Origin of the sequence: Microvirga ossetica (genome assembly GCF_002741015.1) — a bacterium.
GTDB classification, from domain to species: domain Bacteria; phylum Pseudomonadota; class Alphaproteobacteria; order Rhizobiales; family Beijerinckiaceae; genus Microvirga; species Microvirga ossetica.
In genome coordinates this window covers 3423619-3481289 of sequence record NZ_CP016616.1, presented here as the reverse complement: position 1 = coordinate 3481289, position 57671 = coordinate 3423619, and the positions used below count along the sequence as shown (strand labels likewise).

Below are 57671 nucleotides of genomic sequence, written 5' to 3'. Positions count from 1 at the left end.
CGCGAGCGTCGCCATAGGCGTCGCAACTCTCGCCTCATCCAGTGTGAAGGCGGTCGAGATCGAATACTGGCAGTATGTCTTCGACACCCGCGTCAAGGCGATGACCCAGTTGATCACCAAGTTCCAGGAAGCCAACCCGGATATCAAGGTCAAGCAGACGACCTTCCCCTATGCCGATTACCAGACGAAGGTGGCCGCTGCGATCCTGGCAGGCCAAGGCCCCGACGTGGTGCAGCTCTTCTACGGCTGGACCGACAGCTTCATCGCCGGCAAGATGATCCGCCCGCTTCGCGCGGAAGCCTTCCCCGCCGCCGATATCGAGCGTGACTTCTTCCCGATCGTGAGCGCCATGAAGCGCGGCAACGATTATTACGGACTACCGACCGCCGTGCGCTCCCTCGCGCTGTTCTACAACAAGAAGATCCTCAAGGATGCGGGCCTCGATCCCAACAACCCGCCCAAGACGCTCGACGAACTCGTCGCGGCCGCCGAAAAGACCACGAAGCGCGATGGCAGCGGCAACATCGTCTCCGCCGGCATGACCCTCGACATGGGAGGGCAGGATCACCAATGGTGGCGCGAGGTGCTGATCCGTCAATTCGGTGGCGTTCCCTATACGGACAACGACACCAAGGTCACCTATAATGACGAGGCCGGCCTGAAGGCTCTCACCTTCTACACCGATCTGCAGAAGAAGCACAAAGTCGGGCAGACAGGTTTCATGGACGAAGGCCAGGCTGCTTTCCGCGCCGGGCTCGCCGCCATGACCATCGACGGCACCTTCCGCCTCGGCTCCTTCGGCACGATCAAGGCCTTCGAGTGGGGCGTGGTCGAACTGCCCGCCAATGCCCAGGGCCTTCGCAGCAACTATGCCAGCTATTTTGCCAACGCGATCACCAGCAAGGCGGAAGGTGAGAAGCTTGCCGCTGCCGAGAAGTTCTTGAAATACGTCTCTTCCCCAGAGGCCATGAAGATCTGGATGGACGTCGTCGGCGAGCTGCCGGCCCGTCGTACCGCGGCTCTCACGCCTGAGAATGCCGCTCACCCGGTCTACGGTCCGTTCCTCAAGGGGTTGGAATATGCCCATACCACCTTGTTCAAGGACGAACTCGCCCAGCGCCAGGTTGCCATCGACATGGTCAACCGCGTCCTGATCGGCGGCGAGGAGCCCAAAGCGTCGCTCGCCAAGGCAGCCGAGGCGGAGCAGGCGATCCTCGACCGCGCCAAGCGCTGATCCACGCCGCGAGGATCGAACCATGTCCGTTGTCGTACATAGGGAGGCCGCCCCAAGCGGCCTCTGGTCGAGGATGAGCCTGGGCCAGAAACAGGTGATATGGGCGTGGGGCTTCCTCGCGGTTCCTCTGGTCTTCTATGTGGTGATCCGCTTCTGGCCGACCTTTCAGGCTTTCTACCTGTCGGTCACGGACTGGACCATCACGAAGCCGGCCTCCTTCGTGGGGATCGAGAATTACAAACGGCTCCTCGTAGACCCGCTCTTCTGGCAGGTGTTCCGCAACACCTTCATGTACCTGATCCTTGGTACGCCGATCAGCCTGCTGATCTCGTTCGTGATCGCCTATTACCTTGATCGGGTGCGGTTCATGCATTCGTTCATCCGCGCCCTATATTTCCTCCCTTTTCTCACGACCGCGGCGGCAATGGCATGGGTCTGGCGCTGGTTCTATCAGCCCGTTCCCATTGGCGTGATCAACGACGTCCTGTCCTCGTTCGGCATTCCGCAGCAGCCCTTCCTTCGCTCCACCACTCAGGCGCTGCCGGCCGTGCTGGCACCGGCGGTCTGGGCGGGGCTCGGGTTCCAGATCATCATCTTTCTCGCCGGCCTGCGGGCGATCCCGGTCACCTATTATGAGGCCGCGCGGATCGACGGCCTGTCGGAGGGGGCGATCCTGCGCAGGATTACGCTGCCGCTTCTCAAGCCGACCCTCGTCTTCCTCGTCGTGTTCTCGTCGATCGGCTTCCTGCGCATCTTCGATCAGGTCTACAACATCAACACGAACGACCCCGGCGGGCCGCTGAACGCGACCAAGCCGCTCGTGCTGATGATCTATCAGACGGCGTTCAGCTCCTATGAGATGGGATATGCGGCGGCTCAGACGGTTGTCCTGTTCGTCATCCTGCTCGTCATCTCCCTCGTCCAACTGCGCATCATGAGAGACCGCTGATGAAGGAAGCCGCATCCTCCCAGGTCCTTCCCCTGTCGCGCATAAGGCCCGGCAGGATTATCGCCTGGACGCTCCTGTTCATCGGCGGCGTCATCATGGTGACGCCCCTCCTCTTCATGCTGTCCACCTCCCTCAAGGACGCCTCGCAGGTTTACGACCTGCGCGTGATCCCGGTGGCACCCACGCTCGACAACTACATCGAGATCCTGGGCGACGGGCGCTTCACGCGCTGGTTCGTCAACTCGATGATCGTGGCGATCATCGTCACGCTCTCGAACGTCTTCTTCGACAGTCTCGTCGGCTACACGCTGGCGAAGTTCCGGTTCCGCGGCCGCTACATTGTCTTCATCGCCATCCTGTCCACCCTGATGATCCCGACGGAGATGCTGGTCCTACCCTGGTATCTGATGGCAAGCCAGTTCGGATGGATCGACAGCTATTGGGGCATCATGTTTCCGGGCATGATGACGGCGTTCGGGACTTTCCTGATGAAGCAGTTCTTCGAGAGCGTTCCGGACGACTTTCTCGAGGCGGCCAGGATCGACGGTCTCAACGAGTTCACCATCTGGTGGAAGATCGCCATGCCGCTGGTAACCCCTGCCCTGTCGGCCCTCGCGATCTTTACGTTCCTTGGCAACTGGACCGCCTTCTTCTGGCCGCTCATCGTCACCACGAGCGCGGAGCTCTATACCCTGCCGGTCGGTCTCTCCAGCTTCGCGGTGGAGCAATCCATTCAGTGGGAAAAGATCATGACCGGCGCAAGCATCGCGACGCTTCCCACCCTCATCATCTTCCTCTTCCTCCAGCGCTACATCGTCCGCGGCGTGATGCTGGCCGGACTCAAAGGCTAAAGCCGATGACTGCAGGCACGTTCAACGACACGTCCGTCTTTCCCGATCCGGTCTACAAGGAGACAGTGCTTCGTCCGCTTTTCGACGGGGCCAGGGATCACCATGTCGAAGGGTTCCGGCTGATCGACCGGGCTCATCTGGTGATGCTGCATGAGACGGGCATCCTCACCATCGAGCAGGCGAGGCCCATCGCTCAGGCTCTGGAATCCATTGATCGCGAGCTCGATGTCAGCGCACTGACCTATACTGGCGAGGTGGAGGATTTCTTCTTCCTGATCGAGAAGGAACTGCGCAAGCGCCTGGGTCCCGATCTCGCGGGCCGTCTTCACACGGCGCGTTCGCGCAACGACATCGACCACACCCTGTTCAAGCTCGGACTCAAGCATCGCATCGATCCCCTGCTGGAACGCATGGTGAGGCTGGCCGAGACCCTGACTTCGGTGGCGGAGCGGGAGAGCAACACTCTTATTGTCGCCTATACCCATGGGCAGCCGGCGCAGCCGACCGTCTTCGGCCATTACCTCTCCGCCGTTCTCGAAACCCTGCTGCGCGACATCGCCCGCCTGGAGGCGGCGCGCGATATCGTCGACCGCTCTCCCATGGGGGCGGCCGCCATCACCACGAGCGGCTTCCCCATCGACCGGGACCTGATGGCTCATCTGCTTGGCTTCAGCCGGCCGCTGCAGAATTCCTATAGCTGCATCGCGTCCATCGACTACATCACCTCGACCTATTCGGCGATCGAGCTTGCCTTCCTGCATCTCGGCCGCTTCATCCAGGACCTGCAGGTCTGGACGAGCTTCGAGGTCGGCCAGGTCTATGTGCCCAACGCCTTCGTGCAGATCAGCTCGATCATGCCGCAGAAACGCAATCCCGTTCCCATCGAGCATATGCGCCATCTGGCATCGCAGACCGTCGGGCGGGCGCAGGCGATGCTCACGATCCTGCACAACACCCCCTTCACCGACATGAACGACAGCGAGGGCGAGAGCCAGGGCTTCGGTTATGGCGCCTTCGAAAGCGGCGGACGGGTTCTCGACCTGCTCTCGGCTCTTGTTCCGGCTTTGCGGATCAATCCGGAGCGTGTCCGACAAAATATCCGCCGCAGCTGCATCACAGTGACGGAGCTGGCCGACAGCCTCGTTCGCCTCGAAGGATTGTCCTTCCGCGAAGCGCACGAGATCGCGGCAGACGTCGCACGCTCTGTCGTCGCCATTGAGGGCGATATTGCAACCGACGGCTATCAGGCTTTTCAGGAAGCCTTTCAACGCTGCGCAGGCCGCAAGACGCAGGTCGAGCCGACGCAGTTTGCGACGATCGTCTCGCCGGAGAACTTCGTTGCCGTCCGCGACCGTTTCGGCGGCCCCGCTCCGAAGGCGCTTTCTTCCGCGATTGCCGGATACAACCGGGAGATCGCGGACATTCGCAGCCGGATGCGAGAGACCGAAAAGCACGCCGTCGCATCCGCGCAGGACCTTCAATCCCGTTTCACCGCACTTCTCGGAGGACGCTAATGGCGACCATCGCACTCGACAGCCTCGTCAAGCGATATGGACAGACGACGGTCGTCCACGGGATCGACCTGGCGATCCGGGAAGGTGAGTTCGTGGTTCTGGTTGGCCCTTCCGGATGCGGCAAGTCGACAACGCTGCGGATGATTGCAGGACTCGAGGAAATCAGCGGCGGCCAGATCCGAATCGACGGGCGCATCGTCAATGACCTTCAGCCGAAAGACCGGAACATCGCCATGGTGTTCCAAAACTACGCCATCTATCCTCATGTGACCGTGGCCGACAACATCGCCTTCGGTCTCTACCGGTCCAAGCTCTCGAAGAGCGAGAAGCGGCAGCGCGTCGAACAGGCAGCAGAAACGCTCGGTCTCTCGCACCTCCTGGAGCGCCGACCCTCGGCCCTCTCGGGCGGCCAGCGACAGCGCGTCGCCATCGGACGGGCGATGGTTCGCGACCCCGCTGCGTTCCTCTTCGACGAACCTCTCTCGAACCTCGATGCCCAGTTGCGCACCCAGATGCGCATCGAGATCAAACGCTTGCATCACAGGCTCGGCACCACGTCGGTTTTCGTCACTCACGACCAGGTCGAAGCCATGACGATGGCCGACAGGATCGTCGTGATGCGGGACGGACGTATCCTGCAGATCGGAACGCCTCTGGATCTGTATGAGAAGCCGGTCGATGTCTTCACCGCGCGCTTCATCGGCAGCCCGACGATGAATCTGCTGCCGGCCAATCTGCGGGATGGCCGGGCCGATTTGTCTACCGGCGGCTCGGTTCGGGTTCCGCCGTCATCGACCAAGACGTCCGAGATCCTGGTCGGCGTCCGTCCTCAGGACCTTGTTCCGACACCGGCCGATTCGTCAGGCCTCACCGTCTCAGGTCCGGTTGCCGTCGTGGAGACCCTCGGCTCCGAGACGCTCGTTCATATCGAGAGCGAGGGTCAGACCCTCATTGGCTCCGCTCCCGGCCGTCTGATTCCGCAGATCGGCGAACATCTGACCCTGCATGCTCCGGCCGAACGCCTCTACTACTTCGACAAGGTTACAGAAAAAGCATTGGCAGCCTCATGATCGGGAAGCCCTCAGGGCGGCACAAGGTCCTATGCCTTGGACGGACCTATTGCGACATCATCTTCACGGGTCTGCACGACATGCCGGTGCTCGGTCGAGAGCGCTTTGCCGAAGACGTCGCGATCGCAGCAGGCGGCGGTGCTTATATCACTGCGGCTCATCTGTCGTCACTCGGCCGGCCGGCGGCCCTCCTCACGCGCCTTGGAACCGATTCTCTATCGCGCAGTCTGGACTCCGAGCTCGAAGCTAGCGGGATCGACCTCTCCTTCATAGAACGCTCTGACGACGCAGGCCCACAGCCGACCGTCGCGCTGAACAAGGACGGCGAAAGAGCCTTCGTCTCAAGGCGGGCCGGCGCCTCCCGGCCGGCGACTCTGGAACGCGCTCTTTCGGCACCCGATATCGCTCATCTGCATATCGCGGAGTTCGCGACCCTCAGGGACAACCCCGACGTGATCGCGCTGGCGCGGGACCGAGGCCTGACGATCTCGCTCGATCCGAGCTGGGACGACCAGCTGATCCGGCAGGATATGGATTTCTTCCGGACCTGCGAGGGAATCGATATCTTCCTCCCGAATGTCGAGGAAGGTGCGGCGCTGACCGGCGAGGCATCGGGCGAAACGATTCTGCGCAGGTTGAACGAAAGCTTTCCTCTCGTCGTGCTGAAGCGCGGCGAGCGAGGTGCGATGGCGTCTCATGGATCGACCTATGCCACGGTCGACGCACGCCCCGTCGAGGTGGTCGATACGACAGGTGCCGGCGATGCGTTCAACGCCGGTTTTCTCCATTCCTGGCTCGGCACGTCCGATCTCGAAACGAGCCTGGAAGCAGGCATCGAGGCAGGGACCCTCTCCGTTCAAACTGCCGGTGGTGCACCACGGCGGCAATGATTGACGCGGGAGGCCGGGGTTTCCAGTCGGCGACAGCGTCATTCATCCGATGGAGGTTCCCGATAGCGCAGGGCGCTGCTCCATGCCTGCTCCAGCCTCTTCAACGTTCGGAACGTGGATTCCAATTCGCGCTCTTCCTCGTCATTCCGGGCGACGAGCTTGTAATAACCCTTGTCGATCTGTCGAATGAGATCGCAGAGCTGACGCCCCTTTCCCGACAGGCGAATGCGGGCCGAGCGTCGGTCACGCTCAGACGCGGTTCGGATGATATAGTCTGCCTCGACGAGACGCTTCAGGCTGTATGAGGCATTCGACCCCAGATAATAGCCACGCTCGATGAGGTCCCGAACCGACAACTCGCCTGGTCCGATCGTGAACAGCATCATCACCTGGGATGGGCTTAGATCGTCGACACCCGCCTGGAGCAGGTCGGCTCGGATCAGGTCGAGGGAACGCCGATGCAGGCGCTCAATGGCGCGTACGATGTCGATATGCGTAACCCCGGAGGTGTCCATGCGAGGCAATCCCTGACTAGACGCTGAGGTCCAGGATGCTGTGTCTCTTGCCGAAGCGGGCTGGGGCACATCAGCGTCTCGAAGCTCTCCATTGTCAGATTCCCGCCCAGATCCGGCCGTCAAGACGTCGAATGGATCTCGCATCTTCTTTCCCATGATTTGTGAATAAAAAATAGTTCGAAATTCGAATTATTGATCCGGCCCTCATTGTCTTGAAAGGGTCTTGGTTGGCTCCAGCTTGATCGGCATGAAGCACGTGGACATGCGCAAGCTGCCGGCCGCGGCTCAAGAGGAGCGCCGGCGGCAAGTCATTGGGCTCCGGGAGCGCGGGCTGACTGACCGGGCGATCGCGGCCCAGGTTGGGCTGTCGCCAACCGGGGTGTTCGACATTTGCCGGCGGTTTGCGGCCGAGGGCGCGCCGGGGCTGGTGAGCAAGCCACGCGGGCGCAAGCCGGATGAGCAGCGACTGCTGGATGCCGCTCAGGAGGCCGAGATTCGGCGCCTGATCTGCCGGCACACCCCGGACGAGCTGGACCTGCCGTTCGCCCTGTGGAGCCGAATGGCGGTGCGTGCGGTGATCTGGCAGCGCTGTGGGATTGCGCTGGCCGTGCGAACCGTGGGCAAGTATCTGGCGCGCTGGGGCTTCACCGCGCAGAAGCCGCTCCGGCGTGCTTACGAGCAGAACCCGGCCGCGGCTATGCGCCCCGGGGCCGGACGCCGGTGATCCGGGTCTGCCACCGGCGCGCCGGGCTGAGCCTGATTGCGGCGGTGAGCAATCGCGGCGCATTGCGCTGGATGATTGTCGACGCGGCGGTGAACGCCGCAACCTTGATCCGCTTCCTGCACCGCCTGATCCGCGATGCAAAGCGCAAGGTTCTCCTGATCCTGGACCGGCTGCGGGTGCATCGGGCCGCCCGGGTCCGCGACTGGCTCACCGCGCATCGGGCGAAGATCGAGGTCTTCTACCTGCCGGCCTACAGTCCGGAGCTGAACCCCGAGGAGGGCCTGAACGCCGACCTGAAGCAGGTTGTTACCCGCCAGGCGCCCGCGCGCAGCAAACAGCAGCTCAAGCGGGCCACTGTCCGCCACATGCGCCGGCTGTCGAAATCGCCCGCGCGCGTCCGAAGCTATTTCAGCCACAAGTCCGTCCGCTACGCCGCATGATCAAGTCAATGAGGACCAGATCAATAAATTCAATCACGGGTCTGCAACATAGTTATTCATGATACTGCCCGTGATGGTGGCGAAGCATGACCGTATTGGTGACCGGCGGTGCCGGCTATATCGGAAGTCATATGGTTCTCGCCCTGGTCGATGCCGGCCAGAGCGTCGTCGTGCTCGACAATCTGAGCACCGGGTTTCTGTGGCTGGTTTATGCCAAGGCGCATTTCATCAAGGGGGATTGCGGTGACGAGGGCCTTGTTGCCGAGATTATCCAGGAGCACAGCATCGATGCCGTCGCGCATTTTGCAGGCTCGATCGTCGTGCCGGATTCCGTCACCGATCCCCTGGGCTATTATTTCAACAATACGGTGAAATCGCACGCCCTGATCCGGACCGCCATCCGCAATAAGGTCGGCCGGTTCATCTTCTCGTCGACGGCGGCGGTCTATGGCGATGCCAAGGAAAACCCGATCCGGGAAACCTCGCCTCTCAATCCGGTCTCGCCCTATGGCACCTCGAAGCTCATGACCGAGTTGATGCTGCGCGACACGGTCGCTGCCCATCCGCTGAACTATGTGGTGCTGCGTTACTTCAATGTGGCGGGCGCCGATCTGCAAGGCCGCAGCGGGCAGTCCAGCCAGCGGGCGACGCACCTGATCAAGGTTGCGACGCAGGCGGCTCTCGGCGAACGCAGCCATCTCGATGTGTTCGGAACGGATTATCCGACGCCCGATGGAACCTGCCTGCGGGACTATATCCACGTCTCGGATCTCGCACATGCCCACGTGCTCGCGCTCGACTATCTGCGAGTTGGTGGGGCAAGAACGACTCTCAATTGCGACTACAGCCGCGGCTATTCCGTGCTGCAGGTCATCGAGGCGGTAAAGCGGGTTTCCGGCGTCGACTTCGAAACACGCCTGCAGGACCGGCGCGCGGACGATCCGGCGATGCTGATCGCGGGAGCTGAGCGAATTCAGCAAACGCTTGGATGGAAACCCGCTCTGGACGATCTCGAGGCCATCATCGCTCACGCGCTCGCCTGAGAAGCGTCCCTGAAGGAGCGCATGACGCAGGCGGCATAGCACACAGCTCCAAACGCATCGCGGCGCCGGAGTTGTCTTCACTCCGGCGCCGCGATGGAGACGTACGTTTAGCTGTCAGTTTGTCATGCCGCTCAGCGCGGCGTGACGTCGAACCCAAAATACTTCATCGAGAGCTTCTCGATGGTCCCATCGGCCTTCGCTTCGGTGATGGCCTTGTCGAACAGTGCCTTCAGCTCCGGATCGGTCTTGCGCAAGCCGACCGAGCTGCCGCGACCGAGCATGCCGCCCTGGAAGCGCGGTCCGACGAGGGTCATTTCCTCGTTGCCGCTTTTCGCGGCCGAGCCGGACAGGTAGGCGGTCGACGCCATGATGGCATCGATCCGGCCTGCGGTGAGATCGAGATCGTGCTGCTCGGTGGTCTTGTACTCGCGGATCTCTGCCGTACCTTTGAAATACTTGTCGAGGAAGTTCGCCGCGATCGACGAGCCCTGCACGCCGATGGTCTTGCCCTTCAGAACCGGCTTCAGCTCTTCCACGGCGGCGGCGGCACCCGCTTCGTTGGTTGCCAGCGAAAAGACCTTGGCGTTCAGGGGCATGGTCGCAAGCGGGCCGGTCTTCAGCACCGCGAAGGTCTGGCCGGTCGTGCCGTAGGCCTGGGTGAAGGCCATCACCTCTTCGCGCTTGGCGGTCGCCGACATGCCGGCCATGATCGCGTCGAACTTGCCGGCGTTCAGCGCCGGGATGATGCCGTCGAAGGACTGTGCCTCGATCGTGCACTCGACCTTCATGCGCTTGCAGAGATCCTTGTAGAGGTCGATCTCGAAGCCGTCGAGCGTGCCGTCCGGCTTGGTGAAGTTCCATGGCGCGAAGGCGCCCTCCGTCGCGATGCGAACCTTGGTCCAGGTCTTTTCCTGCGCGATGGCGCCCGATCCGAGCGCGAGCGTCGCTCCGGTGAGCGCGAGTGCGAGAATCTTGCCGATGGTCTTCATGGGATACCCTCTGTTGATTGTTTCGGACGCCGATGGCGTTCGCGGGTGAGTGTTCGAGATCGATGTGTCAGGACGCGATACGTGCCGCCTCGTCCGAGACCGGCGGATTCACATCGTCCGGAATCGGATTGACGAAGGGGGTGCCCGCGAGCCGCTCGCGGAAATCGACTTTGGCGGCATCGATCAAGGTCGGATCGAGAAGGAGATCGATGGCCGTGCCGGCCATGACCTTGGCGGCATGTTCCATCCCCTTATGGGCCGCAGGCGCTTTGCCCTGGGCGACCAGCTGCCAGGAATGGCCCGGCGTTCCGATGGCGTAGGTGGCACCGCGCATCTGAACGGTGGGCACCACCCAGCTGACGGTGCCCACATCCGTGGAGCCGACGAGGGTTCCGTCGCCGCTTTCCGGCGGGAAGATCGTGTCGCAGAGCGGAACATTCATGCGCGGCTTCATGCCGAACCGGGCGAAGGAGGATTTGATATCCTCGTCGGTCAGCGTTTTCTGGATCTCCGCGGCGAAAGCCCGGTCCTGCTCGTCGAAAATCGGAGGCCCGAGCCGTTCGAGGTTCTGATGCATCAGCTGCTCGAGCGGCGTGTTGCCGACGAGATTGGCATCGCCGCTGACGATCTCGCTGCGCACACTCGTTTCCGTCATCAGCGCCGCACCCTCGGCGATCTTCTTCACCCGGCGCAGCAGGCCCTGCATCTCCGGCAGATCGCGGGCGCGGATGAGATAGCGCACCGTCGCGTTGGCCTGCACCACGTTCGGAGCCGACCCGCCGGCATCGGTGACCGCGTAGTGGATCCGGGCCGTGCTCGGCATATGCTCGCGCATGTAGTTGACGCCCACATTCATCAGCTCCACCGCATCGAGCGCGCTGCGCCCGAGATGAGGCGAGGCCGCAGCGTGGGAGGCGCGGCCGCTGAAGTGGAAGTTGATCTCGTTGCAGGCGAGAGAGATCGGGTTGTTGACGCCGGCAAACGGCGCCGGGTGCCAGGAGATCGCGATATCGACGTCGTCGAACACGCCGGCCCGCACCATGAAGCCCTTGGCGGAACCGCCCTCCTCGGCCGGGCAGCCATAATAGCGTACACGCCCTTTGAGCCCGTGAGCCGCGAGATAGTCCTTCACCGCCGTGGCCGCCATGAGGGAACCGCTTCCGAGCAGATTGTGCCCGCAGCCATGCCCGTTGCCGCCCGCGACGACCGGCTTCTGCTCGGCTGTTCCTGCCTGCTGGCTGAGGCCCGGCAGGGCGTCGTACTCACCCAGGATGGCGATCACAGGTCCGCCCTCGCCCGCTTCGCCCATCACGGCCGTCGGCATGCCGGCGACCCCGAGCGAGACCCGGAAGCCTTGCTGTTCCAGCATCGTCGCGTGCTCGGCGCAGGACCGGTGCTCCTCGAAATTGAGCTCGGGCATCTCCCAGACCCGGTCGCTGAGGGCGAAGAAGGCCTCGCGCTTGGCTTCGACCAAGTCCCAGATTTCCGAGGAATTCTTTGCGGACACGATGGGACCTCCCAAACCTTACAGCCGTCCCCTCCCTGGCCGAAGGCATCGGGAACAACTCGACTGGATGTTTGCCAAAATTGGTGCCAATATGATGCACGTTCGGAAGAAGGGCGCAAGGGGGCTTCTGTCGATCGGTTTTACAAGCGACCCTCAGCCTGCCTTCCTAGGCGGGCCGCCCCTGGAGCCGCCGGCTTCAATGGATATAAAGTATCGGCCATGGACACGATGACGAATGCAGAGCAGAAGAAAGCCTGGATGGCGGTCGCGGACCACATTGCCCGCGACGTCAGATCCGGCGCCTTCGTGCCGGGCATGTGGCTGAAGCAGATCGATCTGGAGCAACGCTACGGATGCGGACGGCCGGAGGTGCGGCGCGCCTTGGACTACCTTGCCCAGAAGCGCCTGGTGCAGCACGTCCCCAACCGCGGGTACCACGTCTTCCTGCCGGACGGCGACCGCACGGCCCATATCCTCGAGCTTCGCGTCATCCTGGAAACGGCAGCGGTCGACAGCATCGTCGCGCAGTCGACACCCGCCACAATCGAGCGCATCCGCAACCTGGCCCGGCGGTTCGACGAGACGATCCTCACCGGGACGATCCTCGACCAATACGAGGCCAATCTCGCCTTCCATCGCGAGCTTCTCGGGTTGTGCCCCAACCCGGAGCTGCTCAACCTCGTCACGGAGCTTCGCGGCCGAACGTCATCAGCATTGGCGGGGCAATGGAGCACGCGGGCGCGCGTCGAGCAATCGAGCCGCGAGCATCATGATATGGTAGACGCGCTCGCCGCTGGGGATGCCGCGCGACTGAAGGACATCATCGCCACGCATATCCGCCAGCCGCAGCGTCAATGAGGATGTAGAGCATGATCGCGTTCCGGCCGATCGGTGGCATCGGCCGGATCCGCTAAATTCGCGCCGATCGGTTTCGTGTTACTCCGCCAGCTCGCGCATGACCTTGATCAGGTCCGACTTGCCTTCGAAGCCGATGCCGGGCAATTCTGGCATGACGATGTGGCCGTCCTCGACGCGCACGCTGTCCGGGAAGCCGCCATAGGGCTGGAAGAGATCCGGATAGCTTTCGTTGCCGCCGAGACCGAGACCGGCCGCAATATTGAGCGACATCTGGTGACCGCCATGGGGAATGCACCGCGACGGCGACCAGCCGAACTGTGCCAGCACATCGAGCGTGCGCAGATATTCCACGAGGCCGTACGACAGAGCGCAATCGAATTGCAGCCAATCGCGGTCCGGCCGCATGCCGCCATGGCGCAGCAGGTTGCGGGCATCCTGGTGCGAGAACAGGTTCTCGCCTGTCGCCATCGGGCCGGGATAGAATTCGGAAAGCGCTGCCTGGAGCGCATAGTCGAGCGGATCGCCCACCTCCTCGTACCAGAAGAGCGGGTAGTTGCGCAGCATCTTGGCGTAGGCGATGGCGGTTTCGAGATCGAAGCGCCCATTCGCGTCGACCGCGAGCTGCGCCTGGGACCCGATCTCGGCGAGCACCGCCTCGATGCGGCGCTGATCCTCTGCAATCGACGCGCCGCCGATCTTCATCTTCACGACGTTGTAGCCGCGATCGAGATAGCTGCGCATTTCGGCTCGCAGCGCGCTGTCATCCTTGCCCGGATAATAATAGCCGCCGGCCGCATAGACGAAGACCTTCGGGTTGGCCTCCCGGCCCTGGCGCTCGGCCAGCAGGCGGAACAAGGGCTTGCCGGCGATCTTGGCCGTGGCGTCCCAGATCGCCATGTCGAGAGTGCCCACCGCCACCGAACGCTCGCCGTGGCCGCCGGGCTTCTCGTTCTTCATCATCGTGGCCCAGATCTTGTGCGGATCAAGGTTATTGCCGCCCTCGTCGAGCAGGCTCTCGGGAGCGGCCTCCAGGATGCGGTCGCGGAAGCGCTCGCGGATCAGGCCACCCTGGCCGTAGCGGCCATTCGAGTTGAAGCCGTAGCCGACGACGCGACGCCCGTCGCGAACCACGTCGGTCACCACGGCAACCAAGCTCGTGGTCATCTTCGAGAAGTCGATATAGGCGTTGCGGATCGGTGATGCGATCGGCTGGGTGATTTCGCGGACGTCGACGATGCGCATGGGAACTCCCTTGACGTGATGCTATTGGCGAGAGTCACACGCGACCTCGCTTTCTCTGGCAACGCGATACCCCTGGACGCCGCCGTCTGGCCAATGCCAAGATCGGTTCGCGTCATGCGTCATCGGCATCGGTATGGACCTCGACTGGCTCAAGGATTTTCTCGCACTGGCCGAGCAGAGGAATTTCTCCCGCGCGGCGGAGGTGCGAAATGTAACGCAGCCGGCTTTCAGCCGGCGCATCCGTGCCCTGGAGGACTGGATCGGCACGCCGCTCTTCGTGCGGGGCGCCCAGGGTGCGGGCCTGACACCGGCCGGCATTCATTTCCAGCCCCTGGCCGAGGATCTGCTGCGCAGCCTGCAGCGCGTCCGCCGCGAGACCCGAACCGTGGGCGAGCGTGCAACGGGCGCCCTCGCCATCGCAGCGACCCACGCTCTCTCCTTCACCTTCTTTCCCGGCTGGATCCGCCGGCACATGCGGTTCGAGGCGCTCGGCGCTCTCAACCTGATCTCGGACAGCCTGGAAGCCTGCGAGCAGATCATGCTGGCCGGCGAGGTACATTTCCTGCTCTGCCACCACCACCCAGAGGCTCCGACACGGTTCGAGGCTGGCCGCTTCGAGAGCATATCCATCGGGGCGGACATCCTGATCCCGGTCTGCGCGCCGGATCCGGACGGTCGGCCCCGCTGGTCGCTCCTGGGCGAGGCATCGAGCCCGATGCCGCTCCTCGCCTACAGCCAAGCCTCTGGCCTTGGCCGCATCCTCGCGGCGCACCAAGCAGGCGACGAAACGATCAAGCTGGAAACCGTCTTCACCTCGCATCTTGCCGCAACGCTGATGACGATGGCCCGGGAAGGGCATGGTCTCGCCTGGCTTCCCCTCGGCTTGGCCGAGGAGGATCTCGCACGGGGCCGTCTCGTGCGCGCCGCGCCCGAAAGCCTCGACATCCCGGTCGAGATCCGCCTTTTCAGATCCCCCGATTGCCGCAACCATGCTGCCGACGAGCTATGGGAGCGCATCGGGTCTCCGCCGGCGTGACCTGCCGGCCAAGCTCGGACACCGTCAGCAACGCGCCCCAAGCCGTCAGAAATTCCGCCGAGCCGCCACTCTACCGGAGAGTCCCCGCAAGTATTCGCCATTGAGTTGAGAGTCGAAAATGATTCGGAACGACTCGTCCAAGAGTCGCGTTTGAGTCGAACCCGGGGCCGTTCGACTCGGCTGAGAGTCGAAACGACTCTGGGATTCAAGTAGTTTTCAGGAGTTTATCATGGCGCCGCGCGCAAATTGGAAGGGATACTTGAAGTTATCTCTGGTTTCCTGCGCCGTCGCACTGTATCCGGCGACCTCGGCATCGGAGAGAGTCCGCTTCCATACTCTCAATAGGGAGACCGGAAACAGGGTAAAGCGCCAATTCATCGATGCAGAGACCGGAGAAGTTGTCGAATCCGATCAGCAGGTCAAAGGTTACGAGATCGGCAAGGGCTCCTTCATCATCATGGAAGATGAGGAACTCGAAGCCATCCGGATCGAGAGCACCCACACGATCGATATCAAGAGCTTCGTACCGCGCGATCAGGTGGACGAACGATACCTCGATACTCCGTACTACATCGCGCCGGACGACAAGGTCGCGCAGGAGGCGTTCGCCGTCATCCGCGATGCCATGCAGGAGAAAGGCCGTGCGGGCATCGCCCGCGTCGTCATGGCCCGCCGCGAGCGAATGATCCTGCTCGAACCCTTAGGCAAAGGAATCGTGGCGACGTTGCTGCGCTATCCTTACGAGGTCCGCGGCGAGGACGCCTATTTCGAGAGCATCCCCGACCTGAAGCTGCCTGCCGAGATGAAGAACCTTGCCGGGCACATCATCGAGACCAAGGCCGCCGATTTCGATCCGTCGCAATTCGAGGATCGTTATGAGAAGGCCGTCGTCGACCTGATCCAATCGAAGCAGGGCGGCCCCACTCCGAAAACGCCGCAAGCCCCCAAGCCCTCCAACGTCGTCAATCTCATGGATGCGCTGCGCAAAAGCGTCGATGCGGATCGGCCTGCCGGCAAGGCGAAGAAGACGGTGCAGAAGACGAGCGCCCGTCGCACTCCTGCCAAGTCGGCGAGCCGCAAAACCCCGGCGCGAGCGCGCGGCCAGACTCGGAAGGCAAGCTGAGAGTTAAGTCCCCTCGATGGCTCGCGCAAAGAAGCCTGCAACCTCGGGTAAAACCGCCTCGCGACGCAGTGCCGCCGATCCTGCACGGCGCTCCGCTCCGCTCAAGGCATACGCGGCGAAGCGAAACTTCGCGGCAACTCCTGAACCGAAAGGCAAGACCGTTCGGCGGCAGGCCGACCGTTTCTGCATTCAGAGGCACGATGCGCGCCGCCTGCATTTCGACCTACGGCTCGAGCTCGACGGGGTCTTGAAAAGCTGGGCCGTGACGAGAGGCCCGAGCCTTGTTTCAGGCGAGAAGCGTCTCGCAGTCCATACGGAAGACCATCCCATCGAGTATCTGACCTTCGAAGGCGGCATCCCGCGCGGCGAGTATGGCGGCGGAACGATGATCGTCTGGGACACGGGAACCTGGACGCCGATCGGCGATCCCCATCGAGGATATGCGAAGGGGCATCTCGAATTCGAATTGGCAGGGCAGCGGCTCAACGGGCGGTGGCACCTCGTGCGCATGCGTGCGAAGCCTCGCGAGAGCAAGGAGCAATGGCTCCTGATCAAGAGCGACGATGAATATGCGAAGCCCAAAGATGAACCGGAGATCGTATCCGTCGAACTGACGTCTATCCTGTCAGGTAAGACAAACGGCGATCTGGCCGCGTCGGATGAAATCAGGTCGGATCACGCGGAGCGCGCGAAGGCTGCAGGCACGAAGCCGAGGCCCGTTCCCGAACTGGCTCGCATGCCGAAGGCGCGCAAAGGACTGCTGCGAACCTTCATCGAGCCCAGTCTCGCAACCCTGGTCGATGAGGCTCCCCATGGGGACGAATGGATCCACGAGATCAAGTTCGACGGCTATCGTCTGCAGGCGCGGATCGACGGCAAGAACGTCAAGCTCCTCACCCGCAAAGGCCTCGACTGGACGGCGAAATTCAAGCCCGTTGCCGCCGCCCTCCGGGACCTGAAGCTCGGCTCGGCTCTCCTCGATGGCGAGCTCGTCGTCGAGGACAAGACCGGGCTCTCGAGCTTCGCGTCCCTGCAGGCCGACCTGAAATCGGGTCGGACCGACCGGATGGTCTTCAATGCATTCGACCTTCTCTATCTCGACGGATACGATCTGACGAAATTGCCTCTCATCGAGCGGAAAACCTTTCTGGCGACGCTGCTGGAGGATGCGCCGGCAGGCGGGATCCTGCGCTACAGCTCGCATCTCGAGGGCGACGGCGAAACCATGATCCGCCATGCCTGCCGCCTGGGCCTGGAAGGCATCGTCTCGAAACATCGCGACAGGCCCTATCTCGCCAGTCGCGGCATGCATTGGCAGAAAACCAAATGCACGCAGCGCCAGGAATTCGTCATCGCGGGTTATGTGCCCTCGAGTGTTTCGCCGAAGGCGATCGGTTCGCTCGTTCTCGGCGTCTACGAGGACAAGCGTCTCGTCCATGTAGGGCGCGTCGGGACCGGCTTCTCCGCAACGCTCGCGCGCGACCTCTGGACCGACCTCGAACGGTTGAAGCGGCCCGCCTCCCCGTTCTCGGCAGCGCTGTCGCGGGACGCGGCTCGCGGCGTTCGCTGGGTGAAGCCCGAACTGGTGGCCGAGGTCGAGTTTCGAGGATGGACCACTGACGGCATCCTCCGTCACGCCTCCTATAAAGGCCTCAGGGAAGACAAGGACCCGAGCGAGATCGTTCGGGAGACCGCGAAATCCGCGCTGTCTCGCGCGAACGCCCCGGCACTATCGTCCTTCAATCTCACCCACCCGGACCGGATGCTCTGGCCGGATACGGGGCTCACCAAGCAGGGACTGGCCGATTACTACGCGGATATCGCCGAGTGGATCCTGCCGCATGTCGCGAACCGCCCCCTCTCCCTGGTCCGCTGCCCATCCGGAATCGAAGGTTCCTGCTTTTTCCAGAAGCATGCCTGGAACGGCATGAGCAAGGCCGTGCAGCATCGGGCCATAGACGGCGAGGACACCTTGTTCATCGACGATCTGGAGGGCCTGATCGCACTGGTGCAATCGGGTGTCCTCGAGATTCATGCCTGGGGCTCGTCCATGGAAAATCCGGAGACACCGGATCGGATCGTCATGGACCTCGATCCGGCGGAGGACGTGCCTTGGACCGCTCTGATCGACGCTGCACTGGAGGTAAGGGAGCGGCTTGGCAATGCGGGCCTGGAGAGCTTCGTCAAGACGACCGGCGGCAAGGGATTGCATCTTGTCGCTCCGCTCCGGCCCAAGGCCGGCTGGGACGAGGTGAAGTCCTTCGCGCAATCCCTTGCTGAAACCATGGCCGGCGACAGTCCGGACCGATACGTCGCCACCATGTCCAAGCGTGCCCGTGCGGGAAAGATCTTCGTCGACTATCTGCGCAACGGGCGTGGCGCGACAGCCGTCGCGCCTTACTCCACACGCGCCCGCTCAGGTGCTCCGGTGTCGACACCGCTGGCCTGGAGCGAGCTCTCGGCGTCCATGCGTCCGGACCATTTTACCGTCGCGAACCTGCCGACCCGTCTCGCCCATCTGAAAAGCGATCCCTGGGCCGATCTTCCGGAGCTGGATCAGGGATTACCGCAACGGAAGGGACGTTCTCGAAAGCGCGGTTAGGTCCGTGCCGGATGGAGGATTGGATGTGAATCCAGTGGAAAACGGGGATAAGGCGCCAGCCGACCACAATCGCTTCGACCCTTTTGCCTCCGAACAACGTTGCAGACTCGGTGAAGGGCGAGCCTCGCCGGCCAGACGTGCGGGAACACAGCGATGCGTTATCATTTTCATTGCACGGACGGCAGGGACCTGATCCTGGATCGTCGCGGTCGATCTCTTCGCGCCGACGGAGACACCCAAAGGCAGGCTGAGGCCGTGGCCCGGCGACTCATGGCCGAACTTCTGATCGCGGCCGATTGGCGCCGCTGGATGGTGTGCATTCATAACGAATTCGGCGAGCAGGTTGACATCGTGCCGTTTCCGCAGACCTCATGGGCCGATCAGGAATGGAAAACGATCTCAGGTTATTCCAATTCAGCCAGGCGGCTGATCCTTCGAGGAGGGATGAATGACAATCCAGTCTGTTAGCCTTCTGGACCTGTCGACGGATTCCTGCCGATGGCCTGTCGCGGCCGGTTCCGCCACCTTGTTTTGCGGCGACACCGCGCTGGCGGGCTGCTCCTACTGCACCGCCCATCGGGCTCTGGCTTATCCGCCGGATCGGAAACGGCGTCCCTCAGACATTCACGGAGTGCGTGCGGGCTCGGCCGGCGCTTAGGGATTGCCTTCAGGCCGTTCTGTTGCGCGTCTATCTACGACTTTTGGCGTAAGGGCTTTCCGCAGTTTAACTGTTGCCCAAGTGGCGATGGGTGAATACTCTCTCGCCAAGAAAAAGGGCCGCTCACGAAAGCGGCCCGAAGTTTAGGGAGGAAACGCCCTAGAAAGGGCGGCAGGACGGCAACGCCAATTGCCGTGCTGCATTGCAAAAAGATACTTCTTGCTCCAAAAAGCGGCAAGTACAAACAGGCGGCATAGCCGCCTTTCTTTTTGGGCTGTATCTCTCCCGCAACAGTTTCCTAGCGCATCGTGCGGACCCAGAGGTCCGCGTTCAACGATGCGCTCTTCAAAGAATGGAGCATCGGACCCAAAAGTGAGCCCGATGCTTTGGCCGGCAGAAACCGCGACGCCGCCATTGCATCGCGAACGCGCCACTCCCACCTCAGCTGTACCTTAGGGTCCGGGCCCCTCTGGCGAGCGGGTCGCCGCTCGCGATGTCGGACGCCTTCTCTTGCCCTTGCGCCCACGAGCGCGACAGCAACGGGAGGATCCGACCATGGATTCCACCTCTCGAAGAAATCTCGCTCCCGGCGATCGTCGCCGCTCGCTTGCCGCCCATGCGCGCCACAAATCGACATGAAGGCGGAGGGATCGAAAAATTCCGGCACGGGTGCGGATGAAGATCGCGCCGAGCTTCGTATACCTGTCATGAACGATACGAAGCGCACGGATGTCATCGGCCTGCTCGGCCCGCTGCGCCGCTATGCGCGATCGCTGACCCGCGACGAGACCCAGGCGGAGGATCTGGTGCAGGATGCGCTCGTGCGCGCCTATGAGCGGCAGGGCTCCTTCCGCGCAGGCGGAAACCTGCGCGGCTGGCTGCTCTCGATCATGCACAACACGTTCATCGATGGCCGCCGCCGGCATCTGGCGGAAGCCCGGCGCCTCGAACAGGCTGCCGCCACGATCGAGACAGCCGTTCCTGCCGAACAGGAAAGCCGGATCCGGCTCCAGCAGATCCAGGCTGCCTTCATGAGCCTGCCCGACGACCAGCGGGCGGCGCTGCACCTCGTGGCGGTCGAGGGCCTTTCCTACCAGGAGGCAGCCACGGCTCTCGGCGTTCCGATCGGAACGCTGATGTCTCGGCTCGGACGGGCTCGTGCCGCCCTGCGCGCCTACGAGGCCGGAAGCTCTCCCGCACAGACGTCCCAGAGCGGCCCCAGGCCCAACTTGCGCATCATCGGAGGATCCGATGTCTGATCCCATCACCGAAGCCGATCTCCTCGCCTATGTGGACGATCAGCTCGATGCCGCGAGGCGGATCGAGGTCGAGGACTATCTGGCCCATCATCCGGAAGCGGCCATGCAGGTCATGGCAGACCTGAAGGACCGCGACGCCCTCCGGCTGGCTTTTGCCGCCCCGCTGCCGCGCCCCTCGGAAACCATGCTTCATGCCGCCCGCCGGCTGGAACGCGGTCTTGTGTGGCAGGGGATCGGCCTGAAGCTCCGCCGGATCGCCGCCGTCGCCGCCCTGATCGGGTTCGGCTGGTTCGCCCATGGACAGGTCGGACTTGGCATTACGGACAGCGAGGCCTCGCCCACGCCGCCCGCCTTCGTCGAGGATGCCCTGCATTCGCATGAAACGGCGCAGCTCCGCGCCCGCATGGCCTCCCAGCCGCAGACAGCCGCGTACGATCCCGCCGAGATCCTGTCCGAAACCGGCATCTTGCTTCCGTCCCTGCCGAAGGAATGGCGCGTGCTCGATGCGCAGGTGTTCCCGTCCCGGGACGGTCACAGCGTCGAGATCGCCATCGATGCCGGAGATCTCGGGCGCATGTCGCTCTTCGCGGCCCGCGTGCCGGTCTTCAACGTCATCGCCCCGACGCTCGCCCGTTTCGACGGCGCGACGGCTGCCTACTGGCAGACGGGCCCGCTCGCCTATGCCCTGACCGGCTCCGGCAGCGACAAGACCATCGAACGGGCAGCGATCCAGCTGTCCCGCAAGCTTCAGTAAACCCAACAGGAGGACCACCGATGAACTCACCCTATGCCTGGCAGACAGCCACTGCCCGCCCCAGCGGCGCCATCTTCGACGAGGGCCTGCGCCAGCACATGCTGCGGGTCTACAACTACATGGGCATCGGCCTGGTGGTGACCGGGCTTGTCGCCTTCTTCGTCGCCTCGACCCCGGCGCTTTATGTGCCGCTGTTCCAGACGCCGCTCAAATGGGCTGTGATGCTGGCGCCGCTCGCCTTCGTGTTCTTCTTCTCGTTTCGCATGCACGCCATGACGGCGGCGAGCGCTCAGATGGCCTTCTGGGCCTTCTGCGCCGTGATGGGCCTGTCGCTGGCTTCCGTGTTCCTGGTGTTCACGGGTACCAGCATCGCCCGCACCTTCTTCATCACCGCGACCATGTTCGGCGCGACCAGCCTCTACGGCTACACGACCAAGCGCGACCTGTCGAAGTTCGGCTCGTTCCTGATCATGGGCCTGATCGGTGTCATCATCGCCTCGCTGGTCAACATCTTCGTCGGCTCGAGCCTGCTGCAGTTCGCGATCTCGATCATCGGCGTGCTCGTGTTCACGGGCCTCACCGCCTACGACACGCAGTCGATCAAGGAACAATATTCCGAAGGTTACGGACAAGAGGCCAACAGCAAGATGGCGGTGTTCGGCGCGCTGTCCCTCTATCTGAACTTCGTCAATATCTTCCAGCTCCTGCTCAGCCTCACGGGCCAGCGGGAGGAATAATCAGAATCCATTGCCAGAAAGGGATCGATTTTCATGGACCATCAGGATCGTCAGGCCATCGAACAGCTCTTCGGGAAGATCTCGCAGGTCGAGCGCCAGTCGACGGCGCCGGATGCGCAGGCGGCGGAATTCATCCGCTCGCAGATCAATCAGCAGCCGAACGCGCCATACTACATGGCCCAGACCATCGTGGTGCAGGAGCAGGCCCTGAACGCCGCCCAGGACCGTATCCAGCAACTCGAGCACGACCTCGCCAGCCGCCCGGCCGGCGGAGGCGGCTTTCTCTCCGGCCTCTTCGGCGGAGGCGCCCAGCAGCAGCGCCGCGCGCCACAGCCTACCCCGATGATGAAACCGGGGCCGCCATCCGGTCCCTGGGGCGGCGCTCCCGGCGGCCATCCGCAGGGTATGATGCCGCAACGCGGAGGCGGCGGCTTCCTGGCCGGTGCGGCCCAGACGGCCATGGGCGTTGCGGGCGGCGTGGTCCTCGGCAACATGATCGCCGGTGCCTTCTCCGGTGGCGATAACGCGAAGACCGCCGAGTCCAGCCAGGCGGAGCCGCAGCAGGCGGCTGCCGAGGATGCCGGCGGCGACGATTTCGGCTTCGACGAGGCTTGAGCCGTGAACGACGGGGCTGGATGCCGATGGGCGTCCAGCCCCAAACTTGCCATGAATTGGAATGCTCTCTGCAAACCGACGGGGCCGCGCCACCGGCTCTCCCCTCCGGACACTATCCCGGGATCAAGACGCACTTTAGGCTATCGGCTGGTACAGACCTGAAGGCAAGACCTCACCATGAAGGCTGCTCCATGCTCCCGGCCATGCGCATTCTCGCCGTCCACGGCGATGGAGTGCCGAGCCGACAAGACATTTTCCCCCAATCCGCTGACCGAACCGATTTCGTCCGACCTCCGGACTGAAAGGAACATCTGAATGGACTTCTCCTGGCTTTCCGATCCGACGGCCCTGGTGGCGCTCGCCACCCTGGTCGTGATGGAGGTGGTGCTCGGCATCGACAACCTGATCTTCATCTCGATCCTCACCAACAAGCTGCCCGAGCACCAGCGCTCGAAAGCCCGCCGCATCGGCATCGGCCTGGCGCTGATCCTGCGCCTCGGATTGCTCGGCACCATCGCCATCATCGTCACCCTGACGGAGCCGATCTTCACGCTCTTCGGTCACGCCTTCTCCTGGCGCGACCTGATCCTCATCGGCGGCGGCCTCTTCCTGGTCTGGAAGGCGACGAAGGAGATCCACCACAATGTCGACCCAGTTCCGGCCGACGATATCTTCGACACCGCCAAGGCGACCATGACCTTCGGGGCCGCGATCACGCAGATCCTGCTGCTCGACCTCGTCTTCTCGCTGGACAGCATCATCACGGCGGTCGGCATGACCGATATCGTGATGATCATGGTGATCGCGGTCGTTGCCGCGGTGACCGTGATGCTTCTCGCCGCCAATCCGCTCGCCACCTTCATTAACAACAATCCGACGGTGGTGATGCTGGCGCTGGGCTTCCTGCTGATGATCGGCATGACGCTGATCGCGGAGGGCTTCGGCGCCCATGTGCCGAAGGGCTACATCTACGCCGCCATGGCGTTCTCGGCGCTGATCGAGGGCCTGAACATGCTCTCGCGGCGTGCGTCCCGGCGCAAGCCCGCGGACACGACGGCGCCCAAGCCCTGAGACGCGCGGGGAGGCATCTGCATGGTGCCTCCCTCTTCCGCCGCTCGACGCCAAGATCGTCGATTTGCCACGAACGGACTTGACTGCACCGGGTCGGCGTTCGAAGCATAAAAGCTGCAGACGGCGACGCACCATGATCGTTCTCGATCTCGACAAGGATCAGCTGCCCGTGCTCAGGCGGGCCCTCGAAGCGAGGGTGCGCGACATGCAGCTGCGCCTGGGCGGGGATCCCGGGGACGACGGTTTCCGACGAGAAGCGGCGCTCGCAACTGCCCTTCTGCGACAGGTCGAGGCTCTGGAGAGGCGTGCAGGGTTGAGCCGGTGGCACGCGGGCGACAGCGAATCCTAACCGACGGTGTCTTATGCCCGGCGCGGTCAGCGGCGCCCTTCGGCGACCACGTAGTCGAACAGATTGTCCTTAGGCTCCACGCCCAGCCCTGGCCCGGTCGGCACCGTGTAATACCCATCGGCGCAGCCCATGTCGCCCGTCGTGAAGCCCAGATTGCGGTCGAAAACCGAGTGCTGGTACTCGTGATAGGGAACGCGCTGAAGCGCCGACGACGTCACGAGGCTCGCCGCCATGAAGATGCCGACGCTGATCGAGGCATGCGGGATCGTGTTGATGTGGAAGGTCTGTGCCATCCGGCCGATCTGGATGAACTCCGTGATGCCGGTATGGCCGATCTCGGGCTGGATTACGCCCATGCAGCGGGCCTCGAGCCGCGGCCGGTATTCGTAGACCGTCCGCCACTCCTCGCCGAGCGCCAGCGGCACGCCGATGCCGCGCGCCACGCGGGCCTGGCCCTCAAGATCCTCCGGCTGGCAGGGCGCCTCGGCAAAGTAGAGATTCGACGCCTCCAGCCGGCGGATCAGGCGCACCGCTTCCGACGCCTCGAACTTCCAGTGCAGGTCGACCATGAGATCGATGTCCGGTCCCACGGCCTCGCGCAGGGCCAGCATCTCGCGCACGATGCCTTCGTCCGACACCACGGCCGCGAACTTGATGCCGCGATAGCCCTTCTTGACCCATTCGACGGCAAGATCGCAGCGCTCCTGCAACGTGGCGCGCGGCAGGCCCGAGACATAGGCCGGCATGGTGGAATGGCGCCGTCCGCCGAGCAGGGTGGAGATGGACACGCCGAGATTCTTGCCGGCCAGATCCCAGAGCGCGATGTCGACGCCTGCAAGGGCATCGACATAGTAACCGCCGAAGAATCCGCGGACCCGCATGAGGTCGTAGAGATCCTCGTGGATCACGACCGCATCCGCAGGATCGCGCCCGATGATGACGGGGCCGAGCACATCGTCGATGATGGCCTTCGTCGCCTCGGGCGCCACGATGCCGTAGCATTCGCCCCAGCCGACACGCCCGCTCTCGCCCGTCACCTTGATGAGGAGCGTCATATCCGTCGAGGGATAGATCGTGCGGTTGCCCTTGCGCACCAGATAGCCGCGCTCGTTGATGCGCTCGCCCTCTTTGAGAGGGCCGAGATACGGCACCGCGCGCGGAATCGAGATGATGAAGGTTTCGACCTTGACGATGGCGTCGACCGAGTTGCTCATGGGCGTTCAGACCGGGCGGTGATGCTTGTAGGGAAGCACTGCTTCCTGAAGGAGGAGCGTCAGCTCGGCGCGATCGCCGTCGTCGAATTTCGGGCCCTTGCCGCGGACGAACGTGTTGCGGATCACCCCGCGCCGGCGGAGAACCTCCTTGGTCATGTGCATGCGGAAGATCGCCTGGAAGTTCAGGAGAGGCAGCGAGGCGGAATAGAGCTTGCGCGCCGTGGCGATATCGCCTTCCCGCCAGGATTTCATCATCATGGCATGAATGTCGGCGAGCTCGCAGGCCGGCATGGTGCCGGCCGCGCCGCGGGCCATCTCATCCATCACATAGCGCCCGCCGGCACCGCCGAAGATCGCGTCGACGGAGCTGCCGGCCGCGTTCTTGATGCGCGTGAGATGCTGGCCGCAGGGAGGCGTTTCCTCCTTGATGTAGCGGATCATCTCGACGGCGGAGGCCACGGCCGCCACCTCTTCCGGCGTCAACCCGGCGCCGATGGGCTTGGGCTGGTTCTGCAGCATGATCGGCACGCCGGCATCCGCGGCGACCTGCTGGAAATACTCGGTCTGGGCTTCGATCGAGTTGCCGAGATGCCCGGGCGCCATTACCATCGCCGCAGCGGCGCCGATACGAGCCGCATGAGCGACGTGTCGGGCGGCGATGACGGGATCGGGATCGCTCGCGCCGATGATGATCGGGATCTGGCTTCCGATCTCCTTTGCGAGCAGATCGACCTGGCTCCGACGCTCCTCTTCGCTCAGGGTATCCACCTCGCTCGCCACACCGGGATAGACGACGCCGTCGACGGCGCTCTCGCGGGCAAAGCGGATGATGGCGATGAAGTCGGTCTCGTCGATGGCCCCGTTGGAGCGGAAGGGGGTCGGAAGCACCGGAAATGCACCGGAAAGCGGGGTCTTCATTTAACAGCTCCTGCCGTAACGCCTTGAATGAAATATCGCTGGAGGAAGAGGAAAGCGGCAACGATGGGGGCAGATGCTAAGAGCGAAGCGGCCATGGCGCCACCCCAATCCGAGTTGACCTCGTTCAGATAGGTGAGGAGCAGGCCTGGCCCGATGGTGCGCTTGTCGTCGGAGACGATGAGCGTCATCGAGTAGAGAAGATCGTTCCACGACCACATGAAAGAATACAGGAACACCGTCACGATGGGTGGAATCGAGATCGGGATGACGATGGTGTGGAAGATACGGAGATCGCTCGCCCCATCCGCCCGCGCCGCCTCGATCAGCTCGTCCGGCACCTGCGAGAAATAGCTGTAGAGCATATAGGTGGAAACCGGCAGCGCGAAGACGATGTAGCTCAGGATCAGGCCGATCCTTGTATCGAGAAGGCCGACCTCGCTCATCAGCGGATAGATGCTGATCAGAAGCAGCCCGAACGGGAACATCTGAGCGGAGAGCATGAAGAGCATCACCGGCTGGCGGCCCGTGAAGCGGTATTTCGCGAAGCTGTAGCCGGCATAGAGCGCAAGCAGCGTGTTGAGCGCGGCGCTCGACCCCGATGCGATCAGGCTGTTGACGAGATACATGGGCAGCTTGCCCGTCGTCAGCGCGTTGATGAAATGCGTCAGCGTCGGCGCCAGCGGGAACGGCGTCGGGATGATGCTGTAGAGCTCACCATTCGATTTCACCGAGGAGATCACCAGCCAGTATAGCGGGAAGAACAGGAAGAGGCCGATCAGCGCGAGCAGCAGGCCGAAGACCACCTTGGAGACGGTGCTGGACAGATCGAACATGTCAGGCGCCTTTCACCAGCATGCGCAGATACAGGAAGGCGGGCGGCAGCAGGGTTGCGACCCAGAGCACGCCGATGGCGGAGGCAAAGCCGATATCCCATTGCTCGAAGGCACGGCGATAGACCTCGACCGAAAGAACGGCGGTGGCGCGGACAGGGCCGCCGCCCGTCAGGGCATAGATCGTATCGAATTGCTGCAGGTTGCCGATGACGCCGAGAACCACGACGACGATGAGGACGGGGCGAAGGTGCGGCAGCACATGATCGCGCAGGATGGCCCAGTTGTTGGCGCCGTCGACGCGGGCCGCATCGACCTGCTCGCGGTCCATGTTCTGCAAGCCCGCCAGGAAGAAGGCCATGAAGAGCGGGATCGACAGCCAGATCTTGGTGATGATCACGGCGATCATGGCACCGGTCGATGTGGATAGCCACGCCTGCGGCATGTCGATGAAGCCGAGCTCCAGGAGGAGCGCATTCAGCACGCCGTAGCGGCTGTTGAAGATCCAGCCCCAGATGAAGGCGCTCACGGTGCTCGGCAGAACCCACGGCAGCAGCGACATTGAGCGCAACAGGCCGCGGCCGCGGAAGGGCTGGTTGAGAATGAGCGCCCAGCCGAGGCCCAGGACGAGCGTTCCGGTCGTCGTGAAGAACACGTAGATCGCCGTGGTGACGAAGGCCTGCCAGACATCCGGCGTCGCGCCGATCCTGACGAAATTGCCCAGGCCATAGAACCGCGGTGCCGGCGTCTCGAGCGTGTACTCGAAAAGCGAGAGGGCGAGCGCCTGCAGGAACGGGTAGAGGATGACGAGGCTGAAGGCGACGGCCGCCGGCAGCAGCAGCAGCATGCCGATGCGGCGCTGGCCGGCCTTGAGCCCGCCGCGCACCGCGTGCGGGGAAATCCTGGCCGATGAGGGGGCTGTCGTGATCTCGGCGGCAAGACTCATGGGATCATCATCTGCAATGGGGAAAATGCCTACGGGTTTCGGCTGGCTGCGCATGAGAGCGCAGCCAGCCGATGGGATCAGTTCTGCTTGTTGACGTTCGCCATCGACATCTCGAGGCGCTTCTGCATCGCCTGGATCGCATCGTCGGCGCTCTTCTGGCCGAGCAATGCGCCCTGCACTTCCTCACCGATGATCTGCGTCAGCTCGGCGGCGTTCGGCCAGATGCCGACTTCGTTGCGGCGCGGATTGCCGGCGGCCTTGGCCCAGGCTGCGAGGAACGAGTCGCCCGTCACCTTCGGATCGGCACGCCCCGACTTGGTGACCGGCAGAGCGCTCTGCTCGAGCGGGAAAGTGGCCTGCGCCGCATCGGAGGTCAGATAGGAGATGAACTTGCTCGCGGGTGCCTCGGCATTGGCCTTGCCGTCAGCCGCGAACTGGACCAGCAAGTGTCCCCACTGGATCGAAGCAGGCTCTTTTCCCGCCGCCGTCACCGGGGTCGGCATCGGCAGAACGTTGGCATCGAAGGCAGCGCCCTGGCCCGAGAAGCTGCGCAGATGCGTCCGGGCCTGCGGCGCGTCGAAGAAGAAGGCGGAGGCGTTCTGCGCCACGAGACGGCGGGCGTCGGGACGGTCGATCTCGGGAGCCGCGAGGCGGTCCTTCATCAGGCCGACCATGAAGCCGAGCGCCTTTTTGCCAGCATCGCCGTTGCCGACCTTCACCTTGCCCTGCTCGTCGATGATCTCGCCGCCGAAGGTCCAGTTCCAGATCATGAAATCGAGCAGGATGGAGCCGTTGTTCTTGGTCGCCATGGTGTAAGGCACCGAGTTCGGCACCTTGTCGCGCACTGCGATCAGCGCCGTGCGGAACTCGTCGACGCTCGTCGGCAGCTTCGTGATGCCGGCCTTCTCCAGCACCGCCTTGTTGCCGATGAGGCCGATGGAGCCGGAAATCAGCGGCAGGGCATTTTGCTTGGAGCCGATCTGCCCCATGGCGAGCGCATCCGGCGCGAAGATCGAAGCGAGCTTGTCCTTGCCGTAGACCTCGTTTAGATCGACGAGACCGGCAACATTGGCGAAGCTCGGAAGCCAGCGCTCGGAAAGCTGTGCCACGCTCGGCAATGTCTTGGAGCGTGCGCGCAGGAAGATGTTCTTCTGCATGTCGCCCCAGGCATAACCCAGCGGCTCGACGGTGAGCTTGGTCTGGGCCTCGAAGCCCTTGAGCAGCGCTTCGACGGAAGGCTTGGCGGCTTCCTCGGCATAGCTGAAGCTCATGAAGCTGACATCGGCGGCCTGCGCGGCCTGGCCTGTCAGGCCGAGCCCTGCCGCAATCACGACGGCGGATGCCATCGACTTGAAGTTTTTCATCGTTTGTCCTCCCGATACGGAGCCTAAGCTCCATATTCCCGCGCACGCTTTTTCCCTTGAGGGCGGCCGTGCGCTACACCACCCCTCCGTCGACGATGAAGGTCTGCGCGGTCACGAGACGTGAGTCGTCGGCAGCAAGCCAGAGAGCCATCCGGGCGATGTCCGGCGGCAGAAGATGTTCCTTGAGGCACTGCACCTCGAGATATTCGGCGAACTTGCCCTGGTAGATGCGCTTGGCGCGCTCCACCTGGCGCTCGGTGAGAACCCAGCCGGGCGCTATGGAATTGACGCGGATGTTGCGCTCGCCGAGCTCGCGCGCCAGCGACTTGGTCATGCCCATCACCGCCGATTTCGCCGTGGTGTAGAAGATGAGCCCGGCGGCGCCGCGCATCCACGAGATCGAGCCCATATTGATGATGGAACCGCCGCCTGCCTGGGCCATGCCGCCGATCACGGATTGCACGGCGAAGAACTGGTGACGCAGATTGGTCTGGAAGCGCTCGTCCCAGTAATCCGGCGTCACGCCCTCGATCGGCATCCGGTCGTCGTTGCCGGCATTGTTGACCAGAACCCGAACCGTTCCGATCATCTCCGAGAGCGCGCCGATCGCAGAGCGGAGCGCACCGATGTCGCGCAGGTCCACCGCTTCGTAATGCGGCCGGTTGCCGGTTTTGGCTTCGATGTGCCTGGCAGTTTCTTCCGCATAATCCGGGTTGAGCTCGATGAAGCCGACGCGGGCTCCTTGCGCGCAGAAATGCTCCACGAGCGAGGCACCGATGCCGGATCCGCCGCCCGTGATCAGCACGCCCTTGCCCTTGAGGCTCGGATAGACCGCTCCCTCCACCGATACTCTCGGGATGAGTTCCTGATGCACGCTCATGCCGCGTTCCTCGCCATCGGCTTGGCGGAAACCAGCGTCCGTCCGTCCGCGGAGAACACATGCACCGCATCGGGGTTGACGAACACGCCCACAGGCTCGCCCTGCCGGATCGAGCGCTCGCCGTCGAGGCGGACCACGATCATCTCCTCGGCGCCTTCGAGAGACACATAGGCGTAGGTGTCGCTTCCCAGATGCTCGGTCATGGCGATCCGGCCATCGAGGGCGTTGCTGCTGCCCGGCGCGCGGAGTTCGAGATGCTCGGGACGCACGCCGATCTCGCTCGGTGCCTCGTGCGGCATGGTGTTCAATGTCACCATACCCCCCTGGACCCGGACGCGGCCGCCGTCGTGACGCTCCCCCTGCACGGCGAGGAAGTTCATGCGCGGTGAGCCGATGAAGCCGGCGACGAAGCGGTTGACGGGAGCGTTGTAGAGGTCGAGCGGAGACCCGATCTGCTCCACTTTGCCGGCATTCAGCACGACGATCTTGTCGGCAAGCGTCATGGCCTCGATCTGGTCGTGGGTGACGTAGATCATCGTGGTGCCGAGCCGCTCCTTCATGCGCGCGATCTCGATGCGCATCTCGACCCGGAGCGCGGCATCGAGATTGGACAGGGGCTCGTCGAACAGGAAGATCTGCGGCTCGCGCACGATGGCGCGGCCGATGGCGACGCGCTGGCGCTGTCCGCCGGACAATTGGCGGGGCTTGCGCTTGAGATAATCGGAGATGCGCAGCACCTTCGCGGCCGCCTCGACGCGGCTGCGGATCTCCTCTCTCGGCGTTCCGGCGAGCTTCAGCGCATAGCCCATGTTGTCGGCCACCGACATGTGGGGATAGAGCGCGTAGGACTGGAACACCATCGCGATGCCGCGCTTGGCCGGCGGCACGTCGTTCACCACCTTCCCGTCGATGACCATCTCGCCGGAGGTGATCTCGTCGAGCCCGCAGATCAGGCGCAGGAGCGTGGATTTTCCGCAGCCGGAGGGGCCCACGAAAGCGGTGAACTCGCCGTCTTCGACCACAAGGTCGATTCCCTTCAGGATGTCGACGTTGCCGAAGGATTTGCGGATCTGATGCAGTTCAAGCCTGGCCATGTCGGTCGCGTTACCCTTGCTCTCTATCTCAGCCGCCAAAGACATTTTCGGGCAGTCCCTTGATGCCGGTGTCGATGGCGAAGACGCTGCCGGACATCGGCGCGTCGGCGATCTGTGCGGCGGAGAGCCGGATGCGAGCGGACGTCACGAACAAGGTCTGCAGGTCGGCGCCGCCGAACACGCAGCTCGTCGGGCGCGGCACAGGCAGGTTGATGACGCGCTCCACATGCCCGTCGGGATCGTAGCGCGTGACGCACCAGCCATCCCAATGGGCGCTCCACACGAAGCCTTCCGCGTCGATGGTCAGGCCGTCCGGCTTGCCCTCGCTCTCCGGCACTGTCACGAAGACGCGGCGGTTCTCGATGGCACCCGTTTCGCTGTCGAAGTCGTAGACATAGATCGTCTGCTTCGCGGTGTCCGTGAAGTAGAACAGCCGGTCGTCCGGGCTCCACCCCAAGCCGTTCGACACATGGAAGCCGCGATCCATCTCGTGCACCTTGCCGCCCGGATCGAGCCGCCAGAGCGAGCCCTGGCCCGGCGTCGTATCGATGGCGAGCGTGCCGGCCCACAACCGGCCTTTCCGGTCGCACTTGCCGTCGTTGAAGCGGTTGCCCGGCCGGCTGGTCTCGGGCCTGGCGAGCGTCACGCTTTCGGTCATGGACGGGCTGATCGCCCGCAGCTCGCTCTGCATGCCGGCAACGAAGCCGCCTTCTTGACGCGGAATGAGGAAGCTCGTGAGCTCGGGCATCGCCCAGGACCGGTAGGAACCCTTCGCCGGATCGCCGGCGCAGACCGACGGCGCGAGAATGTCGACGAAATAAAGCTGCTGATCCTGCGCCGACCAATACGGCCCCTCGCCCAGGAAAAGGCTTGCCGGAATGGCGCAACGCACATCCCCCCGGTCGGGCCCGAGCGGACGCGGGTTGATATTCAGCGACATTGCCACCTCGCCAATATTTCCGGAAATCCGCCGGGCTGCCTCAATGACGTCGCGCCCGAGAGCGTGCAGGCGCTCCGGCGGCAAGCGGAAGGATGGACCGATGACGCCAATGGCGCCGAGGGGCTTGGCCTCATGATCTAAAATAGGAGCAGCCACCGAGCTGATGCCGACATTCTGCTCGTCGATGGAGACGGCATAGCCGCGGGCTTTGGTGAGATCGAGCTGGCTGATCAGCTCGCCGAAATCCGCAATCGTGTGCGGCGTCAGGCGCGCGAGTTCCGCATCGCCGAGAAGCTTGCGGCGCATCTCGAGCGAGAGATGCGCCAGGATCGCCTTGCCGAGGCCGCTTGCATAGGGCTTGGCCCGGCTTCCCACCCCGTTGCCGAGGCGCACGGGCTGCGGCACCTCGCGCTGGTCGATGTAGAGGATCTCGTCCCCGTCGAGGATGCCGAGACGAACCGTCTCGCCCGTGAGATCGCGCAGCCGCTCCAGCTCGGGCTCGGCCGCGCCGCGCAGATCGAAATCGTCCCAGACCCGGTGCGCCCATTGGAACAGGCGGGAGCCGAGCCGGTAGGTCTGGTCGCGCCCGTCGAGCTTGAGAAGCCGCTCGTCGACCAGCGCCTGGAGAATGCGGTGCAGCGTGCCCTTCGGCATGCCGGAGCCGTCGAGCAGATCTGTGAAGCGCGGCGGCGTGGCAGCCGAGGCGACGAGATCCAGAAGCTGGACGCCCCGCGTCAGCGCCTGCACGCCCGGCACAGGCCCGGAGGCGCCGGATTCGGCCTCCTCGTCGATTTTCAGCTCTGCCTGCGTGCGCGCCATCGAAGCTCCGTCCAAAGGATGATCCGGTTGCCAGATTGACCCTTCATGATGGCTGCGATTATGTTGGAACTCAGTTCCAAGTCAACCCGCCTTTGGTTGAAGAGGCTTTCAGCGATGAAAATTACGGCCATCCACCACACCCTCGTGCGGGTCCCGTTCACGGAAGATATTCTCTGGGGATCCGGCCGGAGGATCGGGACCACGCGGCTGATCTGCCGCATCGACACCGATGCCGGCATCGTGGGCTGGGGCGAGACGATCTCGCTCATTGCAGCCGTCCCGGCGGTTTTCTCGGACATCGTCGCCAAGGTCGGGCTCGGCTATCCGGTGGCGGATGTGGAGCGCCTGCACCGCCATGTTCTGGGCGCCGGCTATTATCACCACAAGCGGGCTGCGGTGATGGCGATCGCGGCGCTCGAGATGGCCATGTGGGACGCCCTCGGCAAGCAGGCAAAGCTGCCCCTGTCGAGCCTCTGGGGCGGGCGCTGGCGCAAGGATGTGGAAGCCGCCGCCTATCTCTTCACAAAGGATACGAAGCAGCTGAAAGAACGGATCGGCCGCTTCCTCGATGCGGGCTACGAGACCTTCAAGGTCAAGATCGGCTTCGACGAGCCGAGCGACATCCTGCTGGCGGAAGCCTCCCGCGAAGCCATCGGCGCACGGGCGCTACGCCTCGACGTGAACGGCGCCTGGACCCCCGGCACCGCCAAGCGGCAAATGGAGCGGCTGCGCGGATTCGATCCGGCCTATGTCGAGCAGCCGCTCGAGCTCGACGACCTGGCCGGCCACGCGCTCCTGCGCCAATCCAGCTCGATCCCGATCGCTCTCGACGAGAGCGCCTACACCCTGTCCGACATCGGCAACATCGTGCGCGCCAATGCGGCCGATGTGGTGCTGCTCGATCCGCACGAGGAGGGCGGGTTGTGGCAGACGATCAAGGCTGCCGCCATCTGCGAAGCCGTCGGCATTCCCGTCACCCTGCATTCCGGCGCGGAACTCGCCCTGTCTCAGGCGGCTTACATCCACCTCGCCGCATCGATCCCCAACATGTCGCTCGCCATCGACACCGAGCGCGCCTATCTCGGAGGCGACATCTCCCCAGCCCCGCCCGCCATGCTCTCCGGACGCTTCCAGGTGCCGGACGCGCCCGGCCTCGGCGTCGAGGTCGATGAGGACGCCGTGCGGCGCTACGCCGTCGACGGCATCGTCGGCGCCTATCTCGACAGCGAGCGGCAGGACTGGTTCCCCGTCAAGCCGGCCTATTGAAGGAGTTGAGTGTGATTCTTGCCATCGAATGGACGTCCGCAGCCTTTCACGCCTTCCTTTTCGAAGAGGACGGAACGCTGATCGACCAGCGTCAGCAGGCGCGAGGCGTCAACCACGTCACGGACGGAGCTTTTGAGGCTGCGCTGAGGGAGATGGCCGGCGACTGGGCGGCTCAAGCGAGCCGCGTCTATCTCGCCGGCATGATCACCAGCCGCAACGGTTGGGTCGAGACGCCTTATGCGGAAGCGCCCGCTTCGCTGCAGGACATCCTGGCTCGAGCCATCACCAAAACCGTCGAGGGTTTGGCGCCTCTGGTCTTCCTGCCCGGCGTGTCGGTGCAACACCCGCTTCCCGACATGATGCGCGGCGAAGAACTCAAGATCATCGGCGCCATGAGCCAGAGAAGCGGCGTCGTCGCGCTGCCCGGCGCGCACACCAAATGGGCGATGGTCGAGAACGGAGCCATCGAGCGATTCGCCACATACATGACGGGCGAGATCGCGGCGCTGCTCAAGGCGAATTCTCTCGTCGGGCGCTTCATCCCAACCCATTCCGCAGACAACCCCGAGGCATTTCTCCGTGGCGTGAGGCTCGCCTGGGACCGCAGCATCGGCGGCAACGTTCTGCGTCGGATTTTTTCGGCGCGCAGCATGGTTCTGTTCGACGAACTCGCCCCCGCCGATATCAGCGATTACCTTTCGGGCCTGCTGATCGGCGCAGAGATCGACGAGGCGCTCCAGGAATACAGCCCGCCGGATCGACATGTCACCTTGATCGGTCCCCGAGCTCTCTGCCAGCGCTACATGGTGGCGCTTCGTGAAGCGGGCATGACGTCGGCGACGGTGGAGAGCGCGGGCATATCTGCTTTTCAGACCCTTGTTGCGAACCAACGTCAGCTCGAAACCAGCTCATCGACGACATGATGATTGTGCGGCAAGCGCTCGCCGCGCTTGCCGTCCCTTGTCTTGCTTGGGCATTTCTGCTGACGTTAAGATGAAAGGGCAGCCTGCCAGTCTCTGATCGCGCCTATTTGACTCCTGCCTTGCAGACGGGTGCGTTACATCAGGCTCTCCATGAATCGTTGCGTTCGCACATCAACAAGGGGAAGGCCCATGCCCACCAAAGCGACACCGACACCGGGCTCTGCGCTCATCACGCCCGGCGATCACATCCTGATTCTGATCGACTTCCAGTCGCAGATGGCCTTTGCCACGAAATCGATCGATGCGGTGGCCCTGCGCAACAATGCTGCACTGGTCTCCCACGCAGCCGCCGGATTCGGCGTGTCCACCATTCTCACCACCGTGGCGGAGAAGAGCTTCTCCGGACCGATGTTCAGCGAGATCACCGAGCCCTTCCCGGATCAGGCGCTTCTCGACCGGACCTCGATGAACACCTGGGAAGACGCAGCCGTGATCGCGCGTGTCAACGAGATCGGCAAGAGCCGGATCGTCCTCGCCGGACTCTGGACCTCCGTCTGCATCGTCGGCCCGGCGCTGTCGGCTCTCGATCAGGGTTTCGAGGTCTACGTCGTCACCGATGCCTGCGGCGACGTCTCGACGGAAGCGCACGAGCGGGCTGTCGAACGGATGATCCAGGCCGGCGCTCGCCCGATGACATCGCTGCAGTATCTGCTCGAACTCCAGCGCGACTGGGCCCGCTCCGAGACCTACGATCTCACCACCGGCATCGCCAAGAAATACGGCGGCGCCTACGGCCTCGGCATCATCTATGCCAAGACCATGTTCGGCGCCAGCGAAGGCGGACACGCACAGGCGGCCGAGTGAGCCCCGGTTCGGTAGTCGTCCAAATCCGCAATGGCTCCTCAAAGCGTTGCCTCGGAACGCGACGGAAGCCCTCCTCCCCACAAGTCTCGGGCTTGCCCGAGACTTGTCTTTGGTCTTTTGCAAGTCGGAAACATCCGACTTGCGCTGGGGAGGAGTTGGAGGTGGGGGTGTGAGCGATAGCCTATGAAGGTCTGGCGCCAACACCCCCCCTTTGATCCCTCCCCACAAGGGGGAGGGAAAAAGCGCTGGCATTCCATGATGAATTGTCCGCGATTTATGGCCCGACTTTCAGGAGACCGACCATGGCGAGCACACCTGACCGCCGCAGCGTCGTCGGCGGGCTCGGCGCCTTGGCGAGCGGCCTCGCCCTTCCCGATTATCCGAAGGCACAAGCAATGAATGAACCGGCGGATCTGATTCTCTTCAACGGCAAGATTGCGACCCTCAATCGGCAGCAGCCCGATGCCTCGGCCGTCGCCATCCGCGACGGGCGCTTCACTGCCATCGGCAGCGATCATGAGGTCATGCAGCTTGCAGGACCGGAGACCCGCCGCATCGATCTGGAAGGGCGGCGCGCCATCCCGGGCCTGATCGACAGCCACATGCACATCATCCGCGGCGGGCTCAACTACAACATGGAGCTGCGCTGGGACGGCGTGCGCTCGCTCGCCGATGCCATGCGCATGCTGAAAGAGCAGGTCGACCGCACGCCCGCGCCGCAATGGGTGCGCGTGGTCGGCGGCTTCACGGAGCACCAGTTCGCCGAGAAGCGCCTGCCGTCCCTCGACGAGATCAACGCGATTGCGCCTGACACACCCGTCTTCATCCTGCATCTCTACGACCGGGCGCTTTTGAACGGCGCTGCCCTGCGCGCGGTCGGCTACAAGAAGGATACGCCGAACCCACCCGGCGGCGAGATCCAGCGCGACGCGCTGGGCAATCCCACCGGCCTGCTCGTCGCCCGGCCCAATGCGACGATCCTCTACGCGACCCTGGCGAAAGGCCCCAAGCTTCCGCCCGAATATCAGAAGAACTCGTCGCGCCACTTCATGCGCGAGGTCAACCGGCTCGGCGTGACCGGCGTGATCGATGCCGGCGGTGGGTTTCAGAATTATCCGGACGATTACGCGATCATTGAGGAGTTGCATCGCGAAGGACATCTGACGGTGCGGCTCGCCTACAACCTGTTCACCCAGAAGCCGAAGGAGGAGATGAAGGACTTCGAGACCTGGGCGAAGCAGGTCAAGCCGGGCCAGGGCGACGAGCTCTACCGCCACAACGGCGCCGGCGAGATGCTGGTCTACAGTGCAGCGGACTTCGAGGACTTCAAGGTCGAACGGCCTGAGATGCCGCCCTCCATGGAGGGCGACCTCGAGCCCGTCGTGCGCCTGCTCGCCGAGAACCGCTGGCCGTGGCGGCTGCATGCGACCTACAACGAGACCATCACCCGCGCCCTCGACGTGTTCGAGACGGTGAACCGGGACGTGCCGTTCGACGGTCTGCACTGGTTCATCGACCATGCGGAGACCATCGACGAGCGCAACATCGACCGCATCGCGGCGCTCGGCGGCGGCATCGCCGTGCAGCACCGCATGGCCTATCAGGGCGAGGATTTCGTCACCCGCTACGGCAGCCGCGCGGCCGAGCACACGCCTCCGGTCCGGCGCATGCTGGAGGCCGGCGTGCCGGTGGGTGCCGGAACCGATGCGACCCGCGTCGCCTCCTACAACCCCTGGGTCTCGCTCTCCTGGCTCGTCACCAGCAAGACCATGGGCGGATTGACGCTCTATCCGGCCGCCAACCGGCTCGACCGCGAGAGCGCCCTGCGCCTGTGGACCGAGGCGAACACCTGGTTCTCGACGGAAGAAGGCAAGAAGGGCCAGATCAAGGAAGGACAATTCGCCGATCTCGCCGTCCTCTCCGACGACTACTTTTCCGTTCCCGAAGACCGGATCCAGGAGATTACCTCGGTTCTCACGCTGCTCGGCGGCAAGCCCGTGCATGGCGATGGCGCGTTCAAGGATCTCGCGCCGCGCCTGCCCCCGCCCATGCCGGACTGGTCGCCGGTGCGCAGCTTCGGCGGCTATCGGCAGCGCGCGGATCTGAATGCCGAGCGCAAATACGCTTTCGCGGCCGATGCCTGCGGCTGCGCCAGCTCCTGCGGCGTGCACGGTCATGCCCATGCAAGCGCCTGGGGCGGGAGCGCGCCGGCATCGGATGCGCGCAGCTTCTGGGGCGCGCTCGGCTGCTCCTGCTGGGCCTTCTGAGGGGATCATCATGAGCGATGCGGCCGACAGGGCTTCGCCTCCCCCATCCGGTACCTTCACGCCGCTCCACCACCGCCTGTTCGCGGTGCTCTGGGCCGCGACCGTTCTCGGCAACATCGGCACCTTCATGCGCGATGTGGCCTCGGCCTGGATCGCAACCGAGATCTCGACGTCGCCGGCGGCCGTGGCCATGATTCAGGTTGCTGGCACATTGCCAATCTTCCTTCTGGCAATTCCTGCCGGCGTTCTGTCAGACATCCTCGACCGCCGCCGGTATCTCATCGGCATTCAGATCGCGCTCGGCTGCGTGAGCTCGCTCCTCGCCCTTCTCATCTGGACAGGCGACATCTCCATCGAGAACCTCGTCCTCCTCACTTTCCTCGGCGGCGTCGGCGCCGCACTGGCGACTCCGGCATGGCAGGCGATCACGCCGGAACTCGTTCCGCGATCCGACCTGAAGGGGGCCATCGCGCTCAATTCCCTGGGCATCAACATCGCCCGCTCCATCGGGCCGGCCCTGGGAGGCTTCCTGCTCGCAGCTCTCGGTGCTGCGGCCGTCTACGGCATCGACGTTCTCACCTATGTCGTCGTGAGCTTTGCCCTCCTGTGGTGGCGCCGCGCAGCCGATGCCGATGACGGCCTGCGCGAGCAATTCGGGGGAGCGCTCCGCGCCGGTCTGCGCTATGCCCGCGCCAGCAGCGATCTTCACCGAATCCTCTGGCGGGCCGTCATGTTCTTCGCCTTCGCCAGCGCCGTCTGGGCGCTCCTGCCCATCGTGGCCCGGCAGGAGATCGGCGGCGGGCCGGGCTTTTACGGCCTCATGCTCGGCAGCGTCGGCGCCGGCGCCATCGCTGGCGCGATCCTGATGCCGCGTGTCCGAGCCCGGCTCGGGCAGGACGGCCTGGTGCTCGCCGCGACGCTTCTGACCGCCGCATCGACGGCCCTGCTCGCGCTCACGGACTCGGCCGTCATCGGCATCGCGTCGACCTTCGCGCTCGGGATCGCCTGGATCGCCATGCTGACAACCCTCAACAGCACCATGCAGGCGATCCTGCCGAACTGGATCCGGGGCCGTGGCCTAGCAATTTACCTGACGGCGTTCAACGGCGCGATGGCGGCCGGCAGCTTGGGCTGGGGTCTGCTCGCTCAGGGAATCGGGGTGGATATGACCCTGATCTTCGCCGGTCTCGGCCTGGCCGTCGTCGGCGTTCTGGCCCGCCGGGCGCCCTTGCCGAGCGGGGAAGGCGATCTGACGCCGTCGATGCACTGGCCCGAACCGGCCGTGTCCGAGCCGGTGGCGCATGATCGCGGGCCGGTCATGGTGATGGTGACCTACCAGATCCGGCAGGCGGACCGTGAAACCTTCCTCGCGCTCCTCAAACGTCTCTCGGAGGAACGGCGGCGGGATGGCGCCTATGCCTGGGGCGTGTCGGAGGATGCGGCGGATCCCGAACACATCGTCGAATGGTTCTTCGTCGAATCCTGGGCCGAACACCTGCGCCAGCACCGGCGCGTCTCGAAGGCGGATGCGGATATCCAGGCCGAGACCCGGCGTTTCCACCAGGGCGATGACGCGCCTGCCGTCCAGCATTTCCTGGCTCTCGCTCCGCGACGAGATGCCTGAATTTGCATTAATGCAATTAAATAGATGCGATCATCGATATTGAATTGCACAATGGAAAAGATCAGGTTCTCGCCATGCGGACCACAGGGGTCCTGGAGACAAAACCATGATCGACACCCGTCTTGCTCCTTACGGCGCCTTCGCCATCCGTGCGGCTCTGGGCGTCATGTTCATCGCCCACGCTTATCTGAAGATCGCCGTGTTCACCGTTCCCGGTTTCGCAGGCTTCCTGACGCAAACCGGCTTTCCCGCCTTTCTCGCCTGGCCGATCATTCTGGCCGAGCTGATCGGCGGCATCGCCATCCTGCTGGGGGTCTATGGCCGCGCCGTATCCGTCGCGCTGCTGCCAGTCCTGCTGGGCGCCGTCCTCGTGCACGCCCCCAACGGCTGGCTGTTCAACGCTCCGAATGGCGGTTGGGAATACCCGGCGTTCCTGGCGGTCGCAGCTCTGGCGCATGTTCTGATCGGCGACGGCGCTTGGGCTTTGAAGCCCGTCACGCTGTCCACGCAGCCTGCCGTCTCGCTCCGCCCCCGGGTCGGATAACGCAACGCAAGAGTTTGGAATGGCCGCGCCTTGCTGCGCGGCCATTCCTGTTTCTCCGGAAGGTCGTCGTTAGCGAAACCGGTCCCAGACGAGCGCCGCCAGCGGCATGACGTGGTTTCGCCTGAGCGCGATGATCAGGACCCCGCACAAGGCGATGCTCGTGCCGAGAGCCATCCGGCCGTCGAACTGATCCCCGGTCACCAGAATGCCGAGAACGACGGTCAGCAGGGGATTCATGATGGTGAGAGGGGCGATCAGGTTGGCCGGATACTTGCCGATGAGGCCGTAATAGATCGAGTGGGCGAGCAGGGACACGACCAGAGCGGAGAACAGCAGGGCCGCCACGAAAGCCCAGCCGGCCTCGGTCGCCTTGACGATCTGTCCCGTCTCGAGGCTCAGCGTCAAGGCCGCCAGGGGCACGACGGAGGCCAGCCCGATCCAGGCCTGGAACTGCAGCGGGCGCACACCTCCGATCTGCTTCATCATCACGGCGGCGAGCGATCCCGTGAAGGCCGACCCAAGGATGAGGATCAGCCCGAGCGAGAGAGGAAAGCCGCTGTTCGGGTCCCACATCACGATCACGCCCCCGACGAAGGTCAGCACGATCCCGAGACCGCGCCGCCAGAAGATCCTCTCTCCCAGCATGAAGACCGACAGAAGCGTGGTCATCGGGAGCCCGAGCTGGCTCACGACGGCGGCCGTCGAGGGGCTGGCCGTCTTGATCCCGAGGAAGAACAGGGCAAAGCCGCCGCCGCCCATCAGGAACCCGACCAGAAGGATGCGCCACCGGGGCCTCGGGGCGGGCAGCAGCCAGGGGATCGCGAGGGCCGCCACGATCCCGAACCGGATGGCTGCGTAGAAAAGCGGCGGGATTTCCAGGTCCGACACGACGATCTTGCTGACGACGGTGTGCGCCGCCCAGACAAAGCAGACCAGGAACATCAGGAAGAGATCGCGAAGGGCCATAGCCCTCCCGATTACTGCAACTCTCGGGAGAATCGCAAATGCCGGAACCGGAGGTCTGGTATGACCTCAAAGCCGCCCGTCGCCTCGAAACCCCCGCAGGGTCCGACAGGAAAGAGCCGAAGCGTCGCCGCTCCGGCTCTTCGAATCGGTACTCCTTGCGCGGAAGGCTCACTCCTCGCGGAAGGCCCTGGCCATGTTGTCCGCGACCGGCTTCGTGAGATAGGAGAACACGGTGCGGTATCCGGTCTGGATCAGCCCTTCGACGGGCATTCCCGGAACGAGCTTCAGGGCGCCGAGCCGGTCCCGCTCGCCCTCGGCGAAAGCCACGCGCACCGGGTAGTACTGGACGCCCGAGCGCTGATCCGTGACGAGATCGGCCGCGATCAGGCTCACCCGGCCCTTCAGCTCGGGCGTCGTGCGCTGACTGAAGGCTGACAGGCGCAGCACCGCGTCGAGCCCCGGCTGCAGCTGGTCGATGTCCTGCGGCGAGACCTTCACCTCGATCGAGAGCTCGTCGGACTCAGGCACGACCAGCATCAGCGGCTCACCGGCATTGATGACGCCGCCGACCGTATGGACGATCGACTGATGCACGATGCCGTTCTGCGGGGCGCGGATGTCGATGCGCTTCAGCTGGTCCACGGCCGCGACCCGGCGCTCCACCAGCTCCGCGATCTTGCCCTGAACCTCGCGCAGCTCCTTCGAGACTTCGCTTCTCAGATCTTGGTCGATCTGGATGATCTGCAGCGCAGTCTCGCTGATCTTGCCTTTGGCCTGGGCGACCGTCGAGATCAGCTGCCCACGTTCGCCCCGCAGCCGCGTCTCCTCGCGCTTGAGCGAAGTCACGCGGGTGATCGGCACGAGGTTCTTCTTCCACAGCTGCTCGACGCCGGTCAGCTCGTCCTGGATCAGCTGGATCTCGTCGGCCTTGGCGGAGGCCTGGAGCTTGGTGCCGTCGATCTGCTCCTGCAACTGCGCGATACGCTCCTTGAGCTGCGCCTTCTGGCCCGCCCTCGCCTCGCGGCGGGTCTCGAAGAGATGGCGCTCGCCGCGGATCAGGTTGGCAAGCTCCGGTTCGTCGAGGCGACCGTTCAGGGCAGGCGGAAAGGAAACCCGCTCCATTCCGTCCCGCTCCGCCTCGAGCCGGCCCTGGCGCGCGGCAAGCTCGTCCAGGCTTTTGGAGACCATGGCCAGATTGGCCCGCGCCACCGTCTCGTCGAGGCGGATCACGATGTCGCCGGACCGGACGCGGTCGCCGTCGCGGGCGAGGATGTCGCCGACGACGCCGCCGGTCGGGTGCTGGACCTTCTTGACGTGGCTGTCGACCACGACGGCGCCGGGCGCGACGATCGCACCGGACAATTCCGTGATCGCCGACCAGCCGCCGAGGCCGGCCACGAGGACGAGAGCGGCGGACAGCCCAAGCCGCGTATGGTGGCGGATCGAGCTGCGGGCACTCATGGTGTGTTCGGTCTTCATGACGCGACTCCCAGATCTTCAACCATCTTCAGCGAGTGAACGGCGGACGAACGCTGCTCGGCCGCATTCCGCGCCGGCACCGGCCGCAGCACCTTGCTCAGGACCTCGTCCTTCGGGCCGAAGCTCTGCATGCGCCCCTCGCCCATCACGAGCACAAGGTCGACACCGGCAAGGGCGCTGGGCCGGTGCGCGATCACCACGACGATGCCACCGCGCGCCCTGACATTCATGATCGCGGTCGTGAGCGCCTGCTCGCCGTCGTTGTCGAGATTCGAGTTCGGCTCGTCGAGCACGACCAGGAAGGGATTGCCGTAGAGCGCCCGCGCCAGGGCGATGCGCTGGCGCTGGCCGCCGGACAGAGCCGCTCCGGCCTCGCCGACCTGAGTCTCGTAGCCGTCCGGCAGCTGAAGGATCATCTCGTGGACATTGGCCGCCTTGGCGGCTGCGATCACCGTCTCTGCCTTCGGCTGCGGCTCGAAGCGCGCGATGTTCTGCGCCACGGTTCCCGCGAACAGCTCGACATCCTGCGGCAGATAACCGATGTGGTGCCCGAGATCCTCCGGCAGCCATTGCTCGATCGCGGCGCCGTCGAACCGCACCTTGCCGCGCCAGGTCGGCCACACGCCGACGAGCATGCGGGCGAGCGACGACTTGCCGGAGGCGCTCGGGCCGATGATACCCACGCCGCTTCCTGCCTTCAGCTCGAAGGAGACATCCTGGATGACGAATTTCTGCGCACCCGGCGCGCCGACTCCTGCGCTCTCCACCGACAGGACCGCCTGCGGCGCCGGAAGCCGAAGCGGATCCTCGCCGCGGGCATTGGCCTCCAGGAGCGTCTTGAGACGGCGCCAGCCCTGACGGGCGCCGACAAAGCCTTTCCAGTTGCCGATCGCCAGTTCGACCGGGGCCATGGCCCGCGACGTGAGGATGGAAGAGGCGATCATGATGCCGCCCGTCGCCTGGCCGTCGATGACGAGATAGGCGCCGACGGCGAGAACGGCCGATTGCATCAGCATCCGCAGCACCTTCGAGAGGGCGCCGAAGCCGCCCGCCACGTCGGAGGTCTTCTGCTGGAATGCGAGATAGCGGGCATTGGCATCGCCCCAGCGCGTGCCGATCCGCTGCGCCATCCCCATCGCATGAACCACTTCCGCATTGCGGCGCGCGCCGTCGGAGATGCCGTTGCGGACGAGTGCTGCTCCGACGGCCGATTTCGACGCCTCGCGCGTCAGGACCTCGGTCAGCACCGTGATCACGACGAGAAGGCATGCCCCTCCCAACGCAACGACGCCGAGCCAGGGATGAAACGCGAAGCACATGAAGAGATAGAGCGGCATCCACGGCAGATCGAACAGAGCCGACGGCCCGCCGCCGGCGAGAAAGGCGCGGATCTGGTCGAGATCGCGCAGCGGCTGCTGCCCGTCGCCCTCGGCGCGTCCCATGATCGGTGCGCTGAGCTGGCCGTGGAAGATCTGCTGACTCAGATCCTCGTCCAGGGCCGCTCCGACGCGGGCGAAGATGCGGCCGCGGAGCATGTCGAACAGGCCCTGGAAGAGATAGAGCACGACGATGATGACGGAGAGACCGACGAGCGTCGGAATGCTCCTGCTCGGCAGAACCCGGTCATAGACCTCCATCATGAAGATCGAGCCGGACAGGTAGAGCAGGTTGATCAGGCCGCTGAGCACGGCGACGCCCAGGAGGGCACCGCGACAGGAGGCCATGATGCTGAAGCTTTTCTTGGGGGAGCGGGCCATGGACGTTGCCTCGAAAGGTTGCGGCGCTTTGGACAAGCGCCGCGTTTCTGCTGTCTGGGATCCCGCCGGGAGCATGTGGGGGGATAGTGCTCCCGGCGGGCCATCCAACCTCAGGACAACCGCATCAGAAGATGAAGTCGCTGTTGTCGAGATCGGATACGTTGACGCCCTTGAGGACGAGGACATCGGTGCCGTGCTCGACGACGGTATCGTGGCCGACCTGCATGACCCGGAGGTCCGACATGCTGTCCACTTCCGCAAGACGGCTCGCATCAATCCGGTCGTGATCGGCCCGGAAGTCGCTCACCACGTCCCGGCCGCCGCCCTTCTGGAAGATGAAGGTGTCGTTGCCCGCGCCACCCGAGAGCCGGTCGTCGCCCGACCCGCCCTTGAGCACGTCGTTGCCGGCGCCCCCGTAGAGCTTGTCGCTGCCCGACCCGCCGTCGAGACGGTCGTCGCCGGACCGGCCATAGAGCTTGTCGTTGCCGCCCTCACCCCAGAGCCGGTCGTTGCCGGCCCCGCCGTCGAGCGAGTCATGCCCGGACCTGCCGTAGAGCTTGTCATGGCCCGCTCCGCCGTAGAGCTTGTCGTGACCCGCGCCGCCGTCGAGGCCGTCATTGCCATCCTGACCCCAGAGCCGGTCGTTGCCGGACCTGCCATAGAGCTTGTCATGGCCGTCGTCGCCCCTGAGCCGGTCATGGCCGCGACCGCCCCACTCGACCTCGTTCACCGGCCCCACCGGACCCACGACCGGTGGCTGCTCGCCGGGAAGCTGGTTGACAGGAGGCTGAACAACCGGAGGTTGGACCGGAGGCTGCACGACCGGGGGTTCAGAGCGTGTGTAGGTGATCTGATGGTCGCCGCTCGTCAGGGTGGTGACGCCTTGGTCGTTGGTCTCTTCGGTATAGTCGGCGAGCGACTTGCCCGGAGGCAGTTCGATCACATCCTGGGCTCTCAAGGTGCCTACGATGGTGTCCTTGCCGCCGTTGGAACTGAACACGATCCGGTGTGCCGAGGCCAAAGCCGCAATGTCGACCACATCATCACCCCCCGTGCCATCGATCGTGATGGTGTTGAGGCGCAGGCTGGTGCCCGAGAAGTCGCCGACGATGTTGAACGTATCGCCGGGACCGGCTCCTCCGCCGGCGCCCGAGGGATCCACGCCGTTGATCCGGATCTCCTCGATCTCGGTCAGCTCGGCGATGATCGAGGTATTGCTAGTGCCGTTGCGCGTAATCACGATCTCCGTTGCAGCGGCCAGGCTGGCGAGGTTGTTGCCAGGGAGGGCATCCCAGGCGGCGCGGGTGTAGATGTTGTAGGTCTCCGCACTCGCATTGCCGTTGATGACGAACGTGTCGCCGAGGCCACCTTCCGTTCCGCCATTGACGATGTCACGGCCGTCCGTCGCACCACTCGCGTTGGCGTTCCAGATGATCCTGTCATCGCCGTCGCCAGCGTTGATTGTGTCGATGTCGAGCCCACCGGTGATGGTGTCGTTTTCGGCCAGTCCGTTTATGACATCGTTGCCGGCAAGGCCATTGATAGCGTCAGCATTGGCTGTGCCATTGAGCGGGTTGTCAGCGACAGGGGTTCCGACGATTGGCGCAGTCGCCGGGCCAGCCAGGATGAAGTCGGAAGCATTGATGTTGGTGACATCCAGCTCTTCGAGGCGGATCGTCCCGATCGTCACCAAGTTGGCATCCCGGATAGTGATCAGGGTGTCGTCTGTCGCACCATCCTCAATATCCTGCAGCTGGATGCGGGAGGTCGCTGTGGTGCCGATGTTCGCCGCGGTGAGCCCCAAGGCGCTGAGATCAATCAGGTCTTGGCCGCCAGTGGCGTTAGCGTCGAAGGTGTTGATTATGTCGGCCCCGAAGCCGGAAGCCGTGTAACGAACGATGTCGTTGCCGTTGCTGACACTGATCGTGTCGTCGCCAGCCCCGCCAACAATCGTGTCCATATCGTCACCGGTTCCGCCCGACAAAACATCATTTCCGGTCCCTCCATCGATAAGGTCGCTACCGTCACCGCCATCGATGTTGTCGTTGCCGGCGCCGCCAAAGAGCTGGTTGTCACCGGTGTTGCCATCCATGTCGTTGTCGAGAGCATTGCCTGTACCGTTGATCGCGGCAGCGCCGGTCAGGGTCAGGTTGTCGACATTGGCGCCGAGCGTGTAGCCGATGGACGCGTTGACACGGTCAACACCTGCGTCGGCTGCCTCGTTGACAACGTCACCGACATTGTCGACGACGTAGGTGTCGTCTCCGAGTCCGCCGGCGAGCGTGTCGGCGCCGAGGCCGCCATCGAGGGAGTCGTTGAGATCGCCGCCGCTGATGACGTTGTTGAGCGCGTTGCCAGTACCGACGAACGGGTCGGCATCGACTCCCTCATACGAGAGGTTCTCGATATTGGCCAGGAGCGCCAGCGAATAAGTCGCCGCCAGCGTCTCGACCGTATCGGTGCCCCCCGTAGCCGTCTCGACGATCACGTCCTCGCCAGTGTCGTCGACATAAGTGTCGTTGCCGTCACCGCCGACCAGGTGATCGACGCCGTCGCCGCCGTCGAGCCTGTCGCTGCCGGCGCCGCCTACGAGCAGATCATCGCCGAGGCCGCCGGCGAGATCGTCGTTGTCGCCGCCGCCAAAGATCAGGTCGTTGCCGCTGCCGCCGGTGATCGCGTCATTGTCGCCGTCTTCGCCGGCAATGAGGTTGTTCACTGTGGAAGCAGCGAGGTTGACACTACGCGTGCCGCCGCCGCCCGGGTCGGCCCGGTTGATGGCGTAGTCCCCAACCAGCTGGTAGCCGTTGAAGACGGCGCCGTTGAAGTTGATGAACTCGACGCCAGTCTGGGCGTTGGCACCGTCGAAGTGGTTCGCCACCCTGATGGACTGCGCCACCGTGTTGGCACCATCCGGGAGGCTGTAGTTGATAACCAGATCGCCATCACTGGTGTTGGTGTTATTGTCCACGACATTGAGGGCAGAGATGGTCCGGATCGGCAAGCCGTCGACGTCGGTACCGGTGGTCGGGGCGAGGATCGAGATCCGATCCGCGGCGCCGGCTGAGGCAGCTTCGTTGATGACATCGTTGCCGTCGCCGAGCGAGAACGAATAGGTGTCATCGCCCGCACCGCCGTTGAGGGTGTCACCGGCGACGACGCCAGTGGAGACGGTGGTGCGGGTGATGGCCAGGGTGTCGACTGAGACAAACTCGCCTGCTTCCAGCGTGTTGACGACAAAGCGGATCGCCGCGTTCGCCGTGAAGGCGCCAGTGCCGAAGAGAGTGAGGTCGATATTACGCGGCGTCAGGGATGACGTGCTGTTGATGGTATCGACTAGAACGAAATCGGTTCCGTTCCGAGAGAAGAAGACAGTGACGGCGTCACCATCCGGCGGTCCCTCGAGGCTGTTGCGGGCTACCGTATAGGAAAGCGTCGCCCCAGTGGCATTGCTCAGATCGACAGTACGCTGGATCTGCCCGCCGTCCCCGGCATTGAACCGAAGGACATCCTGGCCATTGTCAATCTGGATTTGGCCACCGGTCGGGCTGCCATTCGGGCTGTTATTAGGCCCGAGGCCGTCGTTGGTTTCTGCCCAGCTGGTCGTCCAAGCGGGGTTGCCGTTGGGACCATTGGAGTTGCTGAAGCTGCTGGTGTTGAAGTTGTCCTGGAAGGTCACGGTGGTCAGAGTTGCCACCGTGCCATCGGCACCACCAACAAGGATGTCGTTGCCAGCGTTGCCATTGAGAACATCCACCCCAGCCAAGCCGAGGATGAGGTCATCCCCAGCCGTGCCGTTGAGAGCGGGCTGATTCAGCGGCGCGGCGCCTTGCGGGGCCAAGCCGTTGTCGCTATAGGGCGTGCCGGTGATGATGTTGAGCGCACCGCCATCGGCGAACTGCAGCTTCTCCATGTGGCGGAGCAGGTCGGTCCCCTCGAGCGGATTCACGCCGCCGGTGTTGGCGACCACCAGCGTGCCGTCAGCCTGCGCTGAGAACGAGTAGTTGGCGCGGACGTCGGAATAGACCGCCGTGTCGATGTCCGTCGAAGGTCCGGTCGGCGTGACGATGTCGCGGACGATCTTGAGCTGGCCCGGGTTGATCTCGCCCGAGAACACCTTCTGGACCAGCGTCGTCATGCTGTCATGGTAACTCAGGACGAGGTTGCCGACCGGACCGTTCTCGTCGAATTCGGACATCACGGCGATGCGCACGCGAAGCCAGGCGTCGCCGTCGATGATGTCGTCGCCGCCGCGGCCTTCGATCACGTCGCTTCCTGCTCCGCCGAGCAGGATGTTGCCGCCGACGAACCGACCCTGGGCGTCGAACGAGGCCGGTCCCGCGCCGGCAAGCAGCGCCTGCAGGCCCGTGATGAGAGCGATGCCCTCGGCGTCGAGCGCGCTGCCGCGGAAGCCCTCCGTCGGCATGTCGGCCGCCGTGACGTCGGAGCCGCGGATGACGTCGTTATGGGCCGAACCCGAAGCGCCCTCGACCTGGGTGAAGCTGTCGAGCGCGGCATCGGCCGGAAGCACCGGAAGACCGGGCAGTATCTGGGTGTTGAGGTCGACATTGACGGCGAATTTCATGCCATCGTAAGTCGTCCAGTCGTAGCCGGACATGCCGTCGAACTTGCCGCGGCCCAGGCTGCCGAACCAGATGTCGTCGCCGCCCTCGCCGATGAACTCGTCGAAGCCGCCGTCGCCGTGGAACACGTCGTGTCCCTTGACCGCGTCTTGTTGGAACTGATCGTCGAAGTTGTCGCCGATGGCGCCGGTCCAGGCACCGACTTCGATCCAGTCGTCACCCTCCCCGCCCATCGTCTGTTCGGTGGTCTTGCTGCCGTAGACGAAGTCGTTGCCGACGCCGCCAAAGGCCTCGTCCAAACCGTCCGCGCCGAGGACGATGAAGTCCTGGCCTTCGTCGGCGACCACCAGGTCGACGCCTTGGCCCGCGTTGACCGCGTCATGGCCGCGACCGGTGCGCATGATGTCGTCGCCGAACAGATCGGTGATGATGTCGTCGCCGTCGCCGCCGATGTACTGGTCGTTGCCCGCGCCGCCTTCCATGCGGTCGTTGCCGCCGTCGCCGTAGAGGGTGTCGTCACCCTCGCTGGCGATGAGGGTGTCGTCCTCGTCGGTGCCGCCCAAGAGGACGTGTTCGGTGCCGGTGTAGCGCAGGTAGTTCGTCTCAACTCCGGCCGTCGCCGGATTGTCGCGGATCACGAGCGGGGTGAGGATGCTGCCGCCGAGTGGGTCGTTGCCGAGGTGATCGTCAGCGGTCCCCGCGATGCCGTCGACGCCAGTCCGATTGTCGGCAGCTTCGTTTACGAGCGTGGCTGGATTATCGAGCAGGATGCCGTCGGCGCCTGCCGCAACAAGGCCCGGGTTCCACTGCTTGCTCCGGTCGACCTCAAGGATGAGGCCGGGCGTAGAGAACACGTCCGAGGGCAGATGGCCGGCGTCGGCGTTGAGGCCGATCACCTTGGCGAAGGTGTTGTTCTCCATCTCGGAGAGCAGATGCAGGCCGTCGAGCCGCTGCAGATAGTAGAAGCGGTCGCCGTCCTGGAGCTTCTCGAGCTGGACCTCGAACACGAAGTTGAAGGTCGAGCCCAGCATGCCGCCGAACGGCATGACCTTTTCGGCCAGACCGCCGATCCAGAGGTCGACGTTGTCGAGGCCGCCCAGCGTGCCGCCGGCGTAGATGCCGGTGGCGTTGAGGAAGGCGAGGCGGTCGGCGTGGAAGGCCGCGAGCGCGGCCGGGTCGGTGGGAACGACGATGTCGCCGAAGCTGGTGCCGAAGATCAGCGCCATGGCCGCGTCGCGCTTGCCCTCGACCGTGGTCTGGCCGGTGATCAGCGTGTGGGTGCCGTAGGCCGCGACGAAGTTTATGATCGAGGCCTCGTTCTTGAGGTGGCCGGCGAAATCGGTCCAGCTCGCATAGGGCCGCAGTTCCTCGGCGTGGCTGGAGGCCTCGAAGAATTCACGGCGCGCGGCGTTGAGCGAGGGTACGCCGGTGTCGCGTCCGCGGGCCAGGTTGATGGTGGCGAGGTCGAGCGGCAGGCCGAGCAGGTTGTTGCGCAGCGCGCTGGTGACGAACTCGTCGATCTCGTTGCCGACCTGGCGGGTCATGCCGCGGATGATGTTGCCGGCGGCGACGCTGTCGGCGACGGTGTGGCCCGTGTCGAACTCGATCGGATTGAGGAAGCCCTCGATCAGGCTGATCTGGTCGTTGGTGAAGGTCGGGTCGAGCCGATCGATGGTCTCGGTCAGCATCGAGTGGCCGAAGCGGTAGACCACGTGGGCGAACTCCGCGACGATGCTCGGATCGATGTCGGCGTGGTAGCCGTCCGGCACGACGAAGAAGTCGATGTTGGGCTGGATCTTGCGGGCGAAATCCTCGAACACGAGATGCTGGTACTGCATCTCGGTGCCGAACTTGGCGGCCTGGAACAGGCGCTCGCCGTCCCAGATCAGCGTATTGGCCAAGGCATGGATCCCCGCCGCGTCGGTCGGGATGGCATTGACCTGGGCCTGGGTCAGATCGACATCCAACCACTCGTTGATGAAGGCCCTGTCCTTGGTCGCGAGCACGATTTCCTTGGTGTGCTCGACCAGCCGGTTGTGCTCGGAGTGGAAGATGTGGTGGACGGCGGTGAGGCCGATGTTCTCGTTGGCGCGACCGTCGCCGGCAATGAAGTGGGCGTCCAGCAGTTCGTTGTCGTAGACCGCCAGCCCGTTGCCCGGGTTCCCAAGCCCGATCTCGAGATCGCCGTCGGCGAGACCGTTCGGGACTGCGTCATGGGCGATGTCCGCCAGGAAGGCGGCGTTGATGCGGAGCGCGGTGGAAACGCCAACCGGCGCGGTCGAGGTGCCGGAAATGACGATGTCGTCCGCCGTGTTCGGAATGCCGTCGGCGCCGACGCCGGTGATGATCTGCGCGAAGCCCGCGGCGTTGGGGATGAAATTGCCGTACGCATCGGTGCGCAGCAGCGGTACCGCGCCGACGTCCTGGTCGGTCAGCAGGATGCCAAGCATTTTCGCCTGCGCTTTGAGCTCGCCCCAGGTGGCCATGCCGCCCGGCTGCGCGCCGCCGCCCTCGATCAGCTTGCCGGTGGCGTGCGGGACGCCGTTGGCGTCGAGCGCATACTGGCGCAGGAACACCTGGTGGGAGGCGTGCGAGCTATAGGTCTGGTTCTGGTCGACGAACGGGGTCGTGGTGTTGACCGGGCGGACGTCGTCCGCCGTGCCCATGACGCCGTCGGCGCCGGCCGTGACGGTGGCGCGGGTCAGCACCATGAAGTTGGTGTGGCTGCCCGGCACGTACAGCGGATCGTCCGGCTGAAGCGGCACGAACACGGTGCCGCTGCCGCCCTTGTTGACGAGATCCAGACCGTGGTCGAAGAACTGGCCGAACAGCGTGAACCATGAATTGAACGGGGCCGACAGGCCGACGTCCGGGGAGACGTTGGTGATCTGGACGTTGTCGCCGTCCATCGTGAGGCCGAACGGCACGAGGGCCGTATCGCGGACCCCGCGGGCGGCTGCCAGATCGGCGAGCTTGACGGTGTGCGCCGCCGTCGCGGTGTCCAGGAGGTCGAGCGCCGCCTGTTCGGCGTCGCTGGGAGGGGTGGTTTCGTCGCCGTCGCTGAGAGCGTTCGCCGCGGTCTTGGCATTCTGCATCACCACGCGGGCCTGATACTCGGCGTCGAGCGCGGGCTTGAAGGCGGCGTAGATGGCCTGCACCAAAGCGACGTTGGCGAGGCTGGCGTCGACCACGCCGCCGGCCTGCAGCCCCTTGATGATGGCGGCCGGGTTGGCCAGCGTCTGGTCGACGATCAGGTTGGAGATGGTGCGCAGGCTGGCGTCGAACACCAGCGAGTTCGGGTCGTTCGAGGGATCGTAGTTCGCCGCCGTGGGCATCGCCGGCGCGGGTCCGGGGCCGTCGGGATCGAACATGGTGCCGTCCGCCGGCCGGTAGACCGGGGCGAGCAGTTCGGGGAACGGCTGATCGGCGGCGCCCCACTTCTCCTGGCCGGGCAGCAGGTTGTTGTTCTGCCCGTCGACCGTCCGAAGCCCCATGCTGAGGTTGTAGGATGGAACGGAGCCGGTCTGGCCGGCCAAGCCAATGCCGTAGAGCGGCGCCGCGTTCGGATCATTCGGGTTGGCGATGTAGGCGGCGTGCTTCTCCGCAATTTTGATCTGCTCCAGGATGAATTCGAGATCAGATTTGATATAAGCTACCATGGTCGTGCCCTCCCGGTGACTGCCGCAATGCTGACGGCAACTGAACACATTCTGGGCAGATTAAGGGGGGCTTAACTATACGGGCTGAAGTCCCAATGGCGGGCCCGGCACCAAGGTCTTGCACGCACCTCGGACTTTGGTCGGGACACCGACGATGGTCTGATGAACCCCCACGGACTCGCTTACGGACTGCACCGGCAACGCTGCGCGGCATGAGACTTTAATCCGCAAACTCGTTCGATGCCTGCTGCATTTGATGCGGATTTTCGCACATCGAGCCTGACCGCCTCGGAAGCGCTACCTCCTTGGTATAGGCTTTACCTGTTTGAAACAGGAGAATTACCTTAGAATGCCTCCAGATCCCGGCCTCCCACGAGAGCCACGGATCGGCGGCCGGGGGGATAGTGACTGTGTATGCTTCGTATGACGTAACGCTTGGTTCGTCTCCAGAAGCGCTGCCGAGGAAGAGGAGAAGCCTCGCCAGCCGGTTCCTCCTGGTAGCCTTTGCCGTCATGGTGATCGGCATGCTGGCCTTAGGAACCCTCGTCTCATGGCAGATCGAGAAGAGCGTGGCCGAGATCAAAGCCGCCTCGACCGCACTTTATGTCAACACCGTCCTCGCGCCGCACCTGCAGGAGATCGCGCCGGACGACGCTCTCTCGGACCAGACTATCGACGCTTTACAGCATGCTCTCGGGCGGCCTGATCTCCAGGCTCTCGTCGCCTCGGTCAAGGTCTGGAACAAGGACGGGCTGATCGTCTACAGCAATCAGCGGGACCTGATTGGAGAGAAGCCCGCACCGAATACTCCGCTGAGGATGGCCTGGGAAGGGATCATTTCCGCGAAGTTCGACGAATCCTACGACGACATCGACGCCGGTTTGCATGCGACCGGCCGCCCGCTGCTCCGGGTTCTCGCCCCGATCCGCGACTTCAACAGCGGCAATGTCATCGCCGTGGTGGAGTTTCATGAACGTGCGGATGCGTTGAATGCGGAACTGGCGGCGGCCGAATGGAAAACCTGGCTGACGACGGCTCTCATCACTCTCAACATGATGGGCTGCCTCTTCGCCATCGTCGCCAATGGAAGCAAAACGATCGATCGACAGCGCGAAGCCTTGAAAAGGCGCGTGGCGCAGCTCTCAGAGCTGCTGCATCAGAACAGTGTCCTGCAAAGGCGGATCGAACGTGCCGCCCGCAATGCAACGGAAGACAACGAACGCCTCCTGCGCCGGATGGGCTACGATCTGCACGACGGCGTTGCGCAGTTGATCAGCCTCGCGCTCTTGCGGATCGACCGCGTCAAAGGCGCGCAAGGCGACCATGAAAACCTTCAGAAGATCCAAAAGGCGATGTCGGATGCGTTGAACGACACCCGCAACATCTGCAAAGGCCTTCTCCTACCGGAGATCCAAAAGATGACGCTTCCGGAAGCGTTGATGTTCATGATCCGACAGCACGAGCGCAGGACGAATGCTGCGATCGTCTGCAACATCCGGACTCCCCTGCCCGACCAGGCGCCCCAGTTCGTCAAGATCGCCCTGTGCCGCCACATTCAGGAAAGTTTGAACAACGCCTTCAAGCATGCCGGCGGTCGCGAGCATGAGGTCAATATCGAGTGGGACGGTGCAGCCATCACGGTGGAGGTGGCCGACAAGGGCCCGGGCATCTGCGATACCGGCTCGAAGCACGATGAGCCGCGCCTGGGATTGTCCGGTCTTCGCGACCGCATCGAAAGCATCGGCGGGGAATTGAGCATCAGGAGCGCGCCGGACGTCGGAACCCGGATCAAGGCCTCGCTGCCTCTCGGAGGACAGGATGCCGCCTAAGATCCGGATCGGCGTCGTCGACGATCATTCCCTCTACCGGGACGGGGTGGTGTTCGCGCTGGAATCGGAACCCGACATCGAAGTCGTCGCCCAGGGCGAGACAGCCGCCGACGCCATCCAGATCGCCCACGACCACGCGCCGGACGTCCTTTTGCTGGACATGAACATGCCGGGCAGCGGGATCAAAGCAGTTTCCAAGATCGCGCTCAAATACCCCTCGACGAAGACCCTGATGCTGACGGTGGTCGACGACGAGGACGAAGTTCGCAGCGCCTTGAGGAAGGGTGCGCGGGGCTACCTCCTGAAGGGCACCAGCAGTTCGGAACTCGTGAATGCCGTCCGCCTCGTCAACAAGGGGCAGAACTATGTATCGCCGAGCTTCGCGGCGAAACTCATTGTGTCGAGACGTGAAGAGGCCAATCCTTCCGACCCGTCGCGCCGGTTTCCTGAGTTGTCCTTAAGGGAAGAGCAGATCCTGATGCTGATTCTCCGCGGTCGCAGCAATCGGCAGATCGGCGACGAGTTGAGGCTGTCCGAGAAAACGGTCAAGGGCTACGTGACCGCCATCATGGAGAAGCTCCATGTACGCAATCGCGTCGAGGCAGCCATGCTCGCCGCCGAGCGCGTCTCGGAGAAACGCTGATCTGCGTCCCCCTCCTCAATCGGGCTAGTCCCCTACTCCTTCCGTGATAACACTCAAGAGGCTCTTAAGACAGGTTTCCCTCACCTTGGAGACATTGCCTAACGTAAAGCAACTTCAGTATTCTTACCAAGGCGCTAGAGCTTGATGGGAAAGCGATAGAGCCAAAGACAATTCAGCGCCCTTGCGGCGGGACGTGATTGGATCTGGGGGGCTCCATGACAGGTGAAATTCGTGTCGGTGTTGTGGACAAACACCCGCTCTATCGCGACGGGGTTGTCCTGGCACTGAACGCCCAACTGGATATCGATGTCCTCGCGCAAGGCATCTCCGTCTGGGACGCGCTGGAGATCGCGCAAGAAAGCCAACTGGACGTGATCGTGCTCGATGCGGGTACCCTCGATGAAAGCATGGGCGCCGTGGAATCGATCCTTCAGCAGCATCCGACGATTGGAATCCTGATCGTTGCCGAAACCGCCGACGAGGAGCAGGTCTATGCTGCCCTGAAGCGCGGCGTGCGCGGCTATTTGCTGAAAGGCACGAACGCAAGCGAGCTGGTTCAGACCGTACGGGTGCTGAGCCAGGGCCAGAGCTACATCGCGCCGAGCCTCGGGGCGAAGCTCCTTATGCGGTCTTCTCCCGTGGCGGCCCGTGAGGTGACCGGCGAAACCCGGCTCCCGCATCTCACGCCCCGCGAGCAGCAGATCCTATCGATTCTCGCTCAGGGGCGCTCCAACAAGGAGATCGGCAACAAACTGGAGCTCAGCGAGAAGACGATCAAGCATCATCTCACCAACATTCTCCAGAAGCTGCGGGTTCGCAATCGGGTCGAAGCCGCGCTCTTCGTCTCCAATCACATGCCGAACAGTCTTCTGGCCTCCTGAAAGGCCGTCCTCCCTTATCCTTGAGCAGCGATAAGCCTGCGAGCGTCGGCAACGCTGGCGCTCGCGGCGCTGGCAAGAAGCCGGACATCGTTGGGAAGCGTGACCAGATCGAAGCCCCAGCCGACCGCCTTCGCCGCGTACGCGGGACTGCCGCAATGGAGCGCGGCGCGGATCCCGGCCTGATGCGCCCTCGCGAGGATCGTATGGATCGCCTCGAGCATCTCCGGCTCTTCCCGGTCGAAGCCGACGGGGTAGCGCTTTCCGGTCAGCCCAAGGGTCAAATCGGCCGGGCCGATATAGACCCCATCCAGGCCCGGCGTCGAAACGATGTCGTCGAGATTGCGAAAAGCCTCCGCCGTCTCGATCATCGCAAAGCAGAGAATCTCGCTGTCGGCTTCAGTCGCATAATTGGGACCGGCTGAGAAATTGGCGCGGGTCGGCCCGAGGCTCCGGGTTCCTTCCGGCGGATAGCGCACGTAGGACACAAGCTCCGCCGCCTCGGCGCCGTTGTTGATCATCGGGCAGATCACCCCATAGGCGCCCGCGTCGAGCGCCCGCATGATCGCGGCAGGATCGAGCCAGGGCACGCGTATGAGCGGCGTGATGTCGCTCGAGCGCATGGCCTGCAGCATGCCGACCGCTGCCTGATACCCGATGACGCCGTGCTGCAGATCGATCGTGATCGAGTCGTAGCCCTGTTCCGCCAGGATTTCGGCCGTGAACGCATTCGCGATCGACAGCCAACCGTTCAGCACCGGCTTGCCGGATGCCCATTGCGCCTTGATCTTGTTAGGCCTCATCTCGCCTCCTTAAATGTATCCCGCACGCGCTTCCAATCACCTATCGGCCCTTGGCCTTGCGCCACGCCGCAAAGTCGGTGTGGGTCTGCTCGTCAGTCGGCGGATAGAGGCCTAGGATCGAGCGGCCCTTCAGCACCTCTTCCTGCACGAAATCTTCGAAAGCGGTCATCTCCACTGCCTCGCTCGCAATCTCGTCCGCCAGGTGAGCCGGAATCACGACCACGCCGTCGCCATCGCCGACGACAACGTCGCCGGGCCAGACCGGCACGTCGCCGCATCCGATCGGCACGTTGATGTCGAGGGCTTGGTGATGCGTCAGGTTCGTCGGGGCGGAGGGGCGGCTGTGATAGGCCGGGATCGCGAGCCGCGAGATCTCGAGCGAGTCGCGGAAGCCGCCATCGGTCACCACGCCTGCGACGCCCCGCTTCATCAAGCGGGAGACCAGGATGCCGCCAGCGGAAGCGGCTCGGGCATCCTTGCGGCTGTCGATCACCATGACCGCACCCGGAGGGCATTCCTCGACGGCCTTGCGCTGCGGATGGGCACGGTCCTGG

46 protein-coding genes and 1 pseudogene (2 of these 47 only partly in view) are annotated in these 57671 nt (G+C 63.9%); 29 read left to right on the top strand and 18 right to left on the bottom strand.

All coding sequences use genetic code 11. The features are described 5' to 3' along the window. The 6 genes from BB934_RS16500 to BB934_RS16475 form a co-directional block, all read left to right on the top strand. On the top strand, window positions 1-1234 hold the 3' portion of the coding sequence (locus tag BB934_RS16500) for an extracellular solute-binding protein (RefSeq protein ID WP_099510613.1). The gene continues 20 nt to the left of window position 1, outside the view; only the last 1234 of its 1254 coding nucleotides appear in the window; the start codon falls outside the window, past its left edge; it ends in the stop codon at window positions 1232-1234. Between the two features lie 73 nt (window positions 1235-1307). Continuing rightward, window positions 1308-2183: a carbohydrate ABC transporter permease gene (locus BB934_RS16495; protein WP_418294759.1), complete on the top strand. Its 876-nt coding sequence runs from the start codon at window positions 1308-1310 to the stop codon at window positions 2181-2183. Then, on the top strand, window positions 2183-3034 hold the full coding sequence (locus BB934_RS16490) for a carbohydrate ABC transporter permease (protein WP_099510612.1): 852 nt from the start codon (window positions 2183-2185) through the stop codon (window positions 3032-3034). Before BB934_RS16495 ends, BB934_RS16490 begins: the two co-directional genes overlap by 1 nt. Before the next feature lie 5 nt (window positions 3035-3039). Further along, on the top strand, window positions 3040-4548 hold the full coding sequence (gene argH / locus BB934_RS16485) for an argininosuccinate lyase (protein ID WP_099510611.1): 1509 nt from the start codon (window positions 3040-3042) through the stop codon (window positions 4546-4548). Next, window positions 4548-5618 (top strand): ABC transporter ATP-binding protein, encoded by a 1071-nt coding sequence (locus tag BB934_RS16480; RefSeq protein WP_099510610.1) that lies wholly within the window; start codon window positions 4548-4550, stop codon window positions 5616-5618. The genes argH and BB934_RS16480 overlap by 1 nt, the downstream gene beginning before the upstream one ends. After that, complete coding sequence (locus BB934_RS16475; protein WP_099510609.1) at window positions 5615-6508, top strand: carbohydrate kinase family protein; 894 nt, start codon at window positions 5615-5617, stop codon at window positions 6506-6508. Before BB934_RS16480 ends, BB934_RS16475 begins: the two co-directional genes overlap by 4 nt. Window positions 6509-6546: 38 nt before the next feature. On the opposite strand, the gene BB934_RS16470 is transcribed toward BB934_RS16475, so the two are convergent. Then, a complete protein-coding gene (locus tag BB934_RS16470) occupies window positions 6547-7023 on the bottom strand; it encodes a MarR family transcriptional regulator (protein WP_099510608.1) in 477 nt (158 codons plus the stop codon). A 247-nt stretch (window positions 7024-7270) separates the two neighbouring features. Here BB934_RS16470 and BB934_RS16465 point away from each other — a divergent pair. Together BB934_RS16465 and galE are read left to right on the top strand one after the other, a co-directional pair. Further along, window positions 7271-8187: pseudogene (locus tag BB934_RS16465) on the top strand (IS630 family transposase). An 86-nt stretch (window positions 8188-8273) separates the two neighbouring features. Beyond that, window positions 8274-9230: a UDP-glucose 4-epimerase GalE gene (gene galE / locus BB934_RS16460; protein WP_099510607.1), complete on the top strand. Its 957-nt coding sequence runs from the start codon at window positions 8274-8276 to the stop codon at window positions 9228-9230. Window positions 9231-9361: 131 nt separating this feature from the next. On the opposite strand, the gene BB934_RS16455 is transcribed toward galE, so the two are convergent. Continuing rightward, on the bottom strand, window positions 9362-10219 hold the full coding sequence (locus tag BB934_RS16455; protein WP_099510606.1) for a transporter substrate-binding domain-containing protein: 858 nt from the start codon (window positions 10217-10219) through the stop codon (window positions 9362-9364). 67 nt (window positions 10220-10286) lie between these two features. Then, the gene (locus tag BB934_RS16450; protein ID WP_099512917.1) at window positions 10287-11726 is read right to left on the bottom strand and encodes a M20 family metallopeptidase; all 1440 of its coding nucleotides are present in this window, start codon (window positions 11724-11726) and stop codon (window positions 10287-10289) included. A gap of 219 nt (window positions 11727-11945) precedes the next feature. Here BB934_RS16450 and BB934_RS16445 point away from each other — a divergent pair, with 219 nt between their 5' ends. Beyond that, window positions 11946-12584 carry a GntR family transcriptional regulator gene (locus tag BB934_RS16445; RefSeq protein ID WP_099510605.1) on the top strand — a complete coding sequence of 213 codons (639 nt, stop codon included), beginning with the start codon at window positions 11946-11948 and terminating at the stop codon, window positions 12582-12584. A gap of 78 nt (window positions 12585-12662) precedes the next feature. Here BB934_RS16445 and BB934_RS16440 read toward each other — a convergent pair whose 3' ends face one another. Continuing rightward, window positions 12663-13826 (bottom strand): mandelate racemase/muconate lactonizing enzyme family protein, encoded by a 1164-nt coding sequence (locus tag BB934_RS16440; RefSeq protein ID WP_099510604.1) that lies wholly within the window; start codon window positions 13824-13826, stop codon window positions 12663-12665. Between the two features lie 133 nt (window positions 13827-13959). Here BB934_RS16440 and BB934_RS16435 point away from each other — a divergent pair, with 133 nt between their 5' ends. From BB934_RS16435 to BB934_RS16385, 11 genes are all read left to right on the top strand, one after another. Then, window positions 13960-14862 carry a LysR family transcriptional regulator gene (locus BB934_RS16435; RefSeq protein WP_099510603.1) on the top strand — a complete coding sequence of 301 codons (903 nt, stop codon included), beginning with the start codon at window positions 13960-13962 and terminating at the stop codon, window positions 14860-14862. Window positions 14863-15091: 229 nt separating this feature from the next. Then, window positions 15092-15985: a non-homologous end joining protein Ku gene (gene ku / locus BB934_RS16430; RefSeq protein ID WP_099510602.1), complete on the top strand. Its 894-nt coding sequence runs from the start codon at window positions 15092-15094 to the stop codon at window positions 15983-15985. A gap of 16 nt (window positions 15986-16001) precedes the next feature. Next, window positions 16002-18587 (top strand): DNA ligase D, encoded by a 2586-nt coding sequence (ligD, locus tag BB934_RS16425; RefSeq protein ID WP_099510601.1) that lies wholly within the window; start codon window positions 16002-16004, stop codon window positions 18585-18587. Between the two features lie 153 nt (window positions 18588-18740). Beyond that, a complete protein-coding gene (locus BB934_RS50920) occupies window positions 18741-19055 on the top strand; it encodes a DUF6894 family protein (RefSeq protein WP_099510600.1) in 315 nt (104 codons plus the stop codon). Further along, the gene (locus BB934_RS16415; RefSeq protein WP_099510599.1) at window positions 19036-19245 is read left to right on the top strand and encodes a GcrA family cell cycle regulator; all 210 of its coding nucleotides are present in this window, start codon (window positions 19036-19038) and stop codon (window positions 19243-19245) included. Before BB934_RS50920 ends, BB934_RS16415 begins: the two co-directional genes overlap by 20 nt. Before the next feature lie 707 nt (window positions 19246-19952). Continuing rightward, entirely contained in the window at window positions 19953-20504 is a 552-nt protein-coding gene (locus BB934_RS16410) for a sigma-70 family RNA polymerase sigma factor (protein ID WP_099510598.1), read from the top strand. Beyond that, a complete protein-coding gene (locus tag BB934_RS16405; protein WP_210422103.1) occupies window positions 20497-21258 on the top strand; it encodes an anti-sigma factor family protein in 762 nt (253 codons plus the stop codon). Before BB934_RS16410 ends, BB934_RS16405 begins: the two co-directional genes overlap by 8 nt. Window positions 21259-21278: 20 nt before the next feature. Further along, complete coding sequence (locus tag BB934_RS16400; RefSeq protein WP_099510597.1) at window positions 21279-21995, top strand: Bax inhibitor-1/YccA family protein; 717 nt, start codon at window positions 21279-21281, stop codon at window positions 21993-21995. A 33-nt stretch (window positions 21996-22028) separates the two neighbouring features. Continuing rightward, complete coding sequence (locus tag BB934_RS16395) at window positions 22029-22610, top strand: DUF2076 domain-containing protein (RefSeq protein WP_099510596.1); 582 nt, start codon at window positions 22029-22031, stop codon at window positions 22608-22610. A gap of 315 nt (window positions 22611-22925) precedes the next feature. Continuing rightward, complete coding sequence (locus BB934_RS16390) at window positions 22926-23681, top strand: TerC family protein (RefSeq protein ID WP_099510595.1); 756 nt, start codon at window positions 22926-22928, stop codon at window positions 23679-23681. A gap of 133 nt (window positions 23682-23814) precedes the next feature. After that, on the top strand, window positions 23815-24030 hold the full coding sequence (locus BB934_RS16385) for a hypothetical protein (protein ID WP_099510594.1): 216 nt from the start codon (window positions 23815-23817) through the stop codon (window positions 24028-24030). Window positions 24031-24056: 26 nt separating this feature from the next. Here BB934_RS16385 and BB934_RS16380 read toward each other — a convergent pair whose 3' ends face one another. From BB934_RS16380 to BB934_RS16345, 8 genes are all read right to left on the bottom strand, one after another. Then, on the bottom strand, window positions 24057-25244 hold the full coding sequence (locus tag BB934_RS16380) for a mandelate racemase/muconate lactonizing enzyme family protein (protein ID WP_099510593.1): 1188 nt from the start codon (window positions 25242-25244) through the stop codon (window positions 24057-24059). A gap of 6 nt (window positions 25245-25250) precedes the next feature. After that, window positions 25251-26162, bottom strand: coding sequence for a dihydrodipicolinate synthase family protein (locus BB934_RS16375; RefSeq protein ID WP_099510592.1), 912 nt, complete (start codon window positions 26160-26162; stop codon window positions 25251-25253). Then, window positions 26159-26995 (bottom strand): carbohydrate ABC transporter permease, encoded by an 837-nt coding sequence (locus BB934_RS16370; RefSeq protein ID WP_099510591.1) that lies wholly within the window; start codon window positions 26993-26995, stop codon window positions 26159-26161. The genes BB934_RS16375 and BB934_RS16370 overlap by 4 nt, the downstream gene beginning before the upstream one ends. Window position 26996: 1 nt before the next feature. Beyond that, window positions 26997-27938: a carbohydrate ABC transporter permease gene (locus BB934_RS16365; protein WP_157934206.1), complete on the bottom strand. Its 942-nt coding sequence runs from the start codon at window positions 27936-27938 to the stop codon at window positions 26997-26999. A 77-nt stretch (window positions 27939-28015) separates the two neighbouring features. Next, the gene (locus BB934_RS16360; protein ID WP_099510589.1) at window positions 28016-29302 is read right to left on the bottom strand and encodes an ABC transporter substrate-binding protein; all 1287 of its coding nucleotides are present in this window, start codon (window positions 29300-29302) and stop codon (window positions 28016-28018) included. Between the two features lie 73 nt (window positions 29303-29375). After that, window positions 29376-30182, bottom strand: coding sequence for an SDR family NAD(P)-dependent oxidoreductase (locus tag BB934_RS16355; RefSeq protein ID WP_099510588.1), 807 nt, complete (start codon window positions 30180-30182; stop codon window positions 29376-29378). Beyond that, a complete protein-coding gene (locus BB934_RS16350; protein ID WP_099510587.1) occupies window positions 30179-31276 on the bottom strand; it encodes an ABC transporter ATP-binding protein in 1098 nt (365 codons plus the stop codon). The genes BB934_RS16355 and BB934_RS16350 overlap by 4 nt, the downstream gene beginning before the upstream one ends. Before the next feature lie 28 nt (window positions 31277-31304). Continuing rightward, entirely contained in the window at window positions 31305-33035 is a 1731-nt protein-coding gene (locus BB934_RS16345) for an SMP-30/gluconolactonase/LRE family protein (RefSeq protein ID WP_099510586.1), read from the bottom strand. Between the two features lie 114 nt (window positions 33036-33149). Between BB934_RS16345 and BB934_RS16340 the strand changes: the two genes are divergently transcribed. From BB934_RS16340 to BB934_RS16315, 6 genes are all read left to right on the top strand, one after another. Further along, window positions 33150-34301, top strand: a complete 1152-nt coding sequence (locus BB934_RS16340) for a mandelate racemase/muconate lactonizing enzyme family protein (RefSeq protein WP_162299169.1) — start codon at window positions 33150-33152, stop codon at window positions 34299-34301. 11 nt (window positions 34302-34312) lie between these two features. Next, window positions 34313-35224 carry a 2-dehydro-3-deoxygalactonokinase gene (locus tag BB934_RS16335; RefSeq protein ID WP_157934205.1) on the top strand — a complete coding sequence of 304 codons (912 nt, stop codon included), beginning with the start codon at window positions 34313-34315 and terminating at the stop codon, window positions 35222-35224. A 189-nt stretch (window positions 35225-35413) separates the two neighbouring features. Next, window positions 35414-36088, top strand: coding sequence for a hydrolase (locus BB934_RS16330; protein ID WP_099510583.1), 675 nt, complete (start codon window positions 35414-35416; stop codon window positions 36086-36088). 302 nt (window positions 36089-36390) lie between these two features. Then, window positions 36391-38355, top strand: coding sequence for an amidohydrolase (locus tag BB934_RS16325; protein ID WP_173909461.1), 1965 nt, complete (start codon window positions 36391-36393; stop codon window positions 38353-38355). Window positions 38356-38365: 10 nt separating this feature from the next. Then, a complete protein-coding gene (locus BB934_RS16320) occupies window positions 38366-39979 on the top strand; it encodes an MFS transporter (protein WP_099510582.1) in 1614 nt (537 codons plus the stop codon). Window positions 39980-40085: 106 nt separating this feature from the next. Then, the gene (locus BB934_RS16315; protein WP_099510581.1) at window positions 40086-40523 is read left to right on the top strand and encodes a DoxX family protein; all 438 of its coding nucleotides are present in this window, start codon (window positions 40086-40088) and stop codon (window positions 40521-40523) included. Between the two features lie 69 nt (window positions 40524-40592). On the opposite strand, the gene BB934_RS16310 is transcribed toward BB934_RS16315, so the two are convergent. The 4 genes from BB934_RS16310 to BB934_RS16295 form a co-directional block, all read right to left on the bottom strand. After that, a complete protein-coding gene (locus BB934_RS16310) occupies window positions 40593-41489 on the bottom strand; it encodes a DMT family transporter (protein WP_099510580.1) in 897 nt (298 codons plus the stop codon). Window positions 41490-41657: 168 nt separating this feature from the next. Beyond that, window positions 41658-42968: an HlyD family type I secretion periplasmic adaptor subunit gene (locus tag BB934_RS16305; RefSeq protein WP_099510579.1), complete on the bottom strand. Its 1311-nt coding sequence runs from the start codon at window positions 42966-42968 to the stop codon at window positions 41658-41660. Next, complete coding sequence (locus BB934_RS16300; protein WP_099510578.1) at window positions 42965-44725, bottom strand: type I secretion system permease/ATPase; 1761 nt, start codon at window positions 44723-44725, stop codon at window positions 42965-42967. Before BB934_RS16300 ends, BB934_RS16305 begins: the two co-directional genes overlap by 4 nt. 124 nt (window positions 44726-44849) lie before the next feature. Continuing rightward, window positions 44850-52964: a peroxidase family protein gene (locus tag BB934_RS16295; protein WP_099510577.1), complete on the bottom strand. Its 8115-nt coding sequence runs from the start codon at window positions 52962-52964 to the stop codon at window positions 44850-44852. Between the two features lie 410 nt (window positions 52965-53374). Here BB934_RS16295 and BB934_RS16285 point away from each other — a divergent pair, with 410 nt between their 5' ends. From BB934_RS16285 to BB934_RS16275, 3 genes are all read left to right on the top strand, one after another. Continuing rightward, window positions 53375-54793, top strand: a complete 1419-nt coding sequence (locus BB934_RS16285; RefSeq protein WP_157934204.1) for a sensor histidine kinase — start codon at window positions 53375-53377, stop codon at window positions 54791-54793. Then, window positions 54783-55436, top strand: a complete 654-nt coding sequence (locus tag BB934_RS16280) for a response regulator (protein ID WP_099510574.1) — start codon at window positions 54783-54785, stop codon at window positions 55434-55436. The genes BB934_RS16285 and BB934_RS16280 overlap by 11 nt, the downstream gene beginning before the upstream one ends. A 215-nt stretch (window positions 55437-55651) precedes the next feature. Beyond that, window positions 55652-56317 carry a LuxR C-terminal-related transcriptional regulator gene (locus BB934_RS16275; RefSeq protein WP_099510573.1) on the top strand — a complete coding sequence of 222 codons (666 nt, stop codon included), beginning with the start codon at window positions 55652-55654 and terminating at the stop codon, window positions 56315-56317. 14 nt (window positions 56318-56331) lie between these two features. Here the strand turns inward: BB934_RS16275 and BB934_RS16270 are convergent, their stop codons facing one another. Further along, entirely contained in the window at window positions 56332-57117 is a 786-nt protein-coding gene (locus BB934_RS16270; protein WP_099510572.1) for an HpcH/HpaI aldolase family protein, read from the bottom strand. A gap of 40 nt (window positions 57118-57157) precedes the next feature. Further along, window positions 57158-57671 carry the 3' portion of a ribonuclease activity regulator RraA gene (locus BB934_RS16265; protein WP_173909460.1) on the bottom strand. 206 nt of this gene lie beyond the right edge of the window, so only the last 514 of its 720 coding nucleotides appear in the window; its start codon lies off the right edge, out of view; the stop codon is at window positions 57158-57160.

Bases quoted from the DNA above. Each gene is read 5' to 3' on its own strand.
- BB934_RS16295 (WP_099510577.1), bottom strand. From the start codon at position 52,964: ATGGTAGCTTATATCAAATCTGATCTCGAATTCATCCTGGAGCAGATC.
- BB934_RS16440 (WP_099510604.1), bottom strand. From the start codon at position 13,826: ATGCGCATCGTCGACGTCCGCGAAATCACCCAGCCGATCGCATCACCG.
- BB934_RS16305 (WP_099510579.1), bottom strand. From the start codon at position 42,968: ATGAAGACCGAACACACCATGAGTGCCCGCAGCTCGATCCGCCACCAT.
- BB934_RS16400 (WP_099510597.1), top strand. From the start codon at position 21,279: ATGAACTCACCCTATGCCTGGCAGACAGCCACTGCCCGCCCCAGCGGC.
- BB934_RS16280 (WP_099510574.1), top strand. From the start codon at position 54,783: ATGCCGCCTAAGATCCGGATCGGCGTCGTCGACGATCATTCCCTCTAC.
- BB934_RS16350 (WP_099510587.1), bottom strand. From the start codon at position 31,276: ATGGCCAGGCTTGAACTGCATCAGATCCGCAAATCCTTCGGCAACGTC.
- BB934_RS16390 (WP_099510595.1), top strand. From the start codon at position 22,926: ATGGACTTCTCCTGGCTTTCCGATCCGACGGCCCTGGTGGCGCTCGCC.
- BB934_RS16395 (WP_099510596.1), top strand. From the start codon at position 22,029: ATGGACCATCAGGATCGTCAGGCCATCGAACAGCTCTTCGGGAAGATC.
- BB934_RS16370 (WP_099510591.1), bottom strand. From the start codon at position 26,995: ATGTTCGATCTGTCCAGCACCGTCTCCAAGGTGGTCTTCGGCCTGCTG.
- BB934_RS16365 (WP_157934206.1), bottom strand. From the start codon at position 27,938: ATGAGTCTTGCCGCCGAGATCACGACAGCCCCCTCATCGGCCAGGATT.
- BB934_RS16415 (WP_099510599.1), top strand. From the start codon at position 19,036: ATGACAATCCAGTCTGTTAGCCTTCTGGACCTGTCGACGGATTCCTGC.
- BB934_RS16495 (WP_418294759.1), top strand. From the start codon at position 1,308: ATGAGCCTGGGCCAGAAACAGGTGATATGGGCGTGGGGCTTCCTCGCG.
- BB934_RS16275 (WP_099510573.1), top strand. From the start codon at position 55,652: ATGACAGGTGAAATTCGTGTCGGTGTTGTGGACAAACACCCGCTCTAT.
- BB934_RS16385 (WP_099510594.1), top strand. From the start codon at position 23,815: ATGATCGTTCTCGATCTCGACAAGGATCAGCTGCCCGTGCTCAGGCGG.
- BB934_RS16470 (WP_099510608.1), bottom strand. From the start codon at position 7,023: ATGGACACCTCCGGGGTTACGCATATCGACATCGTACGCGCCATTGAG.
- BB934_RS16300 (WP_099510578.1), bottom strand. From the start codon at position 44,725: ATGGCCCGCTCCCCCAAGAAAAGCTTCAGCATCATGGCCTCCTGTCGC.
- BB934_RS16480 (WP_099510610.1), top strand. From the start codon at position 4,548: ATGGCGACCATCGCACTCGACAGCCTCGTCAAGCGATATGGACAGACG.
- BB934_RS16320 (WP_099510582.1), top strand. From the start codon at position 38,366: ATGAGCGATGCGGCCGACAGGGCTTCGCCTCCCCCATCCGGTACCTTC.
- BB934_RS16360 (WP_099510589.1), bottom strand. From the start codon at position 29,302: ATGAAAAACTTCAAGTCGATGGCATCCGCCGTCGTGATTGCGGCAGGG.
- BB934_RS16270 (WP_099510572.1), bottom strand. From the start codon at position 57,117: ATGAGGCCTAACAAGATCAAGGCGCAATGGGCATCCGGCAAGCCGGTG.
- BB934_RS16375 (WP_099510592.1), bottom strand. From the start codon at position 26,162: ATGAAGACCCCGCTTTCCGGTGCATTTCCGGTGCTTCCGACCCCCTTC.
- galE (WP_099510607.1), top strand. From the start codon at position 8,274: ATGACCGTATTGGTGACCGGCGGTGCCGGCTATATCGGAAGTCATATG.
- BB934_RS50920 (WP_099510600.1), top strand. From the start codon at position 18,741: ATGCGTTATCATTTTCATTGCACGGACGGCAGGGACCTGATCCTGGAT.
- BB934_RS16435 (WP_099510603.1), top strand. From the start codon at position 13,960: ATGGACCTCGACTGGCTCAAGGATTTTCTCGCACTGGCCGAGCAGAGG.
- ligD (WP_099510601.1), top strand. From the start codon at position 16,002: ATGGCTCGCGCAAAGAAGCCTGCAACCTCGGGTAAAACCGCCTCGCGA.
- BB934_RS16310 (WP_099510580.1), bottom strand. From the start codon at position 41,489: ATGGCCCTTCGCGATCTCTTCCTGATGTTCCTGGTCTGCTTTGTCTGG.
- argH (WP_099510611.1), top strand. From the start codon at position 3,040: ATGACTGCAGGCACGTTCAACGACACGTCCGTCTTTCCCGATCCGGTC.
- BB934_RS16455 (WP_099510606.1), bottom strand. From the start codon at position 10,219: ATGAAGACCATCGGCAAGATTCTCGCACTCGCGCTCACCGGAGCGACG.
- BB934_RS16355 (WP_099510588.1), bottom strand. From the start codon at position 30,182: ATGAGCGTGCATCAGGAACTCATCCCGAGAGTATCGGTGGAGGGAGCG.
- BB934_RS16325 (WP_173909461.1), top strand. From the start codon at position 36,391: ATGGCGAGCACACCTGACCGCCGCAGCGTCGTCGGCGGGCTCGGCGCC.
- ku (WP_099510602.1), top strand. From the start codon at position 15,092: ATGGCGCCGCGCGCAAATTGGAAGGGATACTTGAAGTTATCTCTGGTT.
- BB934_RS16380 (WP_099510593.1), bottom strand. From the start codon at position 25,244: ATGAGCAACTCGGTCGACGCCATCGTCAAGGTCGAAACCTTCATCATC.
- BB934_RS16445 (WP_099510605.1), top strand. From the start codon at position 11,946: ATGGACACGATGACGAATGCAGAGCAGAAGAAAGCCTGGATGGCGGTC.
- BB934_RS16345 (WP_099510586.1), bottom strand. From the start codon at position 33,035: ATGGCGCGCACGCAGGCAGAGCTGAAAATCGACGAGGAGGCCGAATCC.
- BB934_RS16330 (WP_099510583.1), top strand. From the start codon at position 35,414: ATGCCCACCAAAGCGACACCGACACCGGGCTCTGCGCTCATCACGCCC.
- BB934_RS16410 (WP_099510598.1), top strand. From the start codon at position 19,953: ATGAACGATACGAAGCGCACGGATGTCATCGGCCTGCTCGGCCCGCTG.
- BB934_RS16315 (WP_099510581.1), top strand. From the start codon at position 40,086: ATGATCGACACCCGTCTTGCTCCTTACGGCGCCTTCGCCATCCGTGCG.
- BB934_RS16490 (WP_099510612.1), top strand. From the start codon at position 2,183: ATGAAGGAAGCCGCATCCTCCCAGGTCCTTCCCCTGTCGCGCATAAGG.
- BB934_RS16475 (WP_099510609.1), top strand. From the start codon at position 5,615: ATGATCGGGAAGCCCTCAGGGCGGCACAAGGTCCTATGCCTTGGACGG.
- BB934_RS16405 (WP_210422103.1), top strand. From the start codon at position 20,497: ATGTCTGATCCCATCACCGAAGCCGATCTCCTCGCCTATGTGGACGAT.
- BB934_RS16340 (WP_162299169.1), top strand. From the start codon at position 33,150: ATGAAAATTACGGCCATCCACCACACCCTCGTGCGGGTCCCGTTCACG.